The organism is Methanosarcina sp., from assembly GCF_035390745.1.
Classification (GTDB): Archaea; Halobacteriota; Methanosarcinia; order Methanosarcinales; family Methanosarcinaceae; genus Methanosarcina.
The window spans coordinates 1-57,671 of the sequence record NZ_DAOOUJ010000006.1 but is presented as its reverse complement, the minus strand read 5'-3'; the positions used below and the strand labels follow the sequence as shown (position 1 = coordinate 57,671).

Sequence of the window (57,671 nt, the reverse complement as noted above, 5' to 3'; positions counted from 1 at the left end):
CCTGTTTGGAAGTGAGCTCGTCTGTGCTTATGCCCATAGACTCAAGCTTCAGCCTTGCCACATAGGTGTCAAGTTCTCTCGGGACCCCGTGGACTCCGTTCAGAAGCTTGTTTTCTGCAATGTAACGCACGCAGAGAGCCTGGTTTGCAAAACTCATATCCATGACCTCAGCAGGGTGACCGTCGCCTGCAGCAAGGTTTACGAGCCTGCCTTCCGCTATCACATTAATGCGTCTGTTGCCTATATCGTATTCTTTGATATTGTGCCTGACAGTCCGGGTGGATTTTGCAAGAGAATCAAGGGCTTCCATGTCTATTTCCACATTGAAGTGACCTGAGTTTGCAAGAATTGCCCCGTCCTTCATAACCTTAAAGTGGTCGGCTGTAAGGATATCTCTGTTTCCTGTTGCAGTTACAAAGATGTCTCCTATTTTTGCAGCTTCTGCCATTTTCATAACCCTGTGACCGTCCATTCTGGCTTCAAGGGCTCTTATTGGGTCTACCTCGGTAACGATTACGCTTGCCCCAAGGCCTGCAGCCCGCATTGCAACCCCGCGCCCGCACCAGCCGTAGCCTGCAACAACAACGTTTTTGCCTGCCACAAGAAGGTTGGTGGTCCGATTGATTCCGTCCCAGGCTGACTGGCCTGTCCCGTAACGGTTGTCAAAAAGGTACTTGGTCATGGCATCGTTTACGGCTATTACCGGCATCTTGAGTGCGCCGTCTTTTTCCATCGCGTGAAGCCTGTGCACACCTGTGGTGGTCTCCTCACAGCCCCCCAGGATTTTCGGAAGCATTTCCTGCCTTTCTTTGTGAAGCTTGAAAATCAGGTCTGCTCCGTCATCGATTGTGATGTCAGGTTCAATATCAAGAACTTTATCTATTGCTTCATAATACTCGCTCGTACAGCACCCGTATTTTGCAAAACAGCTTATATTCTTCCTGGTATCGAGAGCAGCTGCCACATCATCCTGAGTGCTCAGAGGGTTGCAGCCTGAAATTGCAACCTGTGCGCCGCCGGCAGCGAGGGTCTCGACAAGGACTGCGGTTTTTGCTTCCACGTGCAGTGCCATTCCTACTTTAAGCCCTTTAAGGGGTTTTTCTTTTTCAAATTTTTCTCTGATGATCGCAAGCACAGGCATGTGATTTCTTGCCCATTCCATTTTCATGTTTCCGGATTCTATGAGTTCTTTTTCGGTCATGGTGATCCCGTCATTTATTAGATAGGCGGTTAAATTTTCAAGCTGGATAATTTTGAAACTCTAAATTGCTGCCCGAAATACAGATGAAATAAAATAACTCTGTATACACTGGGCCTATAGTATTTATTTTCCTTTATATCGTGCCAGTATGCTTTAAAATATTATAGCTTTTAAAATATTATAGCTTAATAGTACCAGGACAGAAGATTTCAGGCATTCACCCTTGCCGCAAGCTCTTCTGCGGCTTTTTGAGCTTCTTCTATAACTTTCTGTTCGTCCATCACGAGAACCCTGTAGTCGTCCATAAGGACTTTTCCGTCCACGATTGTTGTCCGGACATCGCTTCCTCCTGCAGAGTACACCAGATGGGAAGGAACATCAAAGCAGGGGGTAAGATGCGGTTTTTTCATGTCAACTATAATCAGGTCTGCCTTCATTCCTGCCTTTAACATGCCGCTTTCCGTCCCAAGAGCCTTTGCTCCATTAACGGTTGCCATCTTCAGTACCTGGCGGGCCGGAAGGGCAGTAGGATTTCCTGTGCTCAGTTTGTGCAGAAGAGCAGCAGTTTTCATTTCTTCAAACAGGTCAAGGTTGTTGTTTGAGGCGCAGCCGTCAGTCCCGAGGCTGACATTCACCCCTCTTTCCAGCATTTTGTAGATAGGGGCAGTTCCTGAAGCCAGTTTCATATTGCTTATTGGATTATGGGAGACATTTACCCCCTTTTCCCTCAAAACTTCTATATCGCCGTCAGAAAGCCATACACAGTGGGCAGCAAGCACGTCAGGCCCAAAAAACCCTATATCATCAAGCATGTGCACCGAACATTTCCCGTACCTTTCTTTCATTGCCAGCAGTTCAGCTTCAGTCTCAAGGACATGGATGTGGATGCCTGCTCCGTCCTTTCTGGCTTCTTCTTTCACTTTTTCAAGATACTCATCCGAGCAGGTATTCGGGGCATGAGGTCCGTACATTGTCTTTATCCTGCCGTCTGCTGCTCCCTGCCAGGCTCTGACAAAGCGCTTTCCTTCTTTAAGGTCGGTTTCCCCTTTTTCTTTGTTCCAGAGCTCGATGAGGCCGTGGGAAAGTGAAGCTCTGATCCCTGATGCTTCAACAGCTTTTGCAGTCTCGTCCATAAAGAAATACATGTCTGCAAATGATGTTGTTCCGGATCTGATCATTTCAAGGCAGGCAAGCAGGCTTCCTCTGTAAACATCTTCTGCTCTAAGCTGGGCTTCGGCAGGCCAGATATGTTTCTCAAGCCATTCTGCAAGCTGAAGGTCATCGGCATAACCCCGGAAGAGAGTCATTGCCGCATGCGTATGCGTATTTACAAGCCCTGGCATTACTACCGAGCCTTTTGCATCAATCACGGTTTCAGCATGTTCTTTTGTTTTCTCTCCTATTTCCGTGATTTTTCCATCTTCAATAACAACGGTCCCATTTTTCAGGTCTCCAGCATCAGGGTCCATTGTTAAAACATAAGCATTTTTTATTATTATGTCAGCCATATGATCATATCCATCAGGTTTGAACTGCAACTCCTATTGAACTGAACTTCACTGGACTGCCCTTTATTGAACTGCCCTTTATTGAACTTAACTTATCAGATAATGAACACGAGTTTACGAGGTTATCCTAAAAAAGTTGTCCTGAAAATTTCCCTGTGATTATTATAAAGCCAGGAATCTTTATTATAAAATGCAGAATCTTTATAAAGCATTTTTGCCTGACCGGATAATCTAAAACTTTGAAACAATCTGATAAAGTGGGGAAACACTTATTATTTTAAAAAACCGTATTTGAAGTGTCGATTTTCTCCCCAGAGTTTTGCTTCAAACCCCTGCCCCCGATTTCTAAAAAGTAAATTATAGTTCAGGGTTTCAGCTTGCCGTTTTCGTTTTCAAGGTTAAGAGCCTCAAGGTAGAGGTGCATTATCTTCAGCCTTTCTCCTGCAATCCTCTTTGCCGTATCGGTATTCAACCTTTCGGGAATTGTAAAAGGTTTATAGCGCATGTATTCGTTAAAACCCTCTACAGGATCGTCTATGTAGACAGTCTTTTTTGAGCTTCCTTTATCAAGCCCTGTTGTGTGCTTCAGCATCCTGAGAGCCCCCATTGACAGGATAGACCTGAAAATGCCAATCGCTCCCAGGGCATCAAGCCTGTCTGCATCCTGAAGGATCCTGGCTTCTATCGTTTCCGGGCTTTTTCCCCCGCTGAACCTGTGGGTCAGGATGCAGTACGTTACAGCTTCAATAATTTTTTTCTCAAGGCCTGCCCTGCTCAGGAACTCGGCGGCTATCTCGGCACTGTAGAGGGCATGGTCTCCTCCCTCTTCGTGTTCTTTGATAACCCCCACATCATGCAGGAGAGCTGCGAGCCTGAGAATAAGAAGATCTCCTCCTTCTTCTTTCTGAATCTCCATGCAGAGGGCTTCTACGCGGTTTATGTGAGACATATCATGGGAACTGGGCTCCCCTTCATGAAAAGTAGCCGCAAATTCCCTTGTTTTTTCAATCAGGTCCATAAATATCCTGCTTCAGGCAATATCCAGATTTCAGTATTCCATTTCTGCAACCATGTTTTTAAGGTGTTCCTGAATTTCGGAAATCGCTTCGGAAAGAGTCCTTTTATTATCGTAAGTGGTTATCAATTTCACAAGTTCATCTTTCCTTTCCTTTTTCATTTCCCGCGCGAATTTTGTCATGTTTTCCAGAGCTCGCGTAAGGTTGTCAACGATTGATATTGTGGCGGTTCTGGAAGTCCGTGAGAGAGGGTTCAGGTCGATTGTTATGACAGTCTTTCCCATCTGTACAAGTTTCTCGCAGCGGTCCCCGTCCTCAAGGGGAACGAGCACAACATCTGCAGTATAGATCCCTTTGCTGCTCACAAGCCTTCTGTCGTGGGAGAGCTCAAGGCTTGCGTCCGGGTTCTTTCCAAGCACTTCGGAAGCTCCGTTTGCTTTCAGATGTTCTATTATAAGGTGTACCCGGGTGTCAGTCCTGTGGAAAAGGTTTACTTCAATTTTGGCTCCGGTAATGTCTGCCAGCGAGACAACTTTATCAGGAGCCAGAGCTGCAACGTTGCCGTTTACTGAAATAACAGGGTTCTCAGCGAGGAGAAGTGCAGCAACTGCAGCTCTCTCTGCATACAGGGCAGATTCTGTGCTTCTTTCGCCTATAAGATAATCAAAGCTCTCTCCTCTCCCCTGGGCGATAAGTCCCTGGATACTTGTAATTCCCATTTTTACCCCGGCTGCAACCTTTTCACGGGCGAGCAGGGATTCGTACCTCGGGTGGTCTTGCGGTATATCTGTCATATAGGTCGCTTACCTTTATGCTTGTCAATTTACTTTTTTTCTTTTCGTTTGAAACTTTAAGGACTCTGCCCTGATCTGCGGGCAATTTATGCGGTTCAGTATTTTTTTATTTCAATAGTATTTAAGTTGTGGGTGCTTTCTTCCACAGAGAGCCTTTAGTCACTCATTTTTAATTAACAAAGTAGTATACGACGTTTTTTTCCCGAATTTAATCATTCAAACTCTCTATTTGCAAAAACCAGTTTTTCTTTCTAGCTGAATTTCCCACGTTCTCAATATATTTCTTTATTCACAGTATATTTCTTCAGATATAGTTATGAAATATTCTGCCCGGAAACGAGGAATCTGGAAACAGAGCCAGAATAAGGCTCAGTCATAAAGTAATCGGGGTACACAGGTACTGATCCCGTATTCCAGAACCTGCCCGAAATCCTGAAGTGCTTCGTAAAGAGCAAATTCCTGATTGTGGGGGGCAATTGCAAAGACTGTATCTCCAAGCATTGCCTGGGAAGCCATACCTCCACTTGCATTTGCAGCCTCAATAACATCCCGTGCAGTACTGCTCATAAGGCCTGTCTTGCTGGCAAAGTCTTTTGCCTGATACATAAAGTTCTCAAGAGTTGGCTTTTTAAGCAGTTCAAGCATAGCAGCTTTTCCTGCGGCGTTAATCCTTCCTGCTGCAGCTTCATCTGCCAGGACAGAGTCCGTAGAAATCTCACCGAGTACGATACAGAAAACCCTTGCTTCAGGAGCGGGAATCCTGTCTATATTTCCGAATTCAGGCCCTCCGGGATGCAGCCTTATCACCACTCCGCCGCTTGACTGGGCAGCGACATCTCCAAGCCCGCTGCGGTTAACAACTTCAGCTACGTGAGCGTATTCGGTCAGGTTTTTTACGGTCCTGTTTAAGGATAGAGCCCTGTTCAGGGCATAAGCTGTCCCGAGAGCTCCTGCCCCGGACGCTCCAAACCCGCACCCAACAGGGATTTCCGCCCAGCTCTTCACCCTTACAGGCTTATCGGTCATCATCTCCACAACCGTGCGGGTGGTTTTGCCTTCAACTTTTTTTCCATTGAGGAAAATCTCGGTATTTTCCACGGATTTCCCGACCTTTACCTCGGTCGTGACTCCTCCGTTAAGAACGATTCCGCAGCCGGTAGATCCTTTCTGGTGAGGGTCGTTATGCTCATGGATCTGAAAAAAACCTGTTATATGCCCTGGAGCATATGCTTTTGCGAAAAAGTCTGCCCCTTCACTCTCGTATGTATACATAGAAAACGCCTTTTTTATTCCTTAAGCTATTTTTTCAAGGTCAATTTTTGTCCTGTAAAATTTCTGTTGTGAATTTAAAATCCCGGCTACCTCTTCAAGGATGCTGGCTGCAAGTTTCCGCTTGTTCCCGCTTACGTGCCAGGGTTCGGCTTTTCCCCGCCTCAGCAGGTAAAGTTCATTTTCTTCAGTACCCATTCCGCCTTTTCCTACATCGTTTGCTGCAATCATATCGAGTTTTGTTCCTTCAAGGGTTGCAGCAGCCCTTTTAAGGAGTTCTTCTCGACCTGTGCCTGTTTCGGCTTTAAAACCTATTATCACAAGTTCAGGGTGTTTTTCCCTGCATTCCTTTATCAATTTCCGGGTGGGTTTCAGTTTCAGCACAAACTCTCCCCCTGATTTTATTTTCTCAGGAGAAGGTTCGGCTGTATAGTCTGCGATTGCTGCAGAGCTTATAAGGACATCATACCCCGTTTCCAGTTCAGAAAGCACAGCTTCAGTCATTTCCGCAGCACTTTCGGCAAAAATCTCCCTGATCCCTGCAAACCCGAGCCTGTCCCTGTGCACAAGGGTTACATCAGCCCCCCTGCGGTAAGCTTCAAGGGCAAGTTCCCTGCCTGTCTTCCCTGAAGCCCGGTTTGTAAGGATCCGGATAGGGTCAAGGCTTTCAGCAGTTGAACCGCCTGTGATTATTATCTTCCGGTTCTCCAGGCTCCGGTCTCCAAGAGCCCGCTCTACTTCGAGCACTATTTCTTCGTTTGAGGCAATTTTTGCAACGCCCTCTTCAAACCTGGGACCCACCATGGAAATCCCCCAGATCTTCAGCTTAGCCACATTTTCAACTACAGCAGGGTGTCTGTACATGGACTCGTGCATTGCAGGGACAAGCATAACAGGAAGATCTGAACCAAGAGCTGTTGTTGCAAAAGAGGTAACTGTGGTATCGTCTATCCCGCACGCTATTTTTCCTATGGTATTCGCTGTTGCCGGCGCTATAAGAAGGAGGTCTGCCCTGCCTTTGAACCCGCAGAATTCCACGTGCTCCACCCTGCCCCCGAGTTCGGTAATTACAGGGTTTCCTGTGGCATAATGCAGGGCGTCAGGGTGCAGGATATGCTTTGCAGCTTCAGTCATGACCGCATGGACTTCTGCCCCGTTTCGAATCAGTTCCCTTGCAAGTTCAACTACCCTGACAGCTCCAATACTTCCGGTAACGCCAAGGACGATGGTTTTTCCGGCAAGAGAGGAACTCCTGTGCCCCTGGATCCAGAGAGTAGGATGAATTTTTTCAGCCTTATTCCGGACAGGGATTTGCTGGTCAGGATTCATTTGATCCTTTTTATTTTGAGACTCTTTCAATGGTTTTTTCATTCAGGCACCGAAGTAATCGATAAGAATTAATTATGTAAATGAGCTCACTTTTCTGAAAAAATCCTGAAAAATCACAGTGACATTAAATATAATATTCTTAAAACTTTCGAAATATAAGGGGCGCTTAAATCTGATAGAGAGTATATTTTATTATTAAGTCCAGCAGGACCGTGTCTTCCAGTATCATATACAATTGGAAGTTTTGTGGTTGTCACGTATCGTAGATGATGCAATAACAATATTATATTCATAATATTGTCTTCATTTGTCTCTAACTGGCTTATGTCGCCATTTATAATTAGTACAGTTAAATAAGGTATTGCTATATTATACAGTCAGGTTACTTACTGGAGATTTCTGCATTGTATTGGGTATTGATTTCAGGAAATACATATTGATTTTATGATCTATTATGAGAAAGGCGGTAGGCAGATGACCGACAAAAAGGCTTCAAAAACAGAAGTTACGGCAGATGAAAAAAAAGGTCTTGGCACCATTTTTGGGAAAATCTCCGGAAAAGGCAGGCTGGAAACTGAAGTTGACAGGCTTTCCTCAAGGATAGCTGAGCTTGAACTTGCTCTTCAGGGTGCAAAAAACCAGCTTGAAAAGAAGGAAGCCCTTGCAAGGCAGGCAGTTTCGGACAGGCAGGAAGCTGAAGCCCGTTTAAATCAGGAGCTTGTTCGGATGCAGACCCTTTCGCATGAACTTGAATCACTTCGGACTGAATCCCAGAACCGGCTCGAGTTTCGCGGAATTGAAAACCTGAGCCCTGCTGCTGTTCAGGCTTACCTTTCCAGACTCAATTCCTTCCACTCCCCTTCCGAGGACCTGTTAACTGTATATCTCCCCTCCGGAACTCGCCTTTCAGATGTACTTCCCGAAAAAAACCTTGAGATGGTCGAAGAAGAGACTCGCTCCCTCCTTGACAGGCTTGACACCGAAACAGGCATGGTATTTTTTTACGACCTTCACCGCATGATTTCCGAAGCATTAGTCCCTCCTTTCCCTGTCGCCTCCGCTGCCTGGTATCTCCAGAATAACTTTGAGACCGCCCCGCTTGAAGAAATCCTTAATTCCTCCTGCCGCCTGCTCGTTCTTGTCCTGCATGCAGGCGAGTCTTTTATAGGCTTTGCTCCTGATGCCCGCGTCTTTGATACGGAAGAGTTTATCAAAAGCAGCGTAAAAGAAAAACACAGCAAGGGAGGCTTCTCCCAGCGCCGTTTCGAACGCCTCAGGGAAGAAGATATTGCACATCATATGGACAAAGTTTTTGAAGCTCTGGACAGGGTGCTCGAAGAAAATTCGCCTGTTGACTGCGTTATTCTGAACGGAGATACCCCGCTTATAAGGGAAGCTGAGAAGCGCCTTCCTCTGAGCCCTGAGATTATTGAAAAAGCGGCTGATATTAAGGTAGAAAAAACGGGTGGCGAGGAGATTATAAGAACTGTTTTAAGCTCCAGAAGATATTTGCTGTGAAGCATTTTTTTGCCCAAAAACAGTTATAGCTACGCAAAAATTAATCGGCTGCAATAATTCCGGAATAGAACTTTCTACATTGAAAAGTAATCTTTAAATATATCTTCTCATTTTTATATATTGAGAATATATACTTATTGGGCATGCTCGTTACTATTAAATAGGGCTTTCGAATTCTGGGTGATAAAGGTACAAAATGCTAAAAAATGAACGAAAAATACGTTTGAACAATTTTACTTCTGAATCTGTGGAGCTTGGAATACTTCTTGCACTGGTGGGAGGATTCCTTGATGCTTATACATTCATAGGGAGAGGCGGTGTTTTTGCCAATGCACAGACCGGAAACGTCGTTCTCATGGGCATAGAAGCTGCAACAGGAGAATGGGGGAAGGCAGTTCTTCACGCAGTTCCTATTCTGGCATTCATTCTCGGAGTGGTGGTTGCCGAGATCATTAAAAAACCTTCAATGCGCCTGTTTGTGCCGGATGCAGAAAGGGCAGTCCTAATTCTTGAAATTGCAGTCCTTTTTATCATAGGCTTCATACCCTATACAAGCCCGGATATCATTGTAACTGTTGCAGTCTCTTTCGTCTCTTCGGTTCAGATATCTTCATTTCGCAAACTGGTTGGCTCTGCATATAACACAACAATGATTACTGGAAATTTACGCTCGGCTACACAGGACGCTTATCTTGCTTTCGCAAAAAAAGACCGGGAATCGTCTCTGAGAGCCGTCCGATTCTCTACGATTAACCTCTCGTTCCTTGCAGGAGCAATTATTGGAGGGCTGCTTACATCGTTTATCGGAGCTAAAGCAGTTTGGGCTGCTGTAATTGTGCTAATATGCTCCGCAATTCTTTTCAATGCAGGCGAAAGTAAAAGTAAGGAAAGCAAGAATAAGAACGCTGGTGTTGGAGTATAAAGATTCAGGGCTATCTGACAAAAGATTAGTGAACTCCGGATATGACTTCTGCGCAAGCTATATGAGCTTTAAGTGCAGGGAAGGTAAGCAATGGCAAGAGATAGAAGAGATTATTATTATCATCAGGCAAAAGAGGAAGGGTACCGGTCCAGGGCTTCCTTCAAGCTAAAACAGATCAATGAGAAGCATAAGGTTATCAAGCGGGGAGACTCGGTTGTGGACCTGGGTGCGGCTCCCGGCGGATGGCTTCAGGTCGCAAAACAGCTTTCAGGAGGAAAGATCCTTGGTGTCGATCTGCAGAGGATCGACCCTATTGAAGGAGTCGAGACCATTCAGGGAGACATTAATGCGGATTCCACGATAAAGAAAATCATCAAAATCGTGGGGGAAAAAGGAGCAGATGTGGTTCTCTGTGATGCAGCCCCCAACCTTTCAGGAAACTGGTCCTATGACCACGCACGGTCAATTGAGCTTTCAACCTCGGCACTTGAGTGCGCAAAGAAGATTCTCAAGCCAAAAGGAAATTTTGTGGTCAAGGTCTTTCAGGGAGACATGTTCAACGATTACCTTGACAAAGTCAGGGAAAACTTTGTCCGCACCATGGCTTATTCCCCGAAAGCTTCCAGGTCGCAGAGTGCGGAGATCTACATCATCGGAAAGAAGTTCCTCACGGCTCCCCTGAGGAAAGGAGACAAATTCGTTGTGGATATAGAAAAGCTCGGCTCAAGCGGAGACGGAGCTGTTCTCATTGAAGGCTTTGTGGTCTTCGTAAAGGAAGTTGAAGTCGGAGAAAAGGTCCAGATCAAAATAACGGATGTCAAACCGAACTTTGCTTTTGCAGATGTTGAAGAAAGGCTTGGAAAATCTGAAAATCCTGAAAAGTTCGAGAGCTCGGATTAATTTTATCATGAAGTTATGTTAATAAAGTGAGTTAATAAAATGATTTGTATAATTCAGCATAATTAAGCATAACTCAACATAATTAAGCATACCTCAGAGTGAAAAGAATAAGGTGTAAAAATAAAACGAGTTTAAAACACGGTGATCCCAGTTGATTGACCTTCATACTCACACTATTTTCAGCGACGGGGAACTGCTCCCCAGTGAACTCGTCCGGCGTGCCGTGATCCACGGCTACGAGGCTATCGCACTTACCGACCACGCAGACTATACAAATCTCGAACAGCTTCTTGATGCCGCAAAGAAAGCAAAATACCTTGAAAAAGAATGGGATATTCGCGTCCTGACCGGAGTTGAGCTGACGCACGTCCCTCCAAGAAAAATTGCTCCCATGGCAAAGAAGGCAAAAGAGCTGGGCGCAGAAATCGTGGTCGTGCATGGGGAAACTATCACCGAGCCTGTCGCCCCCGGCACAAATGCAGCGTCTGCTGCCTGTGAGTATGTTGACATTCTGGCTCACCCGGGTTTGATCTCTGAGGAAGATGTCCGGACTGCTGTAGAGAATAATGTATTACTTGAAATCACTTCCAGGAACGGGCACAACAGGACTAACGGGCACGTTGCAAGGCTCGCCCTCGAATTCGGAGCAACGCTTGTTGTGAATACCGATACCCATGCACCTGAGAACCTGATAACCGATGAGACCGCTCTGAAAATCGCAATGGGAGCCGGGCTTACTGAGTCAGGGGCAAAGGAAGCGTTTAAAGCTTCGAAAAAGAAGGTAGCAGAGATAGTCTGAGCTGTGAGTATTTAAAAAAACGAAATTTTCCGGGCAGGAACCTTTTAAGAGAATCTAATTCTTTTCTAATCATTTTTGCTTTCCCGCCCCAAAAATATTGAAAATATCTGGATCCGGATCTTTTCAGGTCCGGTTTAAGCTCCAGGACAAAGATTTTTGAAAACTCTGGATTATAAAGATCTCTACAACATTGATATCTTTAAGTAGTAGCTACATTTTTTCCAGCTTCACCCTTCCCGAATAAGTAGCCGAAGGGTATGGCTATGAAGTCTCCTATAATATAGCTGAGGAATATCACAGCGAAAACATATCCATGTGCTGGGAACTGCCCTTTCAATATAAGAGGCAGGGCAACCCCTGCAAACCAGATTATCTTATAAGATAACTGTAAAAGCAGGACTGGAACAAACTTGAGGGGAGACCTCAAGCCAAACAAGGATACGAGACCGAAAGCAACAAAAACACTGCCGAAAACTCCAAAAATAACTGGGTCCTGCAAAGGCCATCCCATCATGGTTATTATGGATTCGGGAGCTATAACCACTCCCAGTCCAAGAAGACCAGCACCAATAATTGTATAAAGGTACATGAACTTCAGCCATCCCCACCGAATAACTGGATCAATAGAATTCATTTTCCACCTCTTATGAAAAGATGCTCTTTATCTATAATTCAAAATTCCCTTTTTGAAATTCTAATCAGGGCTTACGCATATGAGGAGTGGAATCAAATAATATACATTCTCGCCAAAACCAGCAAGATTAAAAAATAAGATGTTTTCAGCTTTAAGTTCCCAGCCCAATTGAGTAAATCCCAATTCTATTTATTGCCTTCAATTTATATAATAATTAAGATTCAATTTGTTGGCAGTGTGCCTAATTTGCTGTAAATTTGAAGTCAAGTTTTTTGTATATTGGCCCAGGTGCAAGAAAATGAAAATCCTTCAAACCCTCTCCCGCCTCTACGTTCCCGACCTCGATCAAGCCCTCGAACTCTACGAAGAACTCTCAGGTACACACGCAGCCATGCGTTTTGAAATTCCTCAAATCGGTGTGGAACTGGCTCAGATAAGTAATATTTTACTCATAGCCGGCTCTGAAGAAGCCCTGAAGCCTTTCAGAAACACGCAGGCTACATTTCTTGTTGATTCTCTCGATGAGTACAGGGCTTTTCTGGAAGAAAAAGGAGCAGAAATCATCCGGGGACCTGCGAAAGTTCCGACCGGCAGGAATATGACTGTAAAACATCCTGACGGGTCAGTGATAGAATATGTGGAGCATTCGAAGGCTCCTGAAAAACGGCTTGAAGAACAAACTGAAATGAAACAAAAAGAGTATCCAGATATACTGGAAAAACTGGAGAGACCTGATGCCTGAAGCCAGAATTCAAGAAAAAGGAAGCTGGAGAATTAAAAGCCAGAAAATCCCATTGAGAGCTTTTTTCTCCAGATTTAATTTTTGTCTTTAACTTAAAATCACTTCTGTCCCATCAGGACTTTCATGTCTTCTTCTACCGTTGTGTTGGGTCTGATATTGAAGTTATCAACCAGCACCTTGAGCACATTTGGAGAGACAAAAGCCGGAAGTGTAGGGCCGAGGGTGATATTCTTTACGCCAAGGCTCAAAAGGGCGAGCAGGACAAGTACGGCTTTCTGCTCGTACCAAGCGATGTTGTAAGAGACAGGCAGTTCATTTATGTCCTTGAGGCCGATGGCTTCAGCAAGCTTCTGGGCTATTACCACAAGCGAGTAAGAATCATTGCACTGTCCGGCATCGATAACTCTCGGGATTCCTCCGATGTCGCCAAGATCCAGTTTATTATAGCGGTATTTGGCACAGCCTGCTGTTAGAATTACAGTGTCTTTCGGAAGGGCTTTTGCAAACTCGGTATAGTACGCCCTTTCCTTCTGCCTGCCGTCGCAGCCTGCCATGACCATAAACCTGCTGATCTTTCCGGTTTTTACGGCATCTATGATCTTATCCGCAACCGAGAGGACTGCTTCGTGCGCAAAGCCTCCGGTGATTGTTCCGCTTTCCAGTTGCTCAGGCGGTCTGCTCTTTTTCGCCTGTTCTATAAGCGGAGTGAAGTCTTTTGTGCCGTCTTCTTTTTCATAGATGTGCGGAAGCCCTTCGAAGCCCACAACCCCTGTAGTATAGATCCTGTTTTTATACGATTCTCTAGGTGGGATTATGCAGTTTGTGGTCATCAGGATAGGGCCGTTAAACTTTTCGAACTCCTCATTCTGTTTCCACCAGGAGTTACCGTAGTTGCCTGCAAAGTTATCGTACTTCTTAAAGGCAGGGTATGAGTTTGCAGGCAGCATCTCTCCGTGAGTGTAGACATCAATTCCTGTTCCTTTTGTCTGCTCAAGGAGCTGTTCGAGGTCCCGCAGGTCATGCCCGCTGATAAGGATTCCCGGATTATTCCTGACCCCTATATTGACTGCTGTCGGCTCGGGGTTTCCGTAAGTTTCTGTGTTTGCTTTATCTAGCAGGGCAAGTACAGAAACACCTTTTTGCCCGCATTCAAGAACCAGGCCTATAAGGTCTTCCATACTCAGGCTGTCATCTGTTGTGGCAACCAGCCCTTTTTCTATGAATTTAAAAATTTCTTCGTCTTTATACCCGAGAATATAAGCATGGTGTGCATAAGCTGCCAGCCCTTTCATTCCAAACGTCAGCATTTCCCGGAGAGACCGGACATCTTCGTTTTGCGTGGAGTGAACAGCAACATCCATTTCGGATATGTTTTCCGGGGTGACCCTGGCTACTGCAGGCAGGGATTCTTCAGCAGGCAGAGAACCAGCAGGAAGTTTTGCCTTAATAGCATCGCGGATCTCAAATCCTTTCTTTATATAGGATTCAATCGCCTGTTTGTCAAAGTTGGTATTCGTAAGGGTGGCAAAGAAACCGTCGAGTATAAACCTGTCTGTTGCTTCTTCGTTAAGGCCGGCTTCTCTTGCTTTCTGGTTATAGAAAGATATGCTTTTAAGGACGTAGATCAGCCTGTCCTGGAGGTCTGCAACTTCCCCTTTTTTGCCGCATACCCCATTTTTAGTACAGCCTTTTACGTTAAGCGCTTCCTGGCATTGGTTACAGAACATACCATTTTCACCTCATATCTGTTGACACGAAATTCCCATTTTTCCCTTGCTTATTTAATGTTCACTACATTTTAGAGATTTCCGGTTGCCTTCATTAAGCAGGGTATCTTTTTGATACCACTATTGATGTCATTTTTAATGTGATACCAGATCATATATAGCAGACAGTTTCGAAGTAGGTATCAGTATCAAAGATGATACCAGAAAAAATGTCAAAAAGCTGTCACAATGAAAGACTGTAAAGACAGAAATGAGCAATTTGAAAGGATTAACGAGTTAAAAGAAGAGTATTCAAAAAGCGAGAATCCTATTATCAGTATAGATGTAAAGAAAAGAGTTCATAGGTAATTCCTACCGAGATGGTAAAGTTTACTGCCAAAACGCAGAAACTCTGGTATGAAATTTTAACATTTTCAGTAAAAAGAAAAATTAAATAGGCTTCGAGATTCAAACTCTTTAGGAAGGAACATGAATATGGATGCCGAAGAAATTAGAGCAATATTCAGGTTTTCAGCCAGGGAAAAAAATATGATTTCCAGTTTTGGAATTCAGGGGGATCTGTTTCTTCCTTTCTTGCTTTCGTTGAAATCGGGAGGCTCATGGAGCTATGCCACCGAAGAAGCAAAGAGCATTGCAGTAAAAGATGTAATTACCTGCTACGATGAAGACCGCAAAACTGGCTATACTCTGGAAAAGATCTACTTTTTTATCGACCCGGAAATCATAGATGAAGAAGGGATAGTCCGCAGGCTGGAAAAGTGTGGGACAAAAGAAGAAAGGGAACTGGTTGAAAGACCTTATTTAATAACCCTGCAGGCGAAGAAGATTATATTTGCAGAGGTAAACCCGGAACTCAGGAAAATAACGGTCCGAGAGCTGAAAAAAAAGCGCATACAGCTAAAAGGTACTCCGGCATACAGCGCAGCTCATGAAATCGAGCATCTGGAGAAAGGAGAAATAAAAGGAATTCCGTTCTGGAATTTTGAATACGTTAAAGATACAGTGAAAAGTGAGCAGAAAAAGAAAAAAGCCAATAAATAAAAATCGCAATGTAAAAGTAATGTCAAAAGCTCATGAAAATGCAGAAAACCGAAACAAATACTGCAAAATACGTTTCCCATATTTGTTTCATTTATTTTACACATTTCAAGTCTTTTTTCTTCATCCTACTGCTACTGCTTCTTTCTGCTTTTTGGGCAGAGCCGACAGACAGGCTGGCGGAGGTTTTCGACACCATGAGAATTAAAAAGCGACTTCTGGGGACAAATTAAGTGTTTATCTGACTGGCGAGCCGTTTCAATCCTGCAACCGCAGCAGAAAAAACAAAAAAATTCCGGACCGGCTGCTTTTAATAATATCAACCGATCGATCAGGCACTGTCAGATTACTTCTGCCTTATAATATTTTTGACCCGTCTGTCCCATTCTGTGGACTCGAAAAGCTCTTTAAGTTCCGGAGAATCTTCAATAAAGCAGAAGCCCCAGTAAACTGCCGGCAAAAACTCACGTTTCCACTGCTCTTTTTTCTTTTTATCAAGGAACTGATAGGTTTCCGAAGACGAAAGTCGGCTCACGAAACCGAGCACTTTGATAAGGTCGGGAATGGTCTTCTGAGCAGAACCGAGTTTAAGGCATTTAAGTCTGTAGCTATCTATTTTCCTCATATCAGGTTCAAATCCCAGAGTCCTTAGAATTTTGTTTTTCTCGGGCATGGAGATGCGCCCGCCTTCGTACTTAAGGGAATTTAAAGCCTGAAGTTTCAGGAGCCATTCGACTTCCCCGAAAACCCTGGGTTTGTGCTGCCTTGCGACATCTCCCAGCCTGCGGTCTTCATACGCTTCCCGCTTGAGCTTATTAATCCTGGCTGAAAGCTCAAAAAGCTCTTCTGCGTCCACCACTTCCCTTACCCTGAACCGCAGGGCAGCCCGCATAAGTTCCCGCTTTTCGCGCTCAAAAGCTCCTATGTCTTTTTCTTCGGTCAGAGCGAGCAGGCGTGAAAAATACTTTGACCTTATGGCAGTTGGGGGAAGCCTGACAGGAACTTCCCTGATCTGGGAACCTTTTCCTCTGCCTTTTCCGATAGCTCTGAGCTCTACCTTTTTAATCTCTATTTTCCCTTCTTCTATTGCACGGGCTGCATCCCCTTCAGAGAAAAGCTCTTCAAGGCGGATTTCTGGCTGAAGCATCTGAACCTGGTCAACCTTTTCTCCATTAAAAACCCCTTCTCCAAAACGCTGGTACAGGGAATCGATGCTGTCCGAGATCTCAAAGATGTTCCCTTTAGCCTTCCCGGAAACAGGGGAAAGCCTTGTAACCCTTCCCACCTGCTGCTCAAAGAGCCGCATGCTCAGGGTGGGGCGCAGAAGGATAAGGGATTCGAGTCCCGGAAAATCAAAGCCTTCTATCAGCATGCCGACCGTACAGAGGATATAGGGCGGTTTTCCTGTGTCCCTGAAAGCTGCGAGGAGGGCGCTCTGTTCATCTTTGGGCAGTTCCGAGGTTATAAAAGCTGTATTTTTGAATTCCCCTTCGGGAGTATAATTATCAAAGTCGAGAGGTAAAACAGGGTCAGGATCTTTTTCTAGTTTAGAAGCCGAGATTTCTCCGTTAAAAACCGAAGCAGTAAGTTTTGCATGAAAAGCATTGATTTCCTCCCCTTCTGCCCCGGCTCCGTAAACTCTTTTCCGGACAGGGGCACAGAAGACAAGGGTCTTTGCATTCCTTTGCTTTATCATCGAGTCGTATACGTCTTTTGCAAGCTGTGTCCTTTTTACTACTTTTTTCAATTTGTCGGCTGTGCTGCAGTCAAGGAAAAGGTCCTGTTTGTCAAGTTCATCCAGCCCTTTTTCAAAGTCGAAGATTTCAAAGATATCTTCAGAACTTTCTGCAATCGTATACTTAAGGGGCGCGAGCTCGTTGTCAAGGATACATTCAGGCAGGGTCTTTGCATAAATTTCTCGCATGTCTCCGGCAATCTCGTCCACGAACTTGACATTTCCGACAACACCCTGGAAAGGAGTTGCAGTCATCCCCATGATTTTGGTCCTTTCTCCGAACTCATTGAGAAAATCATTTCCCCTGTTATTTATGAAGTTATGGATCTCGTCAACTATTGCAAGGTCGGTATACTCAAGAACTAATTCTTTGATTTCGGAAGCCTGCTTCCCAAGCAGTGTCTGGAGAGAGGCAAAAAGCACAAAACCTTTATCTTTTTCCTGCCCTGATTTTCTGAGTGCTTCTGCAATCTCTTTTCTCGAAACCTTATGTTCGGAAGAGAGGATGGCACTATTGGGAAAAAGTGGTCTGTCTCTTTTCCTGTCGTAGTATGTCTGGCTTAAGAGAGGATTGTTTTTGGAAATCAGGAAAAGTACAAGTTTTCCATCTTCGTAGTATTCTTTCATTATATGTTTTGCAAGAAATGTCTTACCCCAGCCCGTTGGAACTTTAATATAGCCTCTCTGATGGGTTTCAAAATACCCCAGAATATCTTTAAAGATTCTTTTCTTATCTTCTCTCAAGGGCTCGAGCTCGACTGTTTCCATGCCGGCTGCGGCTTCATTTGAAATTGTCATCAGTACGCGGTCCTTATGATTTTAACATTATGAAATTTTGTATATATCCTAAAACCAGAAAGCTGCCTTTCAAAGAATTCTTTCAAAGAGTTTTCCGGAAAACTGCATGCTCCATGCACAGGAAACAGTGCATGTAACTGGAAAGATTATAAGAATTAATTCCCCTCACTGCAAAATAACAAATAAAAATCCTCAGTCAAGAAAACTGGACTTAATCTGGACTATCTCTTTTCTTTTAAAATCGGAAAGAGTATGTCTGAAGTTTTTTTAGTTAAAAGGAATCCCTTTTCAATAATAATAACTACCGCAATATAAGAATTACGGCGGTATAAGAGTTACTTTAATGTAAATTTTCAGATATATATAATGATACATTATATATTATCTATAAAAATATAACTATTTTGAGAGTAATGGGTAAGGATAAAAAGGAAAAATCAAAGGAAAAGCTCATTGAAGAGCAGACTTCCTTTGAAGTTTCCTGTTTTCCTGAAAGGAACCCTGAACTAAATTTCAATCGCTTAAATTCAAATTGCTTAGAAGAACTTTGGCCTTACAGAAAGGTATTTTGCAAGCGGCAGCTTCCTGTAGGGTTTGCCAGCGGTTTCTTCTTTTATGCGGGCACTGAGTTCTTCGGGCGTAATCTGGACTTTTTTAGGCTTATCCTGTTCGGATTCTGCACGGATGGTTACATTAATTGAACCTTCTTCGACCTCTTTGTCTCCAATGACCACAACATAAGGCACCCATTCCCTGCCAGCTTCTCTTACTTTCTTTCCTATTGACAGGTCGCGGTCATCAATATCGACTCTGCAGTCCAGTTTCTTTGAAACCTCTTCGGCAAAAGCTATGTGCTTTTCCGAAACCGGCACGATCCTGACCTGAGTTGGGGAAAGCCAGACAGGCAGCATCGGGACCTTTCCTTCTTCGGTTTCCATTGCAGCCTTTTCAAGGAGAGCATAAATGCAGCGTTCGATTGCACCGCTCGGAGAGCAGTGGAGCACAGTAGGTCTCTCCAGTTTGCCGTCGGCATTCACATAGGAAATATCATATCTTTCGGCATTTTCCACATCAATCTGAACAGTCGAAAGTGCACTTGCCTTGGCAAGGGCGTCTACGAAGTTAAATTCGAATTTGAGCACGAAGTAGAAGAAACGGGTGTCCCACATCTCCACAAGCACGGGCTTGTTGACGGTCTGTGCCATACTGACTACCAGGTCTTTGTTCGACTCATAGAAATCTCTGGTAAAGCGGATGGCAACTTCATAATCATTAATATGGATTCCCACGTTTTCAAGCACATTGATGCAGAGGTCATACTGTTCCTTGAACTGGTTTACAGCCTGGTTCATGTCCTCGCAGAGGGTGTGCATATCCGGCATGGTAAAAGCCCTGAGCCTCCTCAAGCCCACAAGTTCCCCGCGCTGTTCTTTTCTAAAACTGTAGCGGGTCATTTCGATCATCCTGAGAGGAAGGTTCTTGTAGGAGATCGTCATGTCGTGGTTCATAAGGAACTGCCCGAAGCAGGCTGCAAATCTAAGGAACATCTGCCTCTTGTCCGACTCGATAGAGTACTGCCTTGCAGGGAACCTGTCAAGGTATTTCTTGAGGGTCGGGTGGTTCATGTCGTACATCAGGGGAGTCTCGACTTCCATTGCCCCGAAATCGGTTGCGACATCAAGCACGTAGTTTTCAATGAGGGATTTGACAAGCCTTCCTTTAGGGTAATAGCGCATGTTCCCTGAATCTGACCCTGGTTCGTAGTCTGCAAGCTCGAGCCTGCGCATGAGTTCTACGTGAGGAGGAGCACGCTCAACTGCCCTGCTCTTGGAAATTTCATAATTCACAAAATGCTGAAGTTTTGGATAGGGTGTCAGATCAAAGCCTTCGACTTCGTGAAGTTCTCCGTCCGGGGTCAGGATGCGCCAGTAAGACCTTGCAGTACCCTCAGCTTTCAGGGCTTCGGAAACGACTTCTTCTTTCTCGACTGCCACGGCTCCACATGACGGTTTTGCTGCCCCTTCAGGGCGGATGCTTCTGGAAAGTTCTGAAAGGGGATGCCCTTTGCAGCTTACGGTAAAAGCCTTGTACCACCCGAAAGGAGCTCTTTTGACCTCGTATTTAGACGAGAGAGCTGTTTCCATACCTTTCAAAACCTGAACTGCAACTTTCGGAGAGGAAAGGTCAGAACTCAGGTGAGCGTAAGGGTAAAGCATTATGCGGTTTGTTTTGACCTGGGCTGCAACTTTTTCGATTTCAGAAACAGCCTTTTCTATAGCTTCTTCTGGATTGGCTTCGTCTACACTTTCCACAGCCGTAAAAGCCGTGAGAGCTTCCTCAAGCCTGCCCGACTTTAGAGACTCTTCAATTTTTTCAGCAACTGGAGTTTGTTTTTTGGTTTCGTATTCAATATAATCAGAGTGAATGAGCAATAACTGCATTCTATCACCTGTGTTTTCTAAACCGAATATGGATTCCGAATTAGCTTCGGTTCCTGGTCAAACAGAGAATCAAACAGTATTATGACTTAGTATTATGACTTAAATGACTTAATACTACGACCTGATTTTAAGACTGTTTGTGGTCTGTATCCGTCAGTAGATCCTGATTAAAGGAAGTAAGGAAGAATATATGAAAGTCCTAACATCCTGCAATGATATAAATCAATCCCTTTCGCTTCATTGAAGACAATTTTTTCAATCAATCCTGGCATGAGTTTACCGGATTTATAAGGTCCAGGTCAGCCTGTGCCGCCACTTCAGGATTGATCTGCTCCTGATAAACCCTGTAAGCTGCAACAAGCGCTCCAAGAAGAATCGGGGCTGCAAAAAAACCTGCAATTCCTCCCACAAAAGCTCCTCCAAGGAAGGCGAGCATAAGCAGCATAGGATGAATCTTTGACTTCAAACCTGTCAGGTAAGGCCTGAGAATCAGTTCAGGGGGACCGTAGATTACAAGGGAAGAAACAATAAAGAAAAGAGATGCACTTTCAAGTCCCTGATCAAAATAACGTACTATAGCCAGAGGCACGAGTACCATATATCCGGCAAAAAGAGGGATAACTGAGGCAATAAAAACCAGGGTTGCAAGGGCAAGCACATGGGTAAATCCGAAAGCGTAAAAGACAAAAACCGAAGTCACGCTTACTATCAGGGCGGAATAGGCATTGCCTATGAAAACTCCTTTCAGGATTAGGTCAAGGTGAGCCGCATAACGGTTTACAATGGCCTGATAATCCCCTGGGATTACGCCAAGAAAAGCGCAGTAAAGCCTGTCCCCATCGGCAAGCAGAAAATAACAGAAGAAAATAGAGATTATGAAGTTAATTACGAAAAGTCCTATGTTCCGGGCATATGAGATCAGTCCTATACTGCCGACTGCAGGTAAAAGGGAGCTAAAAAGGTTCCAGATCGTATTATTTATCCTCTCGACATATTCCTCCGGAATTTCCAGTGAATGTATAAACTCCAGAATTCCGCTCATAACTGAAGCCTGGTGTTCGATGAACCAGGAAACCTGATTAAGAATCTCGACAACTCCTACTCCTACAATGAATACTATAGGTATAAAAATACAGAGACTGGCAAACAGAGCTCCTATTTTTCGGTACTTCCCAAACTTTACCTGGATAGGCCTGGCAATATAAGCAAAGACTATCCCGAGAACTATTCCATCTGCCAGTGGCAGCAGTATAAGGAAAGCAAAGAATAAAAGTACAGCTAATACAATAGCTGCTCCTATTTTCCAGCGACTGGCAATAAGCTGACTCACACCGTCCAGATACCCCGTCTGGAAAACTGGCCTATCGTGTTTTAGATCTTTCGGCATGCTATACAACAGTTAGAATTTCTTAATATATAAAATGATTTGCGTATTTATAGGTTCGATCAGTTCAAAAACATAATCCTGTGGAAACGAAATTTAAACACATATGATAAGAAAATATCCAGGATGTGAATTTATAATCCTTTCTAGATTATTAACACAAGATCAGGATTATAAACAATCAAAATATTATCCTTAGGATGTTATACTTAAGAATTCATATTTATGATATAATATTTATGACTTCATATTTATGATATAATATATCCATAAAGCCCGCCAACATATCAACTTTAACACATCCTCTGACCGTTCTTTACTTCCCCTTTATGCTGAGGAGTTATCTCACGGAAAAAGTTTTCATCGTGTGAGTTTCGCGGCTGCTAATGGAATTCAGGACAGCAGATGCGCTCCTTCACTCTGTATCGCCATAAAAACAGGACATCTTTTGTAGATCTTTCAATTACGAGTTTGGCTGCCAGCTTGTAAGGACTTTAAAAATGCGGGCTGCGCTTGCGGTATCTATCTTTTCGCAGGATTTTGTATTATTTTTACATACCATAATTATTTTTACATACCATATGATCTCCCACTAAAATAAATGTGACAAATATATTTATCATTTTCGATATATTTGTAAACTTAGGTTATAAAAAGAGATAATTCTCTGCTTAATGCAAAATCTGGAGTATTAATGTTAATATTAATGGTTTTATTTACTTAGATGAGATTAAAAAAGCAATAAGCATCTGGTCATAAGCGACAGACAAACCAAACGCACTCTTAAAAAATAAATTGAAGCCATCAGGCTTCGGGATTATATCAAAGCAGGTTGTTTATTCTCCTTATCAGTGCGAACCCAGGCACCGCCAGCCACATCTTTTATCAGTCCCTGTTTTTCGAGGCTTGAGATCGCAGCTGCAATTTCAGCATCGCTACCCTCTACAAGTTTATATATCATTTTTGTGGTCAGCATTTTATTTTCATTGAAAAGCCTGAGCAAAACATCATCTTTAGACATTTTACACGTACTATGCTTGTTTTTCTTGTGGTGTTCGTTAAGTTTTTCAAGTCCCATATAACATCACTCACTAAAATAAAAGAGCGTGTTGTATATAATTATTACGCAGAAATGTCAATTCATATGAGAACTATGTGATTTGTAATTAGGCTTGAAGGAATATGTTGAATTAATTTTAAATTAGGGGAGCATTAAACGTCCTTTTCTGCTTGTAAAATTCTGCGTCTAAAGCTGCCGTTATCAATCGGGCAAGGTTAATGGGCGTACTGCTGTGCGGCTTTATGGATCTTTTGCATCCGCTGGTCTGTTTATTAAGAAAGACGAGTTTAGAGAGATAAACTGGTCGGCATGTTTTAATGTAACTGCTCGTCTCATAAGTGAAGTTTAAATACAACTGAATCATTATATTTACTGGGTTGTGGGGAGCAATCGTATGTAAAAATCTCTCTATGTTGGACAAAACCTCTTTCATTTACCCCACTCCCAAAATTACTTTTCTGGAAAATTCCTGAATCTTTCCAGGAAGGATACTGAAGCCTTTTTTGATCAGCAAGATTTCATAAAATTAAAACATGAAATAAAAAGCCGTTCTTAACATGCTAAAGAAAAAGTGAAATGGAGTTTACCGAATCCTGCTTTTTTGAATCTCTTTTTGAATCTCTTCCAATATTTTCTTCTGCGTTTCTGCAATCTCTTTTAATGTTGCATTGATCTCTGTCATTATATCCATGGTATTCTGCATAATACTGGTTTCCCGGATATCCTCAAGGCATGTCCCGATTTCCTCAAGTTCTTCCCTTTGAAGTTCACGCAGGATATTTCCCATTACTCCAAACTCACGGCTTTTATCGGCACTGTCTGCCCCTTTATCTTCGCAGTACATGACTGTAACAATGCTGCAAAATATAAATAAATTATTTTTTGACCTCGCCGATAACTACCTTAATTTATAAAATCAGTGAGCAGGTCATTCAGTACGATATTTGAAGTAATTTTCCATTTAATTATTGGACTCGTTTCCTGATCTTGACTACTTCTTCCCGGAGCCTGTATTTTGCATTATTTCATTTAGTGATCTTGCTCTCGAATATGCCAAGCAATTTGGCATCCGACCATAAATAATGTTTAAATGCTTTTTTCAGGGAGTACCAGAATTAAAAAGAATTAATCTATCCATGAGGCACGTAGCATCCGTTCTCTGCATGATAGGGTCTCGTCTTTCAAAATTTCGAGTTTCTGATATAATTTCCCTACATGGATTCTTTTTTCACTTATGGTTTCTATTAAGTGATCATAATAAGGTCCTTCCGGCACACTGTGGTTCGCCAGATTTTCTGTAAAGTTTTTAATGTCTTCTTCGTCAAGCTCAATTAACGTTTGAGTATTTTTTATCTGGCCTTCTAACGCGATTTTATCCAGGTCTTCATTCATCCGGTTTCATCTCCATAAACTACAATAGTTACATCTTTCCCGCCATCTGGAATGCCGCACAGATCATGTCTACATCAGAGTTGCGCTGGCGCATCCTGCTGCAGGCAAATGGAGTATTATAAAGGGAATAAATTATTTTTTAAGCCCGTAAAGGACATATAATATTCGATTTTAAGAGATTGAATAGAATCTCTAATAGATTGAGAGGTTGAATAGAATCTCTAATAGGTTGAGAGGTTAAAAAGAATTTATGGTATGCAGTACAACATAATTCAGTAAGAAAAAAATAAAGCGCAGTCATTAGTGCAAAAACCGGAGAAAGACATGAGTGAAATCAAAAGAAAGTTTGATGCTGTTTCAAGAAAATACGACGAACAGAGAAAGAAGTTTATACCGTGCTTCGATGACTTCTATGGAGCATCTGTATCCATAGCATCAGTAGATACGGAAACCCCAAATATACTGGACATAGGCGCCGGCACAGGACTTTTATCAGCATTTCTGATGGGAAGGTATCCAGCAGCATCATTTACTCTTATTGATATCTCTGAAAAGATGCTTGACATGGCAAAAGAAAGATTCAGAGGCAACTCTAACGTAAAATATGTTGTGGCAGACTATTCACAATACAATTTCACGGAAAAACACGATATGGTAGTTTCGGCCCTGTCTATCCACCACCTGGAAGATGAAGAGAAAAGGGAGCTTTACAAAAAAAGTTATTCCATTCTTAAAGATAACGGGATTTTTATCAATGCGGACCAGGTACATGGAGAAACCCCTTTCATAGAAAACCTGAATAAGGCGACATGGCGGCAGTATGTCGAAAACAGCGGCCTGGCTGAGGATGAGATAAAGGCTGGTTATGAAAGAACAAGGCTCGATAAAGATTCAAAACTGGATCTGCAGCTTGATTGGCTTAAAGAAGCAGGTTTCTGTGATGTCAGCTGTATATATAAGTATTACCAGTTTGCAGTGATGTTTGGGAGAAAAACTGTATAAATTGAGGATTTTTTTCTCAGATTTTTTTCTATCTATTCTCTATCTATTACTCCCCAATTAAAAAGGAAATCAAGGAAAGGAATTAACCCTTCCTTACTCTGTTTACTCTTAATGCATCTACTGGCTTCAGTTTTGAGGCTCTATATGCAGTGAACCACTCCTGATACTGAACCAATTACAATTCTAGCTGGTTGATTCCAATCTCCTGGTCATAAGTTTCAGTATCAACACCGCTTCCTATAACTGCCACGTATTTATCAGACGGCTCAAGCAGCCTTCCTGACTGTGTTTCGAGAGTGGTCATGTACTGCCAGACCTGGGTATCCACGACTTAATCATAATTTTTTGTCTATTATTGTTTATATAGGTCGCAATTTATATTATTAAATATTCATTCAAATATCCGGGTTGCGGCGATACACCTTCCTGATTTTACTAATTGCATGGTGGAATGTCAGGAGAAGGATACGGGGTTATTATGGATACTAATCTGCATGGAAAGGTTTTAGATCTCTGTTTACCGGAAACAACTCCTCCTTCAGGCTCTTCGGCTGGAGTTTACAGGTCTCCTGTGAGGGTTGTTTAATTCTCATATCTTTAATTTACATCATTTAATTCCGATTTGTTCTCAGATATTACTTCATTGGAATTCTATTTTTATGTGTTGAAAAGAGATAAAAAATAGACAGGCTTTGAATTTAGGGTGGAATTATGTTCAAAAACCGTAGAGATGCAGGAGAGAAACTGGCTCAGGCTCTTGAAAGTTACAGGGCGGAAAATCCTGTTATTCTTGCAATTCCGCGCGGGGGAGTGGAAGTGGGACTGCAGGTCTCAAAGAGGCTGGAAGCTGACTTTTCCCTTGTAATTGCAAGGAAACTTCCTTTTCCTGACAATCCTGAAGCCGGGTTCGGAGCAATTGCCGAGAACGGAAGCACTGTTCTTTTAGAAAATGCCGGTTACTGGCTGGCCGGGGAAACCATTGATAGGATAAAAAAGGACCAGATTGCGGAAATAGAACGGCGCATCAATGCTCTTAGAGGGGGGAAACCCCTTCCCGATATCGCAGGAAGAACAGTGATTCTTATTGATGACGGGATTGCCATGGGATCTACTATGAGGGTAGCCATCGAACTCTGCAGAAACAGAAAAGCAGGAAAGGTTGTGGTTGCAGTACCTGTAGCAGGAAAAGATGTGGCAGATGCGATTGCAAAAGAAGCTGATGAACTTGTTGTTCTCAGGATCCCTTCTCATTTCAGGGCTGTTGCTCAGGCTTATGAAAACTGGTATGATGTCTCGGATGAAGAGGTGCTTGACCTTCTCAGGGAAAGGATCAGGGAGAAAGAGACAAAAGATCATGATTTTGAACTCTCCGAACCGGGGACATGACAAAAGCCAAACAAAGAGTGGAATTTAAAAGTTCAGGATTTATCTCGGGAATGTACAGAAATTAAGGGGATTTTTCGACCTTTTTTCCAATTTTATCATTTTATCATTTTTTCCATGCTTTTTATTATCTAACTCAGGCTGAGTAACCTGTAGCCTTATGGATTCACAGGAAATCATACCAATTTTTCATTAATTTCTTTCGTTTATCTTAAATTCAGGGAAATAGCCCATTAAAATAAAAACTTTTTGTTATTTCTGAATACCGGTAAGTATTCTATTATGGAGAATTCAAGTTCATACGAGGAAATCGACAGAAAACTGCAATTATATACAGAGTTACAGGAAATTTCGGTTTTAAAACCGTCTGAACGTCATACTTATTATAAAAATGATCTTTCACAAAGCTTCGTCCTGTAAGGTCAATTTGGTTAAATCATACCAGGGTCAAACATTCTAAATAGGTTTGTTGAAGGTCAAAGGTTTTCTAGAAGGATCTCTGCAATCAAAAGGAGAAATTAGAATATATTAAAAATAGGCATATATAGATCTATAGATTATATAGAGTCGCCTGAAATATATGGAAAATCTAAAATATAATGAAATGGTCTGGAATATCATAAGATTCGTTGGTTTATGAAAAACATGTGCAGACTCCACAAATCATGCATAAATGGCAGAGATCTAAGGTATCATAGCACTTATAGCATTTTTGGAGTTTATTTAAAATCTCTGGAGTAAGGACAAAAATGGATTTACTTGTCATAGCAATTATCCTTGCAGGCTTATATATGGCCTGGAACATAGGGGCAAACGACCTCGCAAATGCTATGGGGACTTCGGTAGGAACGGGCGCCCTGACGATTAAGCAGGTCATTATCATTGCCGCAGTGTTCGAATTTCTGGGTGCCGTGTTCTTCGGAAAACGGGTTACCTCAACAATTGCAAAGGGAATTGTTCCCATTGATATGATCAGCAGCATTCATCCGGATATCGTGGTGCTGGGAATGCTGGCTGCAATTCTTGCCGCAAGTTTCTGGGTAACTCTAGCAACTTTTTACAACCTCCCTGTTTCGACCAGCCATTCTATCGTCGGTTCTGTGCTTGGCTTTGGACTGATCGCAGCTTTTAATGGTACTATCTCTTTTTCTGATATTCACTGGGGAGCACTTATAACAATTGTTGCCAGCTGGTTTGTATCTCCAGCTCTTGGAGCAATTCTTGCATTTCTGATTTTCTCTATAATCAGGAGACTTTACCTTCACAGGGCTTCAGATATGCCTGCTGTTGAGAAAAAATTCTTATTCTTACAACTCATAACAGGCTGTTATATCGCATTTGCGCACGGATCAAACGATGTAGCAAACGCTGTAGGTCCTCTCTCTGCCGCACTTAATGTACTGGGAGTAACAGGAACTGAAGTTCCTCTCTGGATTCTTGTAATGGGAGGTCTCGGCATGGTTATAGGAATGGCAACCTGGGGATATAAAGTGGTTGAGACCATAGGGTCAAAGATTACGGAGCTTACCCCGACGCGTGGCTTTTCCGCACAGTTTGCAACTGCATCGGTTGTTCTGCTGCACAGCTACAGTTCTCTCCCTATTTCGACTACCCACACACTCGTAGGCTCGGTTATTGGTGTAGGGCTTGCAGGCGGGCTTGCAGCAGTTGACCTGGGCGTGATCTGGAGGATTATTTCTTCCTGGATAGCAACAGTCCCCATAGCTGCCCTTACATCGGCAATAATTTTTGTGGGGCTCGAGGTGATCTTTTGATGAAAGACTACATCCGTTCCGTACTCGACGTGGTCGCAGAATCTCCTTTCGTCCCCCTGGAAAAGCATGCCAGAAAAGGAGTGCTTGCAGTTGAAAAGCTTGCTGAAGCAATGGAAGCCTACTGCTCAGGGAACCAGGCACTTCTTGATGAGCGTACTGATGAAATCGATGTTTTGGAACATGAAGCCGATAAAATAAAACAGAAAATCAGAGCAAGCATACCCTCCTCCGTCAGATTGCCCGTGAACAAAAAAGATCTCCTTTCTTTCCTTAAGCAGCAGGACTCCATTGCCGACTTCGCCCAGGCTTCAGCCTACTGGATGACCCTTCGCCCCTGCAAAGACCTCCCTGATGAAATCAAGGAAGGATTTCTGGAGCTAATGGCAGCTTCCTTGAAAGCAGCCCGGATGTATGACCAGCTTGTGGGTGAACTTTACAAGCTTCTTGCCACTTCTTTCAGCAAAGAAGAAATCAGAGAGACACTGCAAATCGTCCCTGAAGTCGAAAAGCTTGAACATGATGTGGATGTTCTTGAGACCGCCCTATTAAAAAAGATCTTCGAACATGAGTCTGCCATTGGAGGAGCAGGAGTCTGCCACCTGATGGGGCTTGTCGAAAGAATAGGAGGCATTGCAGATAAGTCTGCAAGTGCTGCTGACCGCCTGAGATCCATGATCCTTAGAAGGTAAATTTTCCTCTTTTCACTTTTCTTTTTCATTTTTATTTAACAATTATTCCGGCTCTACAGTATAATTTGATTATTTTGTTGCTTTCTTCGGCAGAGCAGGACTTATTCAGTCTTTTTTCTCTGCGCTGGGCTGGGATCCCGTCAGTAGATGAAAAGCAGTAAAAATTCAAGGCTTTTTACAACTCCACTTTTTTCACCGTAGACTCAATCATACACTCAAAATCTTCAACAGTATTGATATTCGCAAAAGTCCGCAGTTCAGGATCAATTTTCCGAATTTCCGAAACATCAACAAAAACGATATCCTGCATCTGGAAAACAGGCGCAAGCACCGAATGTTTTCCTCTCCCGAAAGCCTTTTCAATTTCAGGAATCATCTTTCTGGAATATACCGCGTGCAGAGGCTCAAACATTCTCTCGTCCCACTTTGGGAGAGCAGCATCGTGCCCTCTTGCTTTCCTGAACAGAAGGTCAACAACTTCGGTATTTACAAAAGGCATATCCCCGGCACACACAAAAGAGTATTCTGATCCGGATTCAAGCAGCCCCGCCCGGATGCCTTCAAGGGGGCCGGCGTCTTCCAGAGTATCAAAACAGAAATTTATTTTCCGGTCCGGAAATTTTTCACGCACAGGCATGAGTTTTTCTTTCTGCGAAGTGTCGCGGACCGAAAGGATAACCTCGTCCACTACCTGGAACAGGTTTTCAAGCAGGCGCTCGAGGATTGTTTTTCCTTCAAATTCCAGAAGGGCTTTTTCAACCATGCCCATCCTGCGGCCTCTCCCGCCTGCCAGGATAATCGCGCTTCTGGTGTTTGTCCTCTCCTGTTCAGGTTCTGTTTTTCCGCTCATCAATTCTCATCCCTGTTTTTGCTGCTCTCAATGTTTCTTCTCTCACTGTTTCTTTTTTACTGAGGGTTCCTTTTTCATTTTTTCTTCAGATTGCATTTTTGTACTCAGGAGTGCTCCCTATCGTGGACCCAGAACTGCTCTTTTTCTGTGAATTCCTTTTTCCAGATCGGGGCTTCGGCTTTTATCCTTTCAATAGCTTCACTGAGAGCTGGGAAGAGTTCGGTTCTATGTGCGGATGCGATAACAATGTAAACAATATCCTCTCCGGCTTCGATAATGCCTGTTTTGTGGTGGATGAGGACTTCAAGGATTCCTTCTTTTTGCTTTATTTCATCCCTTATTTTGTCGAGGACTTTTGAGGCTTCAGGTTCGTACTTTTCGAATTCAAGCCTGGAGGTTTTTTCCTCTCCGGCAAGCTCGCGGACAATACCGGTAAAAGTCCCGATTGCTCCAGATTTTCTTATGTTCGGATTTTTCCGAGCTTTTTTGATAAGGGCTTCCAGGGTGTAGCGGTCCGGCTGGGCAAGGGCTATTCCTACAAGGGTAGCTGTAAGTTCCTCATGAGGGTCAACGTTTTCCTGAATCCGGATAAGCACATTGGAAACTCCTTCAACGTCTCCGAGTGCTATTTTTGGAAGGTTGCTATTCTTAAACCCTTCAACGACAGCAAAATCAATTCCCCGGTCGCAGAGCATATCAAGAGCGTCTTCAAGGTCAGAGTCGCGGGCAAAGCTGACAAGTTCGGTGCCTGTTATCCCTACAACCATATCTGCCCCTGCATCAAAATGCCTGCCAGTATCCGTTTCTTCAGGATTGAGGCGCTGTTCCCCCATATGTTTTACAGTACCCACTGTCCCGAATCCGGAAAGCTGCCTGACAAGGGCTGAAACAAGGGCTGTTTTGCCCGATTTTTTATACCCGACAACGGAAATGACTTTCATCAAAGAGCCTTATGGATTTCCCGGTATAAGTAAGGGTCGGCACCTTTTGTGGTCTCTTTTAATCGAACTTTTTGAGGGGTGAGATATCATTAAAAGTATGCCAAAATAAGATCATTTAGTTCTAAATATTTGTCGAATTAGAATATTTTTTGGAAAAGTTGAAATATTGAAACTCTTAATATTACTAGATAAAGTTGCCAAAAATGAAGTCAAGAGTATAAACAAGGTTTACCCAGCAAGGTTTGACCTGTGACATCCGACGTGACGGTCACATAATGTTTTTTGGAAAATTATCAGCTTGAAAATGGGGGATGGAATATGGAAGTAAACAAAATCAGGATTCATGACCTTCCTGAAGAGGAACGTCCCAGGGAACGGCTTATTAAGAACGGACCGGAGTCCCTTTCAAACGCTGAACTGCTCGGGATAATCCTGAGGACAGGCTCAAAAGAAGAGAACGTTATCAGTCTATGCAGCCGGATACTCATGGAGTATAATATCAAGCAGCTCAGCCTTGCAAACGTTTCAAGGCTCATGCAGGTTCATGGTGTAGGGAAAGCCAAAGCTGCCCAGATAGCTGCAGTTTTTGAACTTGCAAGGCGGCTTGAGACTTTTGTGGAAGAGCCAAAAAGAAAAATCTGTTCCCCAAAAGATGTTTATACCCTGATGTATCCTAAAATGCGCGAACAAAAAAAAGAAAGATTTATAACGCTCTACCTTGATACAAAAAACCAGATCCTAAAAGAAGAAGTGGTATCCATAGGCAGCCTGAATGCGAGCATCGTTCATCCGCGTGAGGTTTTTAAATCTGCACTTATGGAATCCTCGGCGTCCGTAATCATGGTCCATAACCATCCCTCAGGAGACCCGAGCCCGAGCAGGGAAGATATAATGGTTACTGAAAAACTGGTTGAGGGAGGAAAGCTCCTTGGGATAGATATCCTTGACCACATAATAATAGGCGACGGCAGGTACGTGAGCCTTAAGGATGAAGGATTTGTAAAATAACAAACCTTAATGAAAGGACTGCAAAAGAATTACAAATACTCTCGTTCTCTCAATAAGCCTTTGATTTAACCCGATTCTTACCTTTAATTACTATGCCAGACACACAGAAGAAATATTTTGTAAACATTTGCCTGCAGTATACGGCTTCTATAGTCAATTTAAGATATTGAAACGGCAGATAAATAAAAGGTAGATAATAAAATATGGTTTATAAAGTATGAGTTGAAATTCATGAAAGTTTTAGGTATTAACGGAAGCCCGAGAAAAGATGGCAATACCTCAATCCTGATTCAAACCGTATTCAACGAACTCATTAAAGAAGGAATTGAAACCGAGCTTATACAGCTTTCGGAAAACAAGGTAGAAGGTTGTAAAGCCTGCAGGGCCTGCCACAAAAACAGGAATAAGCAGTGTGTAATTACAGATGACTTTTTCAATGAATGCCTTGCAAAAATGTTAGCTTCGGACGGGATTATTCTTGGTTCTCCCGTATATTCTGCCGGTGTGACATCTCAGATGAAAGCCCTGATTGACAGGGCGAGTATGGTACTGGCGGGAAATAAAGGATTGTTAAAATATAAAGTGGGAGCATCAGTTATAGCTGCCCGCCGTGGTGGTGCGATCAGCGCTTTTGATACCCTGAACAACTTTCTGTACAGTAAAGAAATGATTCTTGCAGGTTCAAGTTACTGGAACATGGTATACGGAAATGCCATAGGAGAGGTTGAACAGGACAAGGAAGGCATTGAAAACATGAAAAACCTCGGACAAAATATGGCATGGATATTGAAAAAAATTTATAATAGTTAAGATTTAAGAATCATCTAATTAAGATCTAAAAATCAGCTAATTAAGATTGTATAGCCAGATAGTTGAGATTGATAGTTGAGATTAATACAGTTAGATACTTGTACTGTTACATGCTTATACTCGACCCCGGTTTACCCGGCAAACCCCTATCTGATTCAACTTCATATTCAACCTGAGAAATCTGCGATACATATTTATATTTACAGGAAATGGGCTTTCAAACAATTTCTCCTCCCACTTTCTATCCTCTTAAAAAGGAGGTCTTCGGCATTACAAAACATATAAACGCCTGTGCACTGGACAACAGACAGACTGAGGAAGTAAATCTTGATGATCCTTACACCGTGCCTTACAGGGGCATTTATGCAGTCTGTGACGCGAAAAACGAATATGCGGAGATTATCGAACACTCCAACTGCTACAGCGGGGCAGCCTGGTCCCTTTACCATTATGCAAAGGCTCCCCTTATCCTCAAAGCCCGTTCAACGGGAAACATGATTCGCTATTTCATGAAAACCGGGACCTCAAAGCTTGAACTCAAACCCTCGGTTGCAGCCGCAGGCATAGAATCCGTGATCGTGCAGGGGGACGAAGTGGAGATCACCTATGCAGGGCTGGGAGGCGGAGGCGTTGGTGCAACCCGTTGCAGGGCATTTGCTGACGGAGTTCTGCGCTACAGGATTTCTGAGTCCGGAGGAGAGCGCTGTGCAAAGGGCACTGTTGTGGTTCCGCGAAGGGACCGCGTCCTTATTGGGATAGATGATACGGACTCAAAGGATGTGGGAGCCACATGGACCCTGACTCACAATATCGCAAGGCAGATCGACTGCCAGGAAGCCGTTTATCTATCTCATTCCCTTGTCCAGCTTTTCCCTGTCCCTGAAAAGACCCAGAACTGCATGTCAACAGTCCTGGAGTTCGGCTGTGTGGACGAAAAAGCAAAGTCAAGGCTGGTCAGTTCGTTTAAAAAAGCCCTTGAAAAATACAGCGCATCGAAAGAAACAGGGCTTGTAGTTTTATCTGATTTTTATGCAAAAGGGCTTTACTCATACAGCAACCTCTGCCGGACAGAAAGAGTCTCAAAAGAAGATGCCCTGCGCTGTGCCAGAGAAAACAACGTGGAAGTCCTGCTTAACGGCAACGGAGTAATAGGTGCTCTTGCCTCCCTGCCCTGGTTCGGGAGACCCGAAGAATCCATTATTCCAGGCACAGAAATAAAGCCGATAACTATGGAAAAAACCATTTGAAAGATAACAGAATCCACCACATTATCAATTCAAATTCCTATAACTCCCGGACGGGGTCAGCTTGAACAGAGAAGCAGTTTATGAAACCGTGTGCAATGGATTTGAAGCTCTTTATTTTGCAGCTCTTGACAGTGATGTCAAACTTATAACAGGAGTCCCCGGGTACCCTGTTACCTCCCTGATGGAACTTTTCTTGAAAACATACATATCAACTAAAACAGAGAGTTCGACTGAAATTAGCGGCTCAGTTAAAACAAATAGTTTAACTTACAGAGCCAGCTGGCTTACAAATGAGAAAGTTGCCCTGGAAGTTGCCCTTGGAGCTTCGGTTTCGGGCAGAAGGGCTCTTGTGCTTGTAAAGCATGTTGGCATGAATCTCCTTTCCGACCCGCTCATAACCTCGGTTACGCATACTACAGGGGCAGGGCTGGTAATCATCGCAGGAGACGATCCTGGTGTAAAAGGCTCTCAGAATGAGCAGGACTCCCGCTGGTACGGCAGAATAGCCGAAGTCGCTGTATTTGATCCGAGCAGCCCTGAAGCTGCATACCGAACTCTAAGAAGGGCTTATGAGCTTTCGGAAGAAAGCCGGATTCCTGTCATAATAAGGGTAACTGCAGGTCTTGAGAAAAGTGAAGGAAAAATAGAGCGCCTTCCTGAAGCTTCAGCCCCACACCCCGAATTCGACCGCTCCATATGGAAGCTCAGAATGGGTGAAAAACACCAGTATTTTCACTCTAAAGTTTACCCGATGCTTGAAGACGAAGCCGAAAATACCGATCTGAACGAAATAAAGGAAGAGGATGGGCGGATTGAAGGAGCCGGAAGGATAGGCATCATCTCTTCGGGTTATGCATCTTCAGTTGTTGAAGCTTTATTGAAAAAATCAGGCAAATATCAGGAGATTTCTCGCCTTGTTCTGAACCTTGTAAATCCCCTTCCCATGAAGAAGATAGGAGCTTTTCTGAAAGATAAACAATGGGTACTGGTGGTTGAAGAGTCTGAGCCTTTCATAGAAGAGCAGATCCGTATTGCTGGAAAAGTTTACGGCAAAAAGACAGGACATTTGCCGTACGGGCAAATAACCTCTGAGGACATTGAGTTTGCCCTTGAACATATTGAAGAAGAAAAAGCATCAATACCTGCAGACTCCGTGCTTATCATATCAGGAAAGAAAGGCAGGGCTACAATCTGCGAGGACTGTCCCTATCTCCCGCTCTACAATTTTCTCCGCAAACCCGAAGTTCGGATTGCAGGAGACATGGGCTGCTCTGTCCGGAGCGCACCTGAACCTCTTGCTGCTGTTGATGTCAGTTTTGCCCTTGGTTCGGCAATCTCGGTTGCATGCGGCTTTGAGAAAAAAGGCATAGCCGTAATAGGGGATTTTGCACTTGCCCATTCCGGCATCCTCGGACTCTTAAATGCTGTAAACGAAGGTTACGAGGTGCTTGTGCTCGTACTCCAGAACGAAGTCGCAGCCATGACAGGAGGGCAGAAAGTTTCTGACCTCAGAAAAGTGGTAGAAGCGGTAGTCTCTGATGTTTCGGTCTACGATATGGATAATGAAGCGAATCAACAGACTTCTGGCTCAGAACTTTTTGACCTTATCACAGAAAAACTTGCTCTTCCAGGCATTTCGGTTATTTTTATAAAAGGTACGTGCAGAAAATATTGAGATTACAGAAGAAATTTGAAAAAGGATCCGGCACTCTGGAAGCGCAATTCGAGTGATAAAGTGAAATTGTGGCATTCAAAAAATAAAAATAATGCTATGTAACTACAGTTTTGTTTTTTAATGAAAAGACTGTCAACTTCAATTTTTAAATATTCCTGAATTTTTCTTACTAAAACTGAAAATCTTTATCCTCTCTTTTGTAAGAATGTTTGGTTCTCGAGTTTTTGAAATCTGAGTTTATTTAAATTTTCCGCAAGCAGTAGCCTTAGTTTTCAGAGAATAACTTCAAAATGGTTCGAAGTTTAACAAAAGAATAAATGGTTTGTGGAAAAATAAATAACCAAAGAGAAACAATTAATGATGGGGAATTAGGGTACATTTCAGTGTCTTTTAACCTTTAACTAAAATAACTTTAGATACCAAAAATGGGAAGTAAAGGGGCGAAAAAATTTGGACAGAATATTTAAGATTTTACTGATATCAGGGTTTTTCTTGCTCATCGCAGGCGCAGTTCTTTGCATAACCAGAGATCCGCTTCTATTAAGTTCAGGAGCTGTAACTGCAATATTCATGATTTTGTTATTCAAGATCGACCCGTTTAGCCCTCACGAATAACAGGAAAAAGGGCGTCTCTTTTTTTATATGTAAAAAATCAATTATTTTTACGTTGACTTCTTTTTTACTGGTTTTGCCCGAGGTATAGTAATGGACCGAAGAATCAGATTGGCATCAGTTTACCTGATGGTTTTGCTCTTTGTTTTTTTTGCGGGCTGTTCTGATCAGAATTCAGAGCAGGACGCAGGCGGCTACGCCGCAGATATACTCAAAACAGAAGCCTTAACTTACTCTGGGTTTCTGGGTCAGGGCGCCTCCCTGCCGATAAACTACAGCCTGGAAGCCCTGGATGTCGAGTTAAAAGTGCCTTCTTATGAGCTGCCCCTGGAAGAGGATGAAATATCAAATTATGAAACCTTTTCCGGTAAAGTTCCTCTTAAAGGGTCTGATCTTGAAGTTCTGCAAAATAACGGTTTTGTGGTAGTAGAAAACCCCTACAACCCTGCAGAAGAGGATATAACCTCAATGTATGTGACCCTCAAAGAAGATGAAATTCCTGTTTTTATTACCACGGATTCCCTTCTGCACCTATATCATATCCAGTTTGATGAGACCCTGCGTCAGATAGAAGAAAACGAGTTTTATGATGCTATATGGGAGACCGACCTTGCTCTGATGAATGCCTCGGTCGAAGAATACAACAGCTCTTCAGGGGAAGAAAAGGAAGCCGCAAGGAGAAATGCAGCTTACTTTGCAGTTGCACTGAGCCTGCTCCAGCCGAAACCCTCACAGGTACAGGCGGCAGAAGAATCCTACGACTTTGTTGATGAGGGTCTTTTCCCTGCAGGTTCGGCAGAAAAATACCAGTTTGAGATTCCTTCATTTGTAAAGGAAGATGTTGAAGCAGAACTTGCCCTGATAGAATCACACGAAGGCTTTGCCGTTTCTCCGATTTTCCTGTATGAGGAAGATTATTCCCAGTACATACCGAGAGGTCATTACACCCGTTCCGAAAAACTGCAGAATTACTTCAAAGCCTTCATGTGGCACGGCAGAATGAGCATGCTTCTGAAAGGCGAACTGATAAAATCCGAAGACCCTGCAAAGGATGCACGGATCCAGACAATTCAGGCAAGCCTGATCTCTTCCCAGCTAGAAAAAGAGCCTGAGCTTCTTGAAAACTGGGACAGGATCTATGGGGTAACGGCTTTTTATGTGGGCTTTTCCGACGATCTCGGGCCTTATGAATATATGGAAGCCATGGACTTGGTCTTCGGAAGTGAAGACAGGGAATTTAATGAAACGGCAATAGAAGAAATGAAAACTGTGCTTGCCGAATACCAGAGCCCGCAGATTTACGGCGGCACAGGGAACTGTGTTCTGGAACCGCCTTTCACGCCTGAACAGGCTGACGAATGCCTGGAAAATACCAAAGGTTTCAGGTTCATGGGGCAGCGCTTCATCCCTGACTCTTATGTTTTCTCAAATATGGTGGGAGCCTATACGGGTGAATACCAGGGAGAAAAGGAAGAGCCTTTCACTTTAGTCATCTCGGGGGCAGGAAGACCTATCCGCGGTTTCCCGCGCGGGCTTGACACAATGGCTCTCCTGGGTTCGGAAAGGGCTGTTTACTGGCTTGACGAATTGAATGATTCCAGTTACGAAAATTACAGTGTAAAGTATGGAGAACTTGATTCGGAGTTTTCAAACTTTAGCACAGCTGACTGGAATAGAAACCTTTACTGGTCCTGGCTTTATTCTCTCCAGCCCCTCCTGAAGGAATATGAAAACGGATATCCGACATTCATGCAAACCACTGCATGGCAGGATAAGGAACTGAGCACTTCACTGGCGTCCTGGACAGAACTGAGGCACGATACTATTCTCTATGCCAAACAGAGTTATACAGTACTTGAGGAGTCTGCAATGGAACCGCCTGAAGAAAAGCCTTTTGTGGGATATGTAGAGCCAGTTCCGGACTTTTACGCCAGGCTTCTTGCCCTGACGAAAATGACAAATCGGGGTCTGGACGAAATGGGCGTGCTTGACCCGGTTTCGAAATCAAGGCTTGCTGAGCTTGAAAGCATTCTTTCAAGGCTTCAGGCAATTTCAGAAAAGGAACTCGAAAATGAAGAGTTGACAGAAGAAGATTACGAGTTTATCAAGAACTTTGGAAGCCAGCTTGAAGGCGTCATAGCCGATGTCGATGAGAAAGCCAGAAAAACCACAGTGGTGGCTGATGTCCATACAGACGCAAATACGGAAGCCGTCCTCGAAGAGGGAGTTGGATATGTGGATATGATCATAGTTGCGTATAAGCTTCCTGACGGCAGAATCCTTATAGGGGCCGGACCCGTGATGAGTTATTACGAGTTCAAACAGCCCATGGACGAACGCCTGACTGATGAGAAATGGAGAGAAATGCTGGAGGAAAAACCGCCTGAGAGGCCGGAGTGGTCTTACACATACATTTCTTAATTTTTTTCTCAACTTTAGTCTAATTTTTTCTCAACTTCATTTTAATTTTTTCTATTTTCATTTCTTTCAGATGCCTTCTCATTAATTATGTTTCACATATTACACAATCAATCTATACGCAACCAAGCAACTTAAATTTGAATGCTTGAGTTACTACTATCTCTATCTTTTTAAATTCAATAATTATTGAATTCATTATAGGGCACAACACTTAGTTATAAATATTACAATGTCGTATTATGACTGTTTTCTTTATTTTATTTAGTGTACGGATTATTGTTCAAAACCAGACTGAATTTTTATTTTAATGTTGAAATTTCTGGTAAAGAAGTGCTTTTGAACATATTATAGTCTAAAAAAGATCCAACAAAACACACAGATCCATACAGGACTACACTTCCAGGACAGCAATAGAATTACAGCGGATTTCAGGGAGAATACCCCCCTCTCAAGTTATCAAAAAGTTTCATTTCAATTCAAAAAAGGAGGCTCTTAATCGCTATGTAAGTTAAAAACGGTTTTTTCATTAAAGAGGTCTGATCACAATGAAATTTAGTAAGTTAAAACCATATGTAAAATATGGACTATTTCTACTATTTGTATTAAGTCTGGCTGGTACTGCGTATGCAGATGCAAACCAGCTTGTATATTATAACTGGTGTGAAGATACTGGAAATACCATAATTGACAATTCGGGACATGGAAACAACGGCATAAATTACGGCAGTACAGCCTTTATTCTGCCAACCGGACAGACGGCAAGACATTTTAACGGCCAGAACAGAATAACAATACCTGAAAATGAGCAGCTGACATTTACCGATCCGCATATAACATTCGGGGTCTTTTTCAGTTATAATTGCAGCAATCCGACCAATTGTACATATCTGGTTTCTAAAGGCAATAACACATGCAGTATTCTCATTGACCATACGAATTCGACGATAATATATGAAATTTATGCAGATGGTCATACTATTTCTGGTTACAGTGAATGCCAGATAGAACCTTATGAGGATTATGAAGCTATTGTAACATATGACGGTTCTCACGCCCAATTATATATCAATGGAATTGCCAGCGGAAAAGGCGTAGATTATACAGCAACTGTTTTAGGTTCCAGCTATGACACAAACAGCTGGACAATAGGATCGTCCTCTGATTCTTCATACGGGCTGGACGGGACAATATATGCTTTTTATGCGTACAACAGGACACTGAATTCATCTGAAATCCTGGATTTGTATGTAAACGATATCCACAGTATAAGGGACTCAAATAGACCGGGGGGCATTGCTCTATCCTGGGATGATACAGGACATATCGATACATGTTATAAATATCTGTCAATATTTCAGAAGTATAATGCTGCATGCACTATTAACGTAAATAAAATAAGCAATAGAGAGATACCCACGCAGACTTTAGTAGACGAACTGAATGCACTTCATTCCGCCGGGTGGGAAATAGCTGCTCACGGGTATAATCACACCAACTCAAGATTGTTTCTAATAAATAATACTTCTGCAGAATGGCTGGACCAGGAAATCTACCCGAACATCGTGGAAATTACCTGTTATGGTTATCCTGTTTATACTCTGGCATACCCCTATTCGGACAGGACTACAGACAGTGATAATATAGCTGCCCCTTATTTCCGGACGCTTAGAACAGGGGTACCCGATGTTATAAATAATAATGTAAATGAAACGCCACTGGCTTATTACGATTGGGATAATGACCGACTTCTGTATGGTGTTGAAATAGATGAACATACTGATACCAGCCTGCAGTCTATCGAATCTGGAATTGACTATGCAATAGCAACAGACAAAGTGCTGGTGTTATACGGGCATACAATTACTCCAAACGTTACTGACAGATATCAAGTATCAACAGCAAGACTGGATGAAATTCTAAACTATACCAGCCAGCATGGTGGAGTATTTTATCGCATGGGAGATCTGGGAAATTCGTCCTGGGTGCGGCCTGCCAGGTTCTCTAATGTGACTGCAAATTACACAGTTTCTGCAAATAATATATTTGCCGGGAAAAATGTGACCTTTACGGATTACAGCTCCAACCAGACCGTCGAGCTGCTTGACTTTGGAGACGGTTCACCTGTTAGCACTACTGCAAATGTTACTCATGTGTATACAACTCCAGGAACTTATGCGGCTAATCTGACGGTAACAAATGACGTTTCCAGCGATTCGATGCTTCAGACAATCACTGTTGTTGAGCCGGCAACTCCGATTGCCAATTTCACCAGTAATTGCACAAAGGGACATCAGCCGCTGAGTGTAGCATTCACGGACACGTCAACCGGAGTTAGAACATCCTGGGTGTGGGACTTTGGAGACGGAAATACCTCAAAACTCCAGAATCCGGAACATGAATATTCTGCTGTGGGAAGTTATTCTGTCACGCTGACCGTGTCAAACGAAGAAGGATCAAACCAGACTCGAAAAGAAAATTATATTACAGTACTTCCCCAGCCTCCCTCGGCTGATTTCTACTCTGATGTAAAATCAGGAAATGCCCCCTTAAAGGTTCAGTTTTGCGACACCAGTACCGGGGCTCCAGTTTCCTGGAACTGGGACTTCGGAGATGGTTCTACTTCAACCGAGCAGAACCCGGTGCATACTTATTACAAGGCAGGAACCTTTAATGTCAACCTTGTAGTGGGCAACGCAGGAGGAACTTCTTCAAAAACCGCTTCAATAACTGTAGAAGAAGATGATGACGATGGAGGAAGCAACGGCGGCAGCGGTGGCGGCGGTGGCGGAGGCGGTTCTCCAGAACCTGCAAAAAACGTTGAGGTAAAGGAACTTTCCCAGGTATTCATCTCGAACGGAAACCATGTAAACTTTAAATTCCCTAAGAATGCCACTGCTGTTGTTGATTTGAGCTTTGATGCAAAGAAGACAGCTGGAAAAACAACAACTATTGTTGAAATGCTGAAAAATAAATCCACCCTTACCCCGGAAGCACCCCAGGGAGAGGTTTACAGATATCTGAATATCTGGGTTGGAAACGAAGGATATGCAACTGAAAAGAATGTAGAAAATGCGGCTGTATCTTTCAGGGTAAAAAAATCCTGGATAGGGGATAAAGACATTGACCAGTCTTCGATTATCCTGAACAGGTACAGTGACAAAAAATGGAATGAACTTCCGACCACTCTGCTCGGAGGAGATGACAGATATCTGTATTTTATCTCGGAAACTCCGGGATTCTCGCCATTTGCAATTACGGCAAAAAAAATTGTGATTGAAAAGATGCCTGATAATGAGGAACAAAATGGAAATATTGAGTCTGTTGTTGAAAAGGAGTCTGAGCAGAAAGAAAACACAAGCATATCCCAGAAAGAAAGTTTAAAAACGCCCGGATTTGAAATAATTTATTGTATTATCGGGCTGTTTGGAGTTTTCCGGTATAAAAGAAGATAGAATTGAATAAATAGCAATTAGATGGCAGGAATAACCGGTAATGCCATCTAATTTTTACCTATTTTAAAAAGGTTAAGTTTCAGGGTAAGCGGGGATAAGAGAGAAAAACAAGACAGTAAACATTTCTGCCGATTTATTCATATCTTATTATTAATTTTCAGGAATCAAACGTATAAGCGATATAAACTGAGTGATTTATTTCATACTTTTAATCCCTATAATTTGTTAAAAATCTTTTTCTTTATACTTACATTCGTTCCAGATGTTTTGTATATGACATTCAAACTGGATAAATATTTATACTAAGTTTAAGGTAGTTATAGTTAAGTAAAAAATTAAAAACTTCCAGGTGTAAATCTCTCAAGTGTAAATAATACATATAAACTTTGATAGTTACCTCCACAGGCGTAATTTTTCACAAGTTCACATGCCCGAATCAGTCGAATGATGTTGATTTTGACTGCACTAAGAAATATGATTGCAGACTGATATGAAACAGATGAACGCCGTCGAAAGAAAGAACGCCATCAATAGTCAGCCAGGATACAGTATCAATTCTCCTGAATTTTCCCATTTGACATCAAAAATATGGCTATTGATACTCTTTCCCAGGGGGAAGCAATTACAAAAAATTTTCACTTAACCTGATAATTCACAGGGGATATTGAAACAAAGGTTTCAAGGAAAAAAAGCTGATTCCTGAAATGTTTGCTTATCTTTCTGCTCAGGGATACTTATGTAAGATTTGGAGAAAGCAAGGTGTTCCCTCAGACTCTTTAGTGGACGTACACTGGATCTTCTGAGTCCAGGTTTGTGATCTAATCTCCAGTTTAAATATTAGATTTTCAGGATTTGTACAGTTGAATTGAGGAACTGTTAAAATGTGAATTCAAGATGCAGATGATCTATGGTGATAGAGTTGTTTAATCGGATGTTAAAGCTCTTTTTTATTACAGTCTTCTTAATACTTACATGTCTTCCTGTTGCTTTATGCATGACACCTGCACCGGTAGTCTACGTTGCGGGAGATGGAAGCGGTGATTTCAACTGTTCTGGTGATAACGATCAGGTACAGATTAACGAGGCCCTTACATACGTTGCCGAAAACGCGGAATATACAACAGTATATCTCAAGGGGCCTTTTACATATATCATAGATGATACTCTTCAGATTGGCAGCAACACAACTCTTGAAGGGGATTCCAATGCAACAATAAAGCTTGCCAGTAGTGCTGGCTGGTCATCCGATAAACCATTAATTAAGGGAAAAAGTTCAGGCAGTAATGGCATTACCATACGCGGTTTCACCATTGATGGAAACCGGGAAGGTAATACAAATGTGGTTAGTGGAGATGGCTACTACACTCTTATCCACCTGAGCAGTTGTCAGAATATAAATGTGTATAATATGAATCTTACCAATAACCACGGGGACGGCTTAAGGGCTGACAATTGTTCTAACATAAAATTCCATGATAATGAAGCATACTTACTGGGACATGATGTTTTATATGCCATTGTCTGTTCAAACGTGGAAGCCTTCAACAACACAATAACCTGCAGAACGAACAGCGGACTGAGATTATACAATACAAACCATGCAAGTTTCTACAATAATACCATTACCTCCAGAGGTTCCGGGGGTGCAGGAATCGAAATCCAGAAGGAGGGGTCAGATTCCTCAATGGATGATATTGAGATATACAATAACATAATACACGACACTGCACTGTCAGGAATTCTGGTTTTCGGATCAGGGAATTATTCAACGTCTTCAGTAAATGTCCACATCCACCATAACCAGATCTATGATACCGGCACTAATTCAGGCAGCGAAATAGTAGGCGGAATCCTGTCCGAAGGGTTCAATTTGCTCATTGAAAACAACGTGATTGATGGGGCATACGGGAGCGGGATTGCACAGAAAGAAACGTATTATCTGTCTCCTGAAGGTTCAGGATACGTGATGACAGTCAAAAATAACATAATAACGAATACACGAGGATCAAAAGCAGAAGAAGGATATGGAATATACAACCAGCTCACAAACACACACTCTTTTGTCCTGCAGAATAATTCTTTATATAACAACTCGGGAGGCAACTATAAAAATGTTCAGGCATCTCCCTGGGATATAACAGAAGATCCCCTTTACGCAGACCGGGACAATCATGACTATCACCTGAAGTCAAAAGTGGGCCGCTGGGATGGGAGCAGCTGGGTAAATGATAACATAAGTTCCCCTTGCATCGATGCAGGAGACCCTTTATCGGATTATTCTAATGAGCCGGAACCAAACGGAAACAGGATCGACATAGGTCCGTATGGAAATACGGTGTATGCCTCAAAATCGGAATTTGAAGTGCTGGATAATAGCAGTGAAAACAACAATGACAGTGATGAAGATGACAGCGATGAAGACGACAGTGAGGAACAGGATGGAGGAAGCAGCCACAGCAGCGGTGGTGGCGGCGGTGGTGGTGGTTCACCTGAGCCTGCAAAGAACGTTGAAGTAAAGGAACTCTGCCAGGTCTTCATCACCAATGGGAAGCCCATACAGTTTAATTTCACCAAGAATGCAACCTGCGTTGTGTATCTGGGCTTTGATGCAAAGAAGACCGCTGGCAAAACCACAACCATTGTCGAGCAGTTGAAAAACAAATCCACGCTCACATCTACCCTGACTGAAGGAGAGGTATACAGGTACTTCAATGTCTGGGTAGGAAACAGCGGGTTTGCAAGCTCAGAGAACATAGAAAATCCTGTTATCTGCTTTAAGGTTGAAAAATCCTGGCTGCAGGACAAAAATATCGACCAGGCCTCCATCACCCTGAACAGGTACAGCAACAAAACATGGGAACAGATGCCTGTCAGCCTGTCAGAGGAAGATGATAGATATCTCTATTTGACATCCAGCGTTTCAGGTTATTCATTTTTTGCAATATCAGGCCGGGTTACAGAAAAAGAAAATATAACTGAAATACTTCCCGAGCCTGACACTCAGGAGTTTGAACAGAAAAATGAAAGTACGGGATCTGAAATTAAAACAGAACCTGAACACACAGAAAACACAGATATTCATGAGAAAGAAAACATAAGTATGCCCGGATTTGAAATGATTTACTGCGTTATCGGGCTGCTTGGAGTGTTCCTGTATAAAAGAAGATAAATTAATTTGATTCGGTTAAGAGACGAAGTGTCAATTCTAACTGCTGAGCAGGCCGATGAACTCCTTGAAGATACAAAAGGTTTCAGGTTCATGGGGCAGCGTTTTATTCCGGATTCTTACATATTCTCAAGGCTCACCGGACCTTATACGAAAGAGTATACAGGGAATCAGGAACAGTTGCCCTTTACCTATATAGATTCCGAATTCGGAAACAACAGGGGCTTCCCTCGCGGGCTTGACGCGATGGCCCTCCTGGGGTCGGAAAGGGCTGTTTACTGGCTTGACGAACTGAACGATTCCAGTTATAAGAATTATAGCATTCAGTATAATAAGCTGGACTCTGAATTTTCTAACTTCAGTGTAGCTGACTGGAACAGAAACCTTTACTGGTCCTGGCTTTATTCCCTCCAGCCCCTCCTGAATGACTACGGCTCAGGTTATCCTACTTTTATGCAGACCGATGCCTGGCAGGATAAAGAATTAAGCACTTCTCTCTCCTCATGGACCGAACTGAGGCACGATACAATTCTATACGCCAAGCAAAGCTATGCAATAGAGGAAGAACTTCCTTTTTTCAGGAGAGAAATGCTTGAGGCAAACCCGCCGGAGAGGCCGGAGTGGATTTCAACATACAGGGCTTAACGCCCTGAAAAACAATTGTCTACTCTGATAACCTGTTCCGTCTGTCATGGTTCCGTCTGTCATAGAACTTCTCTGCAGGTAGCCTGTTACAGCCTCCGAAAAAAATAATGAAAGGAGGCTGCTTTCCTTCATAGAGCATGACAGAAAGATACGGCTTTTCTAATGCTTACATCTTCATTGTTTGTCTTCCAAATCAGATGTGTGTTCAGAAACCCAGTCCCCTATCAGTTCCAGAGCCGCTGGTGAAATAGTTTCATTAATTCTTGCATATTCAGATGGTGATCCTGTTTCGGCGGTCTGGAATAAGTGGTTGAGTCCTGGAAGTTCTTTTACCGTATAATCCCTGTTTCCCCCTGCTTTAAGGGCTTCCTCTATTGCCTGCAGATTTTCTTCAGGCGGCACCTGAAGGTCTTTTTCGCCGTTTATCGCAAGTACAGGGCATTTTACCTTCATCAGGGTAGGGGCGGGGTCGTATGTAAGGAAAAAGCGCATCCAGGGCGAGATAAGGTTCTGAACCTGAGCATTAACCTGAGCTTCAAGGGCTTCTTCAGAGTAACCTGAACTCTTTTTCTCTTCTTCGCTCATGTTTTCCATCTCATCCATTATAAGCTTCTGAAGTTTCTCTGCGGCTAAGGTATCATTTTGTTCCTCTTTTACCACAGAGTATATGCTTTTCATAAGAGCCTCATTCCGGGCTATTGTTTCATTATCTACCCCTTCTGCCCTGGAAATAAGGTCACTCTGGAGGTACAGAATCTCTTCCCCTGTGATGCCCGGACCCGCCATCATCACAATAAATGCAACATCAGGAGATTCCACCGCCACTATAGGAGCAATTAAGCCTCCTTCGCTATGCCCTATCAGCCCTATCCGGGCAGTGTCTATCTCTTCGCGGCTTTTAAGGTACTCAATTCCGGCAACTACATCTCCCGCAAAATCTTCTGTGGTGGCCTGCGAGAAGTTTCCTGTAGATCCTCCAGCACCCCGGTCATCGACCCTCAACACGGCAATTCCCCTGCGCGTCAGATAATCCGAGAGTACGAGGAATGGGCGGTGTCCCAGGATTTCTTCGTCACGGTTCTGCTGGCCGGAGCCGGATATCAAAATTACTGCCGGAAACGGACCTTCAGACTTCGGAATCGTTAACGTGCCTGCAAGCTTTATTCCTGCCTCTTCATTTTCGTAAGAGACTTCCTCTTCGCTGTAAGGGTAGGGTTTTACAGGGTCCTGTTCTCTTCGAGTGTCAGGAGTTTCATTAATCCGAGAAAGCACAAGAGGAAAAGATAATCCGGATTGTTTCCATTCCCCTTCGATTGTATTTCCGTCCTCTTTAAGTGTCCCGTCAAAGGTACCACTTATGGATTTTATCCCCAGGTGCAGATTTCCGTCTTTATAAGTGATAAGATCTACAGGTATTCCTTTTGCCCCCTGGTCAATGCTGTCCATTGTCACATTAACGGAACCATCAGAACTGGTAGAAATGTTAAATAAGAGCCTTATCTCCATTCCGCCCTGGACCTTAAGAGTGCCAAGCCAGAGCCCTTCTATTTCTTCAATAGCCGAATTGTCGGCAGCTGAATCATTATTAACATCTTCATAAGATTCGGTCGGCCTGGAGGCGCATCCGGAACCAGCTGCGATAACAGCCAGTAAAAATAAATAAACTACAATTTTAGTATCCATAAAGTCTCTGACTCAACAACTTATTTAAATGTATCAGGCTTTTTACTGCCTTATGTTCCAGGTTAAAAATGGTCCTCATCTGGCAGTACTGCTTGGTTGTATTCTCTACGGGATGACCGGCTTATTTCTTGCCAGTATTCATAACCTGCCCATAACTTCAGTAATATTTTACCGCCTTCTTTTCGGGCTTATTTTTATTTTCACTTTTCTTCTGGCAACAAACAGGCTTGGAGAACTGAAACCCGGAAAAAGAAAGTTTCGCCTGCTCTTGCAGGGCATTTTTATTATGGTAAACATGTTTTTTTATTTCCTTTGTGTAAAAGAGACCTGTTTCTCCATAGCCATCCTGCTTGAATATACTGCTCCTGTATATGTGATGCTGGCTTCACCTTTTCTTTTGAAAGAAAAAGTCGGAAAGGAGAGTATTGCAGCTCTTTTTCTCGCAATTTCAGGTGTTTATCTGGTGATCCGGCCGGAAGGAGGGTTTGGGAGCCTTGAATTTTCTGGAAGCCGTTTGATAGGAATCGCATCCGGACTCTTTGCAGGCATGGTCCTTGCAGTTATAATCATGAACGTGAGAGTCCTGAAAAGAGACCATTCAGAATTTGCAATCGCCTTCTGGGGTACTGCTATTAGCTGCCTCTTAATGCTGCCTTTTGCTTTTGAGACTTCATTATCTTTTCTTGCCCCTAACCTGTTCATTCTGGTTGTTTTCGGGATAGTTTCCGTGGGCATAGGAGGAATTTTAACGACCATCGGGTATGCAAACCTTCAATCTCAAACAGGAAGCCTCCTTGCTTTAATTGAGCCGGTTGCAGGTGTTTTTTTTGATCTGGTATTCCTCGGAGTTACTCTTTCAGCAGGCACACTTGCAGGATGTATTCTTGTGCTCACCGCAGCCGTAATTGTAAGTTATAATGGCTCTTCAAAATCTTCTGTGGCTTGCGCTGATTATCTGGAAAACGCGGAAAGTTACTGAATACTGGAAAATGCAAAAAATCGGATTATGGAGATAATATCGACAAAAAAACAGTAAGCAGAAAGAAACATGCGAGATTCTTCCTTCAGTCCCCGAATACATCAAACAACTGATTCGAGCCCATTAATTTTCTACTTGATCTCTTCAATTTCATGATGTGTGGGCATCCTCAATCTCAAACCTGACCCCGCGCCTTTTAAGTTCTTTTATAATCTCTTCCATAAACACCCCGGGTTCCTGGGCATGGCTGTGGTGGAACTCCTTTGATTTTCCGGGTTCGCCGCCGACGCTTGTTATTCTGACTCCGCAGGAAGGGCTTTTCGGGACGCCGATGATCCTGATATTTATGCCGTTTGCTGCGAGGTCTTCAAGCATGTCTGCAAGCGGGGTGAAGATTTCTCTGCAGAAGCGCCTGTAGGAGGGGTGGTCGAGCTGATCTTTGGTCACTTCCCTGCGCCTCATTCCCAGGTACATCGATTCCGGGCAGGGGAGCTGGATCACGTTTGCGCTTTTTGTGTCAACAGGGGAAGCTGGCTTTACTCCTTTCACTCTAGCAAGAGGGTTAAGAAGGCAGTGCCCGAGCACAAGTATTTCTTTTGGCATATTGTCAATTTCGGATTTATCCGGGACCGTATATCTCCTGGAGTTTTCGGATGCTGAGGAGCTATTCGGGACTGCATGGGAGTTGTAGTTTTCCAGCTTTTTCATGTGATCGCCTGCTGCTTATATTATTTGTCGTCACTGTTTTTATCTGTTCCGAAACAAGAGATTTTATATTTATCCTCTACATATGTATCCCAAAAATAGGATATGTGAGCCTGCAAACGAGCCCTATTTTTGCAGCCAGTCAGGACATGGCTGCAGAGGGAGTGCAGAGCCGCTGCCTTTTGAATTGGAAGGTCGTGTCACATGTATGAAGATTTTGGAACAATACTGAATAGAGGGTTCAAGACCTGGGTTAGAAATCTAAATATTTGTATTCCATATGTCCTGAATTTTTTTGTTAGTTTGATTCTTTATATCTTTTTCTTCGGCTTAATAGCTGCCCTGCTATTTACTTCGGGATCGGGAAGCGGAATCGATCCTGCTACACTTTCTGATGAGGAACTTTACTCAATATTATGGAATGGATTTACCAGTAATATCCCTGGCTCAATAGCTTTGATTCTTGCTTTTTCCCTTTTTGGCATGTTCCTGCAGTCCTTTTTCACAGCAGGGGCAATCGGGATGGCAAAAAAAGCTTCCGAGACCGGAGACACTGTTTTCTCCGATATGTTCAGATCAGGTTCTAAAAACGGCTTCAGGCTTTTCCTTACAAACCTGATGCTCGCCCTGCTATTTCTTGCAGGCATTGTATTTGTCGTTCCTGGAGCCCTGGCAATAGGGGATCTGAAAAGCCTGATAGAAAGTCCCGAGATGCCTGTAGAAGGTATAGGAGTACTTGGCATAGGAATCCTGTTCTGGACAATCTATTTACTGGTCTTAAATATCGTACTTTCCATTGCCCCTTATGCCCTCGTAATTGACGAACTGGACCCTCTTGATGCTCTAAAAACAGGTTACAGGTTTTTCAAGGAGAATAAGCTCGACGTTTTCTTCATCTGGATAATTTCTGTTGGGCTTGCTTTCGTCAACGGCCTTATAAGCGAAGTTCTGGGCACTCAAAGCATTCTTATTTCGGGCATTACGTACTTTGTGCCTATATTCATACTGCAGCCTCTTACTGCCGTACTGTGGACCCGGCTCTATCTGGTAGGGGAGAACAGAGAGCTCTATAACCCTTATGACCTTCTTTCTGACCCCGAAGGGTTTTAAAGACCCAGAGCTTAAGACCCTGAAAAGCCCTGAAAAATTCTGAAATCTACTTTTTTCTTTTCTTTGATTTTTTCCTTTTTACTTAATTTCAGTTCTGCCTTTTCATTTCCTTCCCAGCAGTTTACACGCCTGGCAGATATCTTCAGTGCAGGTATCCCCGCATATCCTGCATTTTTCTATTTTTGCTGGAGGGAGTTCCTTTGCCAGGGCTCCGACAAGCTTGTCAAATCCCCGAAGCAGGGAATATTTGGTGCCCGGATGCTTTGTTTCAAAGCCGTTTAAAAATTCCCTTATTTCTCCCCTGAGGGCTTCTCCGGCATACGGGCATTCGCTGAAGTCTACGGGCAGGGAATTTATAAGGGCGTAGAGTGCGACTTCTTTTTCAGGGATATTCCGCAGGGGCTTTGCCCGCATTACAAGGCCTTCCACTGCTGCAGGAGGTGCGAGCCTGACCATGCGCTCCATATCTCCCCTGAAATGGTTAAGAAGAATGGTCTGAGCTTCATCGTCCAGGTTATGCCCTGTAACCAGTTTCGTTGCGCCTATTTCAAGCGCTACCCTGTTGAGGATGCTTTTTCTGAGGACGCCGCAGTAGCTGCATGTGCCTTTTTCGCGGTCCATCACAGCCAGTTCGTCCATGGTTGTGCCGTGTTCGTCTTTAAATGACCTTATGATATGCCGGACTCCGAGTTTTTCCGTAAGCTTTTTTGCAAGCTCAAGGGAATGAGGGCGGTATCCATGTATCCCTTCGTCAACTGAAATTGCCACGATCTGAATATCAGGCCTGTTCCCCAGGATCTTATGCATAACATAAAGAGCGACCGAGCTGTCCTTTCCCCCGCTCAGAGCAACGGCTATTACATCATTTTTCTTGATACTGTAATCTCTCCGGACTGTAAGCTTGATTTTCCTTTCAACGTCTTCTATAAAATGCCTTTTACAGAGATGCATACCGGAGTATTTTTGAAAAATAATAGCTTCATGGTTACATTTTTTACATTTAATTGTCATTTGAAATCCTTTTGAAGTCCTTTTTTACTTTTTGCTGATTATCTGAAAAAAAACAGGAATCTCAGCTGCAACAGGCTCCTTTAGGAAAGGGAGTGCTCGTATATATTGTTTTTTACGTGCATTCCGTTGAAGCCTGATTATTTTTTCCTCATCAGGAGACCCCTCTAACTATGTTACTGAACTATGTTTCCAAAGGTATATCCTTTTCAGCAATCAAACCTTACTTATTATTCAAGTACTCAAATAATTACATGGGAAGAGAGGGGACCTTTTATGATAAGAATTATTCCGGCAGAAGTCAGGCATCTTGAGGATTCGGGCTGGCTGAAGAGTTACATGCTTTTTTCTTTTTCAAACTATTACGATCCTGATAATGTCCAGTTCGGAAGCCTGCGCGCTTTTAACGATGATACTGTACAGCCAGGCAGGGGGTTTTCAACTCACCCTCACTCCGAGATGGAAATTATATCGGTTGTGCTTGAAGGTGAGATTACGCATGAAGACGATATGGGAAACAGGGGTGCCCTCGGAAAAGGGGAAGTACAGTGCATTACAGCAGGTAGAGGCATACTTCATTCCGAAGTGAATAAAGGAAAAGAAGCTCTCCATTTTTACCAGATATGGATTTTGCCTTCCATACGCGGTCTTGAGCCTTCTTATTCGCAGAAAAAGTTTGAGGAATCTGAATGGCAAAACCGTTTGCTTCCGATCGCATCAGGCCAGGGATTTGAGAACGCCCTGAAGATAAACGCCGATGCAACAATCTACCGGAGCAGTCTCGACAAAGGACATGTTATCCATTTTAATATGCAGGATAACCGCAGGGCTTTCATTTACATTTCTGCCGGTGAGCTCTCTGTTAACGGGCAGAGAATAGGGCAGGGGGATCAGGCCCGCATTGAACTTGAGCAGGCAATCCATATGGAGTCTGCCTCTTCATGCACGCCTGCGGAATTTATTCTTATTGATGTTTCTTCTTATTGATGTTTCCCGGCAGGAGGAAGTGATATAATGGAGGATCATTCAGGCAGGGTAGAATATGGGGAGGAAGAATTTTAAAAAGCGAAAAGACCGTTTGAAGAATAGAGTGGAAGTGGGGGTAAAAACAGTTTTAGAGAGGGATTTGCCCCACACTTCTCTATTGCTTCTGATATCCGTGAGACCGGTTGAGGAATGGCGAACCTCATTCCGGCCTCCTTTCCCGAAACCTCTCCGAACCCTGACCGAGGAATGGCAAAAAACCTCGAGTCAGCCTCATGAGGGTGGGGTTCCGGGCTGTCCAGAGCAGAAATGAGGAATGGCGAACCTCATTTGCCCTGCTGTTTTTGCTAAATGCTCTCATGAACCCCATTCAATATTAGCATTTAGGACTACATCCTATAGTATAACTGTTAGATATAAAACATAAATGGAAATGATTTTTCTTTTTCTTTGATGTGAACAAAAGCTTTCAAATTTTTTAAGCGGCTTATCGAGCCAGTAAACTATAATTGTTTCCTTTGACAGGTTTATGAATCCTGCCTGCTGCAGGGAAGCTCTTTGTTTGTTGAAATAGCTTCATTTCAACGGAAAGCTATTTATATAATCAGATTTAAAAATTCTTGCTTAAAATTTAAACTCTAATAAAGTTTACTTTAGTTTTCGTATTTCTCTTTATGTTTTTATCCTGTTCCCATTTACTTGACTTCATCTATTCTCTCTACTTAATCTATTCACTCTCTTTGTATTTATTATTTCTGTTATATTTTTATTTGCTATTTATATATTATTTGTATTTATTATCTATCCCGCTTTCAAGCTTATTCTTTCTGTCACTTTTCTTTCTTATTCATTCCGGCAATCTTATTTTTTTCAGTTTAGGATAAACGCTTTAAAGCTTTAATTTCTCTATAGAATAAATTTTTTCACATAACGAAGCTAAGTATTAATACTTTAAATGTAAACTATTTTGAGAAGTTTAAGCGGTACTGGATAAATTACATCACGGAGTATCGTAGAATGGAAGATGTTTCTCTATTCCTGCTTTTTTTATCTGTTCTCGCAGGCTATCTGCTTGGCATAGTTTCAGGGCTGTTGCCTGGCATTCATTCAAATAATTTTGCGCTGGCACTTGTAGCTTTTTCACCTCTTCTGGCTGAGAGAGGAGTTGCCCCACTTTATATTGCTATTATGATCCTATCAAATGCAATATCGCAAACTTTTCACGACGTTATCCCTTCTGTGTTTTTAGGCGCACCCGAAGCAGACACGGCGCTTGCAGTACTTCCCGGGCACAGGCTCTTACTCGAAGGCGCAGGTGCAGAGGCTGTGCGCCTCTCTGCTCTGGGGAGTGCGGGATCTGTGGTTGCGTCCATGCTCTTTGTACTGCCTTTTTCTCTCTTTTTCGGGGCTGTTTATCCTTATCTGCAGGATAATATGGCATTGATTCTGATTGTGATTGCATTTATTATGATTGCGAGCGAGAAAGGAGGAGAAGAAAAAGAGGAAGGGCAGCAGACTTTGCCTGCAAAATACAAATATAAAGCCATGGCACTCTTTCTGTTTCTTATCACAGGAGTTCTGGGGCTTTTTTCTTTTTCCAGAGAGGACCTTCTGATCCCTGTAATTAAGTTCGGAGAAGCTTCCATCCTTCTTCCTCTTCTGAGCGGGCTTTTTGGGGCATCCCAGCTCATAATAAGCCTCCTCACAAAATCTGAAATCCCTGAAGAATCTGTTTCAAAATTTGAACTTTCCCGAAAAAGGGTACTGAGAGGTGTTTTTACCGGGAGTGCAGCAGGTTCCCTTGTTGCCTGGCTGCCTGGTCTTTCCTCTGCCATTGCTGCCCTTCTGGTGGGGCTTTTTGTAAGGTCTGATTTCGACAGGCGGTTCATAAAAAAGGAAACATCCGAACCTGTCCTCGGAGAGAGAAAGTCCTCTCTTTATACTGACTCCCGTTCGAATCACCAGACTCTTGAAAGCTCCAAGGAGTTTATGGTTTCTATTTCCGGAGTGAATACCTCAAATGCTATATTCGGGCTTGTGGCTCTTCTTGTTATAGGAAGGACCCGAAGCGGGGCAACGGTTGCCATAAATGAGATACTGGGTGTCGAGTCTCTCGGTTTTCAGGTAATACTGCTCTTTTTTACCGCTATACTCCTGACTGCCTTGTTTTCTTACTTTTCCACGGTCTGGATAGGGAATAATGCCCATCATATGCTCAGAAAGCTCGACTACACCAAACTCTGCATCGGGGTACTTGTGGGGCTTACAATAATGTCTTTCCTTTTTACAGGGCTTTTCGGGCTCTTCATATTCATTATTTCCATTCCAATAGGTATGCTCCCGTCTTTTATGAATATCAGAAAATCTCATGCAATGGGAGTGATTCTGCTGCCTGTAATCCTTTACTTCCTTTAAGAAATATGTTTTTTGGAAAAGGTCATGGATACAGTAAGTCTCGATGCAGGACGAAGTTCTTGCGGACGACAGGATATAGGAAGAAAAATCGGGCAGGAAGTAATCCAGTCTGCTGTTTCCTTAAACTTCACTGATGTACAAAATATAAAACTTAAAATGTATTGGGTTGAAATTGTAAAGAGAATTAACTGATGGATTGAGTGAAAATTCAGGAGCAAAAAAGAGTTTAATAGAACAAAATGCAGGTAAGTTAAAAGAGAACAGCTAAATGTCAATAAAGAATCAAAGCTGAAAACTGATTGAGAATAAAAAGATAATCGCGTTTATCACATACCTGATTAAATCTAAAGGGGTTTACGACTTATGGATGTACAACTTGAAAAGCGTTTGATAGAGCTCAGGGCAGAATACGAAAACGGGCAGAAGTTCCTTAAAGACATTGAATTAAAACTTGCAGAACTCGAGAACAGGAAGAAAATCCTGGGCGAAACCCTTCTAAGGATCAGTGGGGCAATTGAGTTGCTTGAAGAACTGCTTGGAGAAAGCGCAGGTGTTCAGGGACAGGAAATAAAAGCAGGCTCCATAACTCCTGAAGGAGATATTGAGGTTCCAAATGTGATAAGGCAGCCCATTGAAAAGGCCAGAAAGACTCTGGAAGAGGCAGGGCTTTCAGCAGGAGAGGTAACTGAACAAAAAGGGATCTTGCCTATAGGGGTTATTGTGGGAGAAGTGCTCAGGCAGAACCCAAAGCCGGGGACAAAACTGCCGGCAGGATCAGCCGTAAACCTGGTAGTTGCATCTAAAGGTAAGTTTTTACCCCCTGACAGAAAATCTTCATGCAGATCTTTTTCCGACCGCGGCTGAAAAAGTAAGAAGGGCTTTAAGATGCAGGCTTATCCCTCCAGTACAGAGGATTACCTGAAAGAACTCCGGCAGCACTATAGAGCAGCGATTTCAGCTCTTGATGCCATGGAGCATGCAGAAAGTCTCTCATCCCTGAGACTCTACCTGCAAAAATTTATGAAAGAATCAGAATATGTTTCATAGGCTTTATGGAGCAGAACTAACAAAAAGTCAGGGGAATATCTGAGGGAAGTACTTTACATAAAAAATAATTCTCCTTTTTCCCCTGCTGCTTTTTCAGGAATGAAAAAAGCGCTTAAAGAAATAGAAAAGGCGGTTTTTTCATACAACCCCGGGACAAAAACCTTGGTTGCTAATGAAAATAAGCATGAGATCATGCCCCTTTTTCTTGCTCTCAGGGATCTTTATGCGTCCCTACCTTTCTTCGACGAACTCAAAGCCTGTACTGAAATGCTTGAAAAAGATCCTGAGAATGCCACCGCGCTCTTTCAGAAATCCTTACTTCTTTATAAAGCAAGAAGATTTGAAGCCTCCCTGCAGCTTATAGAGCAGGTGATTGCAATAGTCCCTGATGACTTCAGGGTCTGGTACAACAGGGGTGTAATCCTTTCGGAAATGGGCCTGCTTGAAGAATCAGTGGATGCTTACAGCAGGGCAATTGAGCTTGAACCGGCTTTTGAGATTGCATGGGATAACAAAGGAGTGGTGCTTGCAGGGCTTGGAAGATTTGAAGAAGCTCTTGAAGCCTATGAAAAAGTGCTCCTGAGAAACCCGAAATATGCAGAAGCCCTGGCAGGAAAAGGTTCAGTCCTTTCCGCTCTTGATCGGAAAGAAGAAGCCCTTGAAGCATATAATTCAGCTCTCAAAATAAGGCCTGATTACCTTGAAGCCCTGAAAGCTGCAGGAAACCTGCTTTTCAAGCTGGGAAGGCCTGAGGAAGCTCTTGCAGCATATAACAGGGCTCTTCAGGCTGTACCGGAAGATCCTGGAATTCTTGCATGCAGAGGGCTTGTCCTTTCTGAAATGAACCGACAGGATGAAGCCCTGAAGAGCTGTAATAGGGCACTTGAATTGAAGCCTGGCTTTTCTCCTGCGCTTGATATCAAGGTCGAAATTCTTTCGAGAATTGGCCGCCAGAAAGCCAGAGAATCCCAATAATACTTTCTTTACAAACAGCTGTGTTTTCTGCATAAACCGGTTTTAGCAAAAATAATTTCTCTGAATAAGCATTTTTTGCGTAAAGCTGTGTTTATTCAGTGAGACTCAAATCAGAAAAAGTATATCTTGTTTGAAACGAAAGTGCTCAATACCTGATTTTCCGGTTTCATGCATAAATCCTGAAAATCTGGTATGGAAGACGATTCCTAAACGGGTCCGAACAGATCTTTACCGGAGGATTCCAGAATGACAGAGGAAAATAATACTGCAGAAAACACTGAGGCAAAGCAAAAGGAGCTGGAAGCGGCAGAAAAAACCGACGAAATCAAGGACCCCGTGCAGCTCCTTATATCAGCAGGTGAAACTGATAATTACGAGAACAAACTCAGGCTTTACGATAAAGCCTTAAATCTGGACCCCCGGTACTTTGATGCCTGGCTGCAGAAAGGTTTTGTCCTGGACAGGCTGGGGAGATCCAGAGAAGCACTGGACTGTTATAATAGAGCTCTCGAAATCGTACCTGAGCATCCGGGAATAAAGTGCCTCAAGGGTTTTGCCTACAGCAATTTAAAGGATTATGAAAAAGCTATAGAATGCTATGATGAGGTCCTTAAAGTCAATTCCGAGGATATTTTTTCCCTGTACCAGAAAGGCTCAGTTCTGGAAAATCTTGGAAGGTACGGAGAGGCTATGGCAGCTTACGACAGGGCTCTGGAAATAGACCCTGCTGATGTCCTTATCAGAGAAAAAAAGATGAAACTTTTAGGGCTTATATATAAAAAAGGAACTCTGGTAGATTCGCCGGACATCGACTTTAACTGAGACTCAGGAATCAAAAATCAGGAATCAAAAATCAGGAATCAAAAATCAGGAATCAAAAAT

General features: G+C 43.0%; 47 protein-coding genes and 2 pseudogenes (1 of these 49 running past the window's edge). 29 read left to right on the top strand and 20 right to left on the bottom strand.

Annotated features, from left to right (window positions below; genetic code table 11):
- The 6 genes from PLL47_RS03150 to coaBC form a co-directional block, all read right to left on the bottom strand.
- On the bottom strand, positions 1-1,201 hold the 5' portion of the coding sequence (locus tag PLL47_RS03150; RefSeq protein ID WP_324444697.1) for an adenosylhomocysteinase. The gene continues 35 nt to the left of window position 1, outside the view; 1,201 of the gene's 1,236 nt are visible here — the first part of the coding sequence; its start codon is at positions 1,199-1,201; the stop codon falls past the left edge of the window.
- A gap of 209 nt (positions 1,202-1,410) precedes the next feature.
- Positions 1,411-2,709, bottom strand: a complete 1,299-nt coding sequence (locus tag PLL47_RS03145) for an amidohydrolase family protein (RefSeq protein WP_324444695.1) — start codon at positions 2,707-2,709, stop codon at positions 1,411-1,413.
- Positions 2,710-3,073: 364 nt separating this feature from the next.
- Entirely contained in the window at positions 3,074-3,727 is a 654-nt protein-coding gene (locus tag PLL47_RS03140) for an HD domain-containing protein (protein WP_324444693.1), read from the bottom strand.
- 30 nt (positions 3,728-3,757) lie between these two features.
- Complete coding sequence (locus PLL47_RS03135) at positions 3,758-4,519, bottom strand: 4-phosphopantoate--beta-alanine ligase (protein WP_324444691.1); 762 nt, start codon at positions 4,517-4,519, stop codon at positions 3,758-3,760.
- Between the two features lie 369 nt (positions 4,520-4,888).
- Complete coding sequence (locus tag PLL47_RS03130; protein WP_324444689.1) at positions 4,889-5,791, bottom strand: pantoate kinase; 903 nt, start codon at positions 5,789-5,791, stop codon at positions 4,889-4,891.
- A gap of 21 nt (positions 5,792-5,812) precedes the next feature.
- Positions 5,813-7,159, bottom strand: a complete 1,347-nt coding sequence (gene coaBC, locus PLL47_RS03125) for a bifunctional phosphopantothenoylcysteine decarboxylase/phosphopantothenate--cysteine ligase CoaBC (protein ID WP_324444687.1) — start codon at positions 7,157-7,159, stop codon at positions 5,813-5,815.
- Between the two features lie 432 nt (positions 7,160-7,591).
- Here coaBC and PLL47_RS03120 point away from each other — a divergent pair, with 432 nt between their 5' ends.
- The 4 genes from PLL47_RS03120 to PLL47_RS03105 all read left to right on the top strand — a co-directional run bounded on the left by PLL47_RS03120 (position 7,592) and on the right by PLL47_RS03105 (position 11,256).
- Positions 7,592-8,635 (top strand): Vms1/Ankzf1 family peptidyl-tRNA hydrolase, encoded by a 1,044-nt coding sequence (locus PLL47_RS03120; RefSeq protein ID WP_324444685.1) that lies wholly within the window; start codon positions 7,592-7,594, stop codon positions 8,633-8,635.
- Positions 8,636-8,831: 196 nt separating this feature from the next.
- Positions 8,832-9,557 (top strand): YoaK family protein, encoded by a 726-nt coding sequence (locus tag PLL47_RS03115; RefSeq protein WP_324444683.1) that lies wholly within the window; start codon positions 8,832-8,834, stop codon positions 9,555-9,557.
- A gap of 90 nt (positions 9,558-9,647) precedes the next feature.
- Complete coding sequence (locus PLL47_RS03110) at positions 9,648-10,457, top strand: 23S rRNA (uridine(2552)-2'-O)-methyltransferase (RefSeq protein WP_324444681.1); 810 nt, start codon at positions 9,648-9,650, stop codon at positions 10,455-10,457.
- A gap of 151 nt (positions 10,458-10,608) precedes the next feature.
- The gene (locus tag PLL47_RS03105) at positions 10,609-11,256 is read left to right on the top strand and encodes a histidinol phosphate phosphatase domain-containing protein (protein WP_324444679.1); all 648 of its coding nucleotides are present in this window, start codon (positions 10,609-10,611) and stop codon (positions 11,254-11,256) included.
- A gap of 199 nt (positions 11,257-11,455) precedes the next feature.
- On the opposite strand, the gene PLL47_RS03100 is transcribed toward PLL47_RS03105, so the two are convergent.
- Positions 11,456-11,890 carry a hypothetical protein gene (locus PLL47_RS03100; protein ID WP_324444677.1) on the bottom strand — a complete coding sequence of 145 codons (435 nt, stop codon included), beginning with the start codon at positions 11,888-11,890 and terminating at the stop codon, positions 11,456-11,458.
- 298 nt (positions 11,891-12,188) lie between these two features.
- On the opposite strand from PLL47_RS03100, the gene PLL47_RS03095 reads away from it, so the two are divergent.
- Positions 12,189-12,632 (top strand): VOC family protein, encoded by a 444-nt coding sequence (locus PLL47_RS03095; protein WP_324444675.1) that lies wholly within the window; start codon positions 12,189-12,191, stop codon positions 12,630-12,632.
- A 98-nt stretch (positions 12,633-12,730) separates the two neighbouring features.
- On the opposite strand, the gene hcp is transcribed toward PLL47_RS03095, so the two are convergent.
- Positions 12,731-14,359 carry a hydroxylamine reductase gene (gene hcp / locus PLL47_RS03090; protein ID WP_324444673.1) on the bottom strand — a complete coding sequence of 543 codons (1,629 nt, stop codon included), beginning with the start codon at positions 14,357-14,359 and terminating at the stop codon, positions 12,731-12,733.
- A 216-nt stretch (positions 14,360-14,575) separates the two neighbouring features.
- On the opposite strand from hcp, the pseudogene PLL47_RS14940 reads away from it, so the two are divergent.
- Positions 14,576-14,707: pseudogene (locus tag PLL47_RS14940) on the top strand (ISAzo13-like element transposase-related protein); the annotation flags it as partial.
- Positions 14,708-14,833: 126 nt separating this feature from the next.
- A complete protein-coding gene (locus tag PLL47_RS03085) occupies positions 14,834-15,400 on the top strand; it encodes a putative ATP-dependent zinc protease (RefSeq protein WP_324444671.1) in 567 nt (188 codons plus the stop codon).
- 343 nt (positions 15,401-15,743) lie between these two features.
- Here PLL47_RS03085 and PLL47_RS03080 read toward each other — a convergent pair whose 3' ends face one another.
- The 6 genes from PLL47_RS03080 to PLL47_RS03055 all read right to left on the bottom strand — a co-directional run bounded on the left by PLL47_RS03080 (position 15,744) and on the right by PLL47_RS03055 (position 24,207).
- A complete protein-coding gene (locus PLL47_RS03080; protein WP_324444669.1) occupies positions 15,744-17,930 on the bottom strand; it encodes a DEAD/DEAH box helicase in 2,187 nt (728 codons plus the stop codon).
- 536 nt (positions 17,931-18,466) lie between these two features.
- Positions 18,467-20,371 carry a threonine--tRNA ligase gene (locus tag PLL47_RS03075; protein ID WP_324444667.1) on the bottom strand — a complete coding sequence of 635 codons (1,905 nt, stop codon included), beginning with the start codon at positions 20,369-20,371 and terminating at the stop codon, positions 18,467-18,469.
- A 259-nt stretch (positions 20,372-20,630) separates the two neighbouring features.
- Positions 20,631-21,758, bottom strand: coding sequence for an AI-2E family transporter (locus PLL47_RS03070; protein WP_324444666.1), 1,128 nt, complete (start codon positions 21,756-21,758; stop codon positions 20,631-20,633).
- Between the two features lie 814 nt (positions 21,759-22,572).
- Positions 22,573-22,833: a hypothetical protein gene (locus tag PLL47_RS03065; protein WP_324444665.1), complete on the bottom strand. Its 261-nt coding sequence runs from the start codon at positions 22,831-22,833 to the stop codon at positions 22,573-22,575.
- Between the two features lie 565 nt (positions 22,834-23,398).
- Positions 23,399-23,659, bottom strand: a complete 261-nt coding sequence (locus PLL47_RS03060; protein ID WP_324444663.1) for a hypothetical protein — start codon at positions 23,657-23,659, stop codon at positions 23,399-23,401.
- 281 nt (positions 23,660-23,940) lie between these two features.
- Entirely contained in the window at positions 23,941-24,207 is a 267-nt protein-coding gene (locus PLL47_RS03055) for a hypothetical protein (protein WP_324444661.1), read from the bottom strand.
- Between the two features lie 324 nt (positions 24,208-24,531).
- On the opposite strand from PLL47_RS03055, the gene PLL47_RS03050 reads away from it, so the two are divergent.
- Complete coding sequence (locus PLL47_RS03050) at positions 24,532-25,209, top strand: class I SAM-dependent methyltransferase (protein ID WP_324444659.1); 678 nt, start codon at positions 24,532-24,534, stop codon at positions 25,207-25,209.
- A 175-nt stretch (positions 25,210-25,384) separates the two neighbouring features.
- On the opposite strand, the gene PLL47_RS03045 is transcribed toward PLL47_RS03050, so the two are convergent.
- The gene (locus PLL47_RS03045; RefSeq protein ID WP_324444658.1) at positions 25,385-25,537 is read right to left on the bottom strand and encodes a hypothetical protein; all 153 of its coding nucleotides are present in this window, start codon (positions 25,535-25,537) and stop codon (positions 25,385-25,387) included.
- Positions 25,538-25,660: 123 nt separating this feature from the next.
- Here PLL47_RS03045 and PLL47_RS03040 point away from each other — a divergent pair, with 123 nt between their 5' ends.
- The 4 genes from PLL47_RS03040 to PLL47_RS03025 all read left to right on the top strand — a co-directional run bounded on the left by PLL47_RS03040 (position 25,661) and on the right by PLL47_RS03025 (position 29,056).
- A complete protein-coding gene (locus tag PLL47_RS03040) occupies positions 25,661-25,795 on the top strand; it encodes a hypothetical protein (RefSeq protein WP_324444656.1) in 135 nt (44 codons plus the stop codon).
- A gap of 125 nt (positions 25,796-25,920) precedes the next feature.
- Complete coding sequence (locus PLL47_RS03035) at positions 25,921-26,595, top strand: phosphoribosyltransferase (RefSeq protein ID WP_324444654.1); 675 nt, start codon at positions 25,921-25,923, stop codon at positions 26,593-26,595.
- A 746-nt stretch (positions 26,596-27,341) separates the two neighbouring features.
- Positions 27,342-28,367 (top strand): inorganic phosphate transporter, encoded by a 1,026-nt coding sequence (locus tag PLL47_RS03030; RefSeq protein ID WP_324444652.1) that lies wholly within the window; start codon positions 27,342-27,344, stop codon positions 28,365-28,367.
- Positions 28,367-29,056: a TIGR00153 family protein gene (locus tag PLL47_RS03025; protein ID WP_324444650.1), complete on the top strand. Its 690-nt coding sequence runs from the start codon at positions 28,367-28,369 to the stop codon at positions 29,054-29,056. The genes PLL47_RS03030 and PLL47_RS03025 overlap by 1 nt, the downstream gene beginning before the upstream one ends.
- A 175-nt stretch (positions 29,057-29,231) precedes the next feature.
- Here PLL47_RS03025 and mobA read toward each other — a convergent pair whose 3' ends face one another.
- Positions 29,232-29,906, bottom strand: coding sequence for a molybdenum cofactor guanylyltransferase (gene mobA, locus PLL47_RS03020; protein ID WP_324444647.1), 675 nt, complete (start codon positions 29,904-29,906; stop codon positions 29,232-29,234).
- A 104-nt stretch (positions 29,907-30,010) separates the two neighbouring features.
- On the bottom strand, positions 30,011-30,847 hold the full coding sequence (locus PLL47_RS03015) for a molybdopterin synthase (RefSeq protein ID WP_324444645.1): 837 nt from the start codon (positions 30,845-30,847) through the stop codon (positions 30,011-30,013).
- A 318-nt stretch (positions 30,848-31,165) separates the two neighbouring features.
- Here PLL47_RS03015 and radC point away from each other — a divergent pair, with 318 nt between their 5' ends.
- The 8 genes and pseudogenes from radC to PLL47_RS02975 form a co-directional block, all read left to right on the top strand.
- Positions 31,166-31,855, top strand: coding sequence for a RadC family protein (gene radC / locus PLL47_RS03010; protein ID WP_324444643.1), 690 nt, complete (start codon positions 31,166-31,168; stop codon positions 31,853-31,855).
- A 231-nt stretch (positions 31,856-32,086) separates the two neighbouring features.
- Complete coding sequence (locus PLL47_RS03005) at positions 32,087-32,665, top strand: flavodoxin family protein (protein WP_324444640.1); 579 nt, start codon at positions 32,087-32,089, stop codon at positions 32,663-32,665.
- Positions 32,666-32,874: 209 nt separating this feature from the next.
- Entirely contained in the window at positions 32,875-33,912 is a 1,038-nt protein-coding gene (gene mmp11 / locus PLL47_RS03000; RefSeq protein ID WP_324444638.1) for a methanogenesis marker protein 11, read from the top strand.
- Between the two features lie 61 nt (positions 33,913-33,973).
- Positions 33,974-35,587: a thiamine pyrophosphate-dependent enzyme gene (locus PLL47_RS02995; RefSeq protein WP_324444636.1), complete on the top strand. Its 1,614-nt coding sequence runs from the start codon at positions 33,974-33,976 to the stop codon at positions 35,585-35,587.
- 705 nt (positions 35,588-36,292) lie between these two features.
- The gene (locus PLL47_RS02990) at positions 36,293-38,620 is read left to right on the top strand and encodes a DUF3160 domain-containing protein (protein WP_324444634.1); all 2,328 of its coding nucleotides are present in this window, start codon (positions 36,293-36,295) and stop codon (positions 38,618-38,620) included.
- Between the two features lie 545 nt (positions 38,621-39,165).
- A complete protein-coding gene (locus PLL47_RS02985) occupies positions 39,166-42,072 on the top strand; it encodes a PGF-pre-PGF domain-containing protein (protein WP_324444633.1) in 2,907 nt (968 codons plus the stop codon).
- A gap of 994 nt (positions 42,073-43,066) precedes the next feature.
- Complete coding sequence (locus tag PLL47_RS02980; RefSeq protein WP_324444631.1) at positions 43,067-45,241, top strand: PGF-pre-PGF domain-containing protein; 2,175 nt, start codon at positions 43,067-43,069, stop codon at positions 45,239-45,241.
- Between the two features lie 39 nt (positions 45,242-45,280).
- Positions 45,281-45,802: pseudogene (locus PLL47_RS02975) on the top strand (DUF3160 domain-containing protein); the annotation flags it as partial.
- A gap of 255 nt (positions 45,803-46,057) precedes the next feature.
- Here the strand turns inward: PLL47_RS02975 and PLL47_RS02970 are convergent.
- Positions 46,058-47,566 carry an alpha/beta hydrolase family protein gene (locus PLL47_RS02970; RefSeq protein WP_324444629.1) on the bottom strand — a complete coding sequence of 503 codons (1,509 nt, stop codon included), beginning with the start codon at positions 47,564-47,566 and terminating at the stop codon, positions 46,058-46,060.
- Positions 47,567-47,618: 52 nt separating this feature from the next.
- On the opposite strand from PLL47_RS02970, the gene PLL47_RS02965 reads away from it, so the two are divergent.
- Entirely contained in the window at positions 47,619-48,545 is a 927-nt protein-coding gene (locus tag PLL47_RS02965) for a DMT family transporter (protein ID WP_324444627.1), read from the top strand.
- A gap of 150 nt (positions 48,546-48,695) precedes the next feature.
- Here the strand turns inward: PLL47_RS02965 and PLL47_RS02960 are convergent, their stop codons facing one another.
- Positions 48,696-49,253, bottom strand: a complete 558-nt coding sequence (locus PLL47_RS02960) for a hypothetical protein (RefSeq protein ID WP_324444625.1) — start codon at positions 49,251-49,253, stop codon at positions 48,696-48,698.
- Between the two features lie 300 nt (positions 49,254-49,553).
- Here PLL47_RS02960 and PLL47_RS02955 point away from each other — a divergent pair, with 300 nt between their 5' ends.
- On the top strand, positions 49,554-50,360 hold the full coding sequence (locus PLL47_RS02955; protein WP_324444623.1) for a DUF7847 domain-containing protein: 807 nt from the start codon (positions 49,554-49,556) through the stop codon (positions 50,358-50,360).
- 102 nt (positions 50,361-50,462) lie between these two features.
- Here PLL47_RS02955 and PLL47_RS02950 read toward each other — a convergent pair whose 3' ends face one another.
- The gene (locus tag PLL47_RS02950) at positions 50,463-51,371 is read right to left on the bottom strand and encodes a TIGR00269 family protein (RefSeq protein WP_324444621.1); all 909 of its coding nucleotides are present in this window, start codon (positions 51,369-51,371) and stop codon (positions 50,463-50,465) included.
- Positions 51,372-51,644: 273 nt separating this feature from the next.
- On the opposite strand from PLL47_RS02950, the gene PLL47_RS02945 reads away from it, so the two are divergent.
- The 7 genes from PLL47_RS02945 (at position 51,645) to PLL47_RS02915 (ending at position 57,611) form a co-directional block, all read left to right on the top strand.
- Positions 51,645-52,355 carry a pirin family protein gene (locus PLL47_RS02945; protein WP_324444619.1) on the top strand — a complete coding sequence of 237 codons (711 nt, stop codon included), beginning with the start codon at positions 51,645-51,647 and terminating at the stop codon, positions 52,353-52,355.
- Between the two features lie 1,014 nt (positions 52,356-53,369).
- A complete protein-coding gene (locus PLL47_RS02940) occupies positions 53,370-54,767 on the top strand; it encodes a tripartite tricarboxylate transporter permease (protein WP_324444617.1) in 1,398 nt (465 codons plus the stop codon).
- A 24-nt stretch (positions 54,768-54,791) separates the two neighbouring features.
- Positions 54,792-54,959, top strand: coding sequence for a hypothetical protein (locus PLL47_RS02935; protein WP_324444615.1), 168 nt, complete (start codon positions 54,792-54,794; stop codon positions 54,957-54,959).
- Between the two features lie 171 nt (positions 54,960-55,130).
- Positions 55,131-55,631 (top strand): PASTA domain-containing protein, encoded by a 501-nt coding sequence (locus tag PLL47_RS02930; protein ID WP_324444613.1) that lies wholly within the window; start codon positions 55,131-55,133, stop codon positions 55,629-55,631.
- A gap of 21 nt (positions 55,632-55,652) precedes the next feature.
- Positions 55,653-55,814: a hypothetical protein gene (locus tag PLL47_RS02925; RefSeq protein ID WP_324444611.1), complete on the top strand. Its 162-nt coding sequence runs from the start codon at positions 55,653-55,655 to the stop codon at positions 55,812-55,814.
- 99 nt (positions 55,815-55,913) lie between these two features.
- The gene (locus tag PLL47_RS02920; RefSeq protein ID WP_324444609.1) at positions 55,914-56,789 is read left to right on the top strand and encodes a tetratricopeptide repeat protein; all 876 of its coding nucleotides are present in this window, start codon (positions 55,914-55,916) and stop codon (positions 56,787-56,789) included.
- Positions 56,790-57,035: 246 nt separating this feature from the next.
- Positions 57,036-57,611, top strand: coding sequence for a tetratricopeptide repeat protein (locus PLL47_RS02915; RefSeq protein ID WP_324444607.1), 576 nt, complete (start codon positions 57,036-57,038; stop codon positions 57,609-57,611).
- Positions 57,612-57,671 lie beyond the last annotated feature (60 nt).

Coding starts and splice junctions, on each gene's coding strand:
- PLL47_RS03140 (WP_324444693.1), bottom strand. CDS start 3,727: ATGGACCTGATTGAAAAAACAAGGGAATTTGCGGCTACTTTTCATGAA.
- PLL47_RS03100 (WP_324444677.1), bottom strand. CDS start 11,890: ATGAATTCTATTGATCCAGTTATTCGGTGGGGATGGCTGAAGTTCATG.
- PLL47_RS03005 (WP_324444640.1), top strand. CDS start 32,087: ATGAAAGTTTTAGGTATTAACGGAAGCCCGAGAAAAGATGGCAATACC.
- PLL47_RS02920 (WP_324444609.1), top strand. CDS start 55,914: ATGAAAAAAGCGCTTAAAGAAATAGAAAAGGCGGTTTTTTCATACAAC.
- PLL47_RS03040 (WP_324444656.1), top strand. CDS start 25,661: ATGTCAGGAGAAGGATACGGGGTTATTATGGATACTAATCTGCATGGA.
- PLL47_RS03120 (WP_324444685.1), top strand. CDS start 7,592: ATGACCGACAAAAAGGCTTCAAAAACAGAAGTTACGGCAGATGAAAAA.
- PLL47_RS03080 (WP_324444669.1), bottom strand. CDS start 17,930: ATGACAATTTCAAATGAAGCCGCAGCCGGCATGGAAACAGTCGAGCTC.
- PLL47_RS02980 (WP_324444631.1), top strand. CDS start 43,067: ATGACACCTGCACCGGTAGTCTACGTTGCGGGAGATGGAAGCGGTGAT.
- PLL47_RS02915 (WP_324444607.1), top strand. CDS start 57,036: ATGACAGAGGAAAATAATACTGCAGAAAACACTGAGGCAAAGCAAAAG.
- PLL47_RS03085 (WP_324444671.1), top strand. CDS start 14,834: ATGGATGCCGAAGAAATTAGAGCAATATTCAGGTTTTCAGCCAGGGAA.
- PLL47_RS03095 (WP_324444675.1), top strand. CDS start 12,189: ATGAAAATCCTTCAAACCCTCTCCCGCCTCTACGTTCCCGACCTCGAT.
- mmp11 (WP_324444638.1), top strand. CDS start 32,875: ATGGGCTTTCAAACAATTTCTCCTCCCACTTTCTATCCTCTTAAAAAG.
- PLL47_RS03065 (WP_324444665.1), bottom strand. CDS start 22,833: ATGGGACTTGAAAAACTTAACGAACACCACAAGAAAAACAAGCATAGT.
- coaBC (WP_324444687.1), bottom strand. CDS start 7,159: ATGAAAAAACCATTGAAAGAGTCTCAAAATAAAAAGGATCAAATGAAT.
- PLL47_RS02990 (WP_324444634.1), top strand. CDS start 36,293: ATGGACCGAAGAATCAGATTGGCATCAGTTTACCTGATGGTTTTGCTC.
- PLL47_RS02925 (WP_324444611.1), top strand. CDS start 55,653: ATGCAGGCTTATCCCTCCAGTACAGAGGATTACCTGAAAGAACTCCGG.
- PLL47_RS02940 (WP_324444617.1), top strand. CDS start 53,370: ATGGAAGATGTTTCTCTATTCCTGCTTTTTTTATCTGTTCTCGCAGGC.
- PLL47_RS03135 (WP_324444691.1), bottom strand. CDS start 4,519: ATGACAGATATACCGCAAGACCACCCGAGGTACGAATCCCTGCTCGCC.
- PLL47_RS03130 (WP_324444689.1), bottom strand. CDS start 5,791: ATGTATACATACGAGAGTGAAGGGGCAGACTTTTTCGCAAAAGCATAT.
- mobA (WP_324444647.1), bottom strand. CDS start 29,906: ATGAGCGGAAAAACAGAACCTGAACAGGAGAGGACAAACACCAGAAGC.
- PLL47_RS02930 (WP_324444613.1), top strand. CDS start 55,131: ATGGATGTACAACTTGAAAAGCGTTTGATAGAGCTCAGGGCAGAATAC.
- PLL47_RS03075 (WP_324444667.1), bottom strand. CDS start 20,371: ATGCAGTTATTGCTCATTCACTCTGATTATATTGAATACGAAACCAAA.
- PLL47_RS03050 (WP_324444659.1), top strand. CDS start 24,532: ATGAGTGAAATCAAAAGAAAGTTTGATGCTGTTTCAAGAAAATACGAC.
- PLL47_RS02945 (WP_324444619.1), top strand. CDS start 51,645: ATGATAAGAATTATTCCGGCAGAAGTCAGGCATCTTGAGGATTCGGGC.
- PLL47_RS03145 (WP_324444695.1), bottom strand. CDS start 2,709: ATGGCTGACATAATAATAAAAAATGCTTATGTTTTAACAATGGACCCT.
- PLL47_RS03055 (WP_324444661.1), bottom strand. CDS start 24,207: ATGAATGAAGACCTGGATAAAATCGCGTTAGAAGGCCAGATAAAAAAT.
- PLL47_RS03030 (WP_324444652.1), top strand. CDS start 27,342: ATGGATTTACTTGTCATAGCAATTATCCTTGCAGGCTTATATATGGCC.
- PLL47_RS02935 (WP_324444615.1), top strand. CDS start 54,792: ATGGATACAGTAAGTCTCGATGCAGGACGAAGTTCTTGCGGACGACAG.
- PLL47_RS03110 (WP_324444681.1), top strand. CDS start 9,648: ATGGCAAGAGATAGAAGAGATTATTATTATCATCAGGCAAAAGAGGAA.
- PLL47_RS02960 (WP_324444625.1), bottom strand. CDS start 49,253: ATGAAAAAGCTGGAAAACTACAACTCCCATGCAGTCCCGAATAGCTCC.
- hcp (WP_324444673.1), bottom strand. CDS start 14,359: ATGTTCTGTAACCAATGCCAGGAAGCGCTTAACGTAAAAGGCTGTACT.
- PLL47_RS03015 (WP_324444645.1), bottom strand. CDS start 30,847: ATGAAAGTCATTTCCGTTGTCGGGTATAAAAAATCGGGCAAAACAGCC.
- PLL47_RS03115 (WP_324444683.1), top strand. CDS start 8,832: ATGCTAAAAAATGAACGAAAAATACGTTTGAACAATTTTACTTCTGAA.
- PLL47_RS02970 (WP_324444629.1), bottom strand. CDS start 47,566: ATGGATACTAAAATTGTAGTTTATTTATTTTTACTGGCTGTTATCGCA.
- PLL47_RS02965 (WP_324444627.1), top strand. CDS start 47,619: ATGTTCCAGGTTAAAAATGGTCCTCATCTGGCAGTACTGCTTGGTTGT.
- PLL47_RS03060 (WP_324444663.1), bottom strand. CDS start 23,659: ATGTACTGCGAAGATAAAGGGGCAGACAGTGCCGATAAAAGCCGTGAG.
- PLL47_RS02950 (WP_324444621.1), bottom strand. CDS start 51,371: ATGACAATTAAATGTAAAAAATGTAACCATGAAGCTATTATTTTTCAA.
- PLL47_RS02985 (WP_324444633.1), top strand. CDS start 39,166: ATGAAATTTAGTAAGTTAAAACCATATGTAAAATATGGACTATTTCTA.
- PLL47_RS03025 (WP_324444650.1), top strand. CDS start 28,367: ATGAAAGACTACATCCGTTCCGTACTCGACGTGGTCGCAGAATCTCCT.
- PLL47_RS03035 (WP_324444654.1), top strand. CDS start 25,921: ATGTTCAAAAACCGTAGAGATGCAGGAGAGAAACTGGCTCAGGCTCTT.
- radC (WP_324444643.1), top strand. CDS start 31,166: ATGGAAGTAAACAAAATCAGGATTCATGACCTTCCTGAAGAGGAACGT.
- PLL47_RS03070 (WP_324444666.1), bottom strand. CDS start 21,758: ATGCCGAAAGATCTAAAACACGATAGGCCAGTTTTCCAGACGGGGTAT.